This window comes from Pseudomonas sp. 5P_5.1_Bac1 (assembly GCF_025466015.1).
Taxonomy (GTDB): Bacteria; Pseudomonadota; Gammaproteobacteria; order Pseudomonadales; family Pseudomonadaceae; genus Aquipseudomonas.
In genome coordinates this window covers 112,972-165,030 of the sequence record NZ_JANLNX010000081.1, presented here as the reverse complement: position 1 = coordinate 165,030, position 52,059 = coordinate 112,972, and the positions used below count along the sequence as shown (strand labels likewise).

At 61.4% G+C, this 52,059-nt stretch carries 49 protein-coding genes (1 of these 49 only partly in view); 18 read left to right on the top strand and 31 right to left on the bottom strand.

Annotation, left to right across the window (positions count from 1 at the left end):
* Window positions 1-49: 49 nt before the first annotated feature.
* The 3 genes from htpG to NTD82_RS17185 form a co-directional block, all read right to left on the bottom strand.
* Complete coding sequence (gene htpG, locus NTD82_RS17195) at window positions 50-1,954, bottom strand: molecular chaperone HtpG (RefSeq protein WP_095157101.1); 1,905 nt, start codon at window positions 1,952-1,954, stop codon at window positions 50-52.
* Window positions 1,955-2,063: 109 nt separating this feature from the next.
* Entirely contained in the window at window positions 2,064-2,525 is a 462-nt protein-coding gene (locus NTD82_RS17190) for a PaaI family thioesterase (RefSeq protein WP_262129560.1), read from the bottom strand.
* The gene (locus NTD82_RS17185) at window positions 2,522-2,998 is read right to left on the bottom strand and encodes a PaaI family thioesterase (protein WP_175651631.1); all 477 of its coding nucleotides are present in this window, start codon (window positions 2,996-2,998) and stop codon (window positions 2,522-2,524) included. The genes NTD82_RS17190 and NTD82_RS17185 overlap by 4 nt, the downstream gene beginning before the upstream one ends.
* Before the next feature lie 157 nt (window positions 2,999-3,155).
* On the opposite strand from NTD82_RS17185, the gene NTD82_RS17180 reads away from it, so the two are divergent.
* The gene (locus NTD82_RS17180; protein ID WP_095157098.1) at window positions 3,156-3,452 is read left to right on the top strand and encodes a hypothetical protein; all 297 of its coding nucleotides are present in this window, start codon (window positions 3,156-3,158) and stop codon (window positions 3,450-3,452) included.
* A 48-nt stretch (window positions 3,453-3,500) separates the two neighbouring features.
* On the opposite strand, the gene NTD82_RS17175 is transcribed toward NTD82_RS17180, so the two are convergent.
* From NTD82_RS17175 to sdhC, 12 genes are all read right to left on the bottom strand, one after another.
* Complete coding sequence (locus NTD82_RS17175) at window positions 3,501-3,902, bottom strand: MAPEG family protein (protein WP_262129559.1); 402 nt, start codon at window positions 3,900-3,902, stop codon at window positions 3,501-3,503.
* Entirely contained in the window at window positions 3,899-4,639 is a 741-nt protein-coding gene (locus NTD82_RS17170) for a DUF599 domain-containing protein (protein ID WP_095157096.1), read from the bottom strand. The genes NTD82_RS17175 and NTD82_RS17170 overlap by 4 nt, the downstream gene beginning before the upstream one ends.
* A gap of 236 nt (window positions 4,640-4,875) precedes the next feature.
* Window positions 4,876-6,189, bottom strand: a complete 1,314-nt coding sequence (gene brnQ / locus NTD82_RS17165; protein WP_095157095.1) for a branched-chain amino acid transport system II carrier protein — start codon at window positions 6,187-6,189, stop codon at window positions 4,876-4,878.
* 296 nt (window positions 6,190-6,485) lie between these two features.
* The gene (gene sucD / locus NTD82_RS17160; protein WP_003254203.1) at window positions 6,486-7,370 is read right to left on the bottom strand and encodes a succinate--CoA ligase subunit alpha; all 885 of its coding nucleotides are present in this window, start codon (window positions 7,368-7,370) and stop codon (window positions 6,486-6,488) included.
* Window positions 7,370-8,536: an ADP-forming succinate--CoA ligase subunit beta gene (gene sucC / locus NTD82_RS17155; protein WP_038613110.1), complete on the bottom strand. Its 1,167-nt coding sequence runs from the start codon at window positions 8,534-8,536 to the stop codon at window positions 7,370-7,372. Before sucC ends, sucD begins: the two co-directional genes overlap by 1 nt.
* Before the next feature lie 175 nt (window positions 8,537-8,711).
* A complete protein-coding gene (lpdA, locus tag NTD82_RS17150) occupies window positions 8,712-10,148 on the bottom strand; it encodes a dihydrolipoyl dehydrogenase (RefSeq protein ID WP_095157094.1) in 1,437 nt (478 codons plus the stop codon).
* A 96-nt stretch (window positions 10,149-10,244) separates the two neighbouring features.
* Window positions 10,245-11,462: a 2-oxoglutarate dehydrogenase complex dihydrolipoyllysine-residue succinyltransferase gene (odhB, locus tag NTD82_RS17145; protein WP_262129558.1), complete on the bottom strand. Its 1,218-nt coding sequence runs from the start codon at window positions 11,460-11,462 to the stop codon at window positions 10,245-10,247.
* Window positions 11,463-11,504: 42 nt separating this feature from the next.
* On the bottom strand, window positions 11,505-14,336 hold the full coding sequence (locus NTD82_RS17140; protein WP_095157092.1) for a 2-oxoglutarate dehydrogenase E1 component: 2,832 nt from the start codon (window positions 14,334-14,336) through the stop codon (window positions 11,505-11,507).
* Between the two features lie 234 nt (window positions 14,337-14,570).
* Complete coding sequence (locus NTD82_RS17135) at window positions 14,571-15,275, bottom strand: succinate dehydrogenase iron-sulfur subunit (protein ID WP_095157091.1); 705 nt, start codon at window positions 15,273-15,275, stop codon at window positions 14,571-14,573.
* Between the two features lie 11 nt (window positions 15,276-15,286).
* On the bottom strand, window positions 15,287-17,059 hold the full coding sequence (gene sdhA / locus NTD82_RS17130; protein ID WP_095157090.1) for a succinate dehydrogenase flavoprotein subunit: 1,773 nt from the start codon (window positions 17,057-17,059) through the stop codon (window positions 15,287-15,289).
* Between the two features lie 3 nt (window positions 17,060-17,062).
* On the bottom strand, window positions 17,063-17,431 hold the full coding sequence (gene sdhD, locus NTD82_RS17125; protein WP_009396297.1) for a succinate dehydrogenase, hydrophobic membrane anchor protein: 369 nt from the start codon (window positions 17,429-17,431) through the stop codon (window positions 17,063-17,065).
* Window positions 17,425-17,811: a succinate dehydrogenase, cytochrome b556 subunit gene (gene sdhC / locus NTD82_RS17120; RefSeq protein WP_170946391.1), complete on the bottom strand. Its 387-nt coding sequence runs from the start codon at window positions 17,809-17,811 to the stop codon at window positions 17,425-17,427. The genes sdhD and sdhC overlap by 7 nt, the downstream gene beginning before the upstream one ends.
* Before the next feature lie 351 nt (window positions 17,812-18,162).
* Here sdhC and gltA point away from each other — a divergent pair, with 351 nt between their 5' ends.
* Window positions 18,163-19,452: a citrate synthase gene (gltA, locus tag NTD82_RS17115; protein WP_262129557.1), complete on the top strand. Its 1,290-nt coding sequence runs from the start codon at window positions 18,163-18,165 to the stop codon at window positions 19,450-19,452.
* Between the two features lie 108 nt (window positions 19,453-19,560).
* Here the strand turns inward: gltA and NTD82_RS17110 are convergent, their stop codons facing one another.
* The 9 genes from NTD82_RS17110 to NTD82_RS17070 form a co-directional block, all read right to left on the bottom strand.
* On the bottom strand, window positions 19,561-20,163 hold the full coding sequence (locus NTD82_RS17110) for an START domain-containing protein (RefSeq protein WP_262129556.1): 603 nt from the start codon (window positions 20,161-20,163) through the stop codon (window positions 19,561-19,563).
* A gap of 35 nt (window positions 20,164-20,198) precedes the next feature.
* Entirely contained in the window at window positions 20,199-20,453 is a 255-nt protein-coding gene (locus tag NTD82_RS17105) for a YkgJ family cysteine cluster protein (RefSeq protein WP_095157087.1), read from the bottom strand.
* Between the two features lie 121 nt (window positions 20,454-20,574).
* Complete coding sequence (locus NTD82_RS17100; protein ID WP_262129564.1) at window positions 20,575-21,099, bottom strand: translation initiation factor 2; 525 nt, start codon at window positions 21,097-21,099, stop codon at window positions 20,575-20,577.
* 69 nt (window positions 21,100-21,168) lie between these two features.
* Entirely contained in the window at window positions 21,169-22,614 is a 1,446-nt protein-coding gene (locus tag NTD82_RS17095; RefSeq protein WP_095157086.1) for a PLP-dependent aminotransferase family protein, read from the bottom strand.
* A gap of 211 nt (window positions 22,615-22,825) precedes the next feature.
* A complete protein-coding gene (locus NTD82_RS17090) occupies window positions 22,826-23,635 on the bottom strand; it encodes an OmpA family protein (RefSeq protein WP_262129555.1) in 810 nt (269 codons plus the stop codon).
* Window positions 23,632-23,985, bottom strand: a complete 354-nt coding sequence (locus tag NTD82_RS17085) for a DUF4398 domain-containing protein (protein ID WP_095157084.1) — start codon at window positions 23,983-23,985, stop codon at window positions 23,632-23,634. Before NTD82_RS17085 ends, NTD82_RS17090 begins: the two co-directional genes overlap by 4 nt.
* A gap of 9 nt (window positions 23,986-23,994) precedes the next feature.
* Window positions 23,995-24,786, bottom strand: coding sequence for a substrate-binding periplasmic protein (locus NTD82_RS17080; protein ID WP_262129554.1), 792 nt, complete (start codon window positions 24,784-24,786; stop codon window positions 23,995-23,997).
* A 158-nt stretch (window positions 24,787-24,944) separates the two neighbouring features.
* Window positions 24,945-25,874, bottom strand: coding sequence for an electron transfer flavoprotein subunit alpha/FixB family protein (locus NTD82_RS17075; RefSeq protein ID WP_262129553.1), 930 nt, complete (start codon window positions 25,872-25,874; stop codon window positions 24,945-24,947).
* Window positions 25,875-26,624: an electron transfer flavoprotein subunit beta/FixA family protein gene (locus tag NTD82_RS17070; protein ID WP_095157081.1), complete on the bottom strand. Its 750-nt coding sequence runs from the start codon at window positions 26,622-26,624 to the stop codon at window positions 25,875-25,877.
* Window positions 26,625-27,168: 544 nt separating this feature from the next.
* Between NTD82_RS17070 and NTD82_RS17065 the strand changes: the two genes are divergently transcribed.
* Window positions 27,169-28,833, top strand: a complete 1,665-nt coding sequence (locus NTD82_RS17065; protein WP_262129552.1) for an electron transfer flavoprotein-ubiquinone oxidoreductase — start codon at window positions 27,169-27,171, stop codon at window positions 28,831-28,833.
* Window positions 28,834-28,907: 74 nt separating this feature from the next.
* Here the strand turns inward: NTD82_RS17065 and NTD82_RS17060 are convergent, their stop codons facing one another.
* Window positions 28,908-30,218 carry an MFS transporter gene (locus NTD82_RS17060; protein ID WP_262129551.1) on the bottom strand — a complete coding sequence of 437 codons (1,311 nt, stop codon included), beginning with the start codon at window positions 30,216-30,218 and terminating at the stop codon, window positions 28,908-28,910.
* Between the two features lie 93 nt (window positions 30,219-30,311).
* Window positions 30,312-30,797, bottom strand: coding sequence for a histidine kinase (locus NTD82_RS17055; protein ID WP_262129550.1), 486 nt, complete (start codon window positions 30,795-30,797; stop codon window positions 30,312-30,314).
* Window positions 30,798-31,166: 369 nt separating this feature from the next.
* Here NTD82_RS17055 and NTD82_RS17050 point away from each other — a divergent pair, with 369 nt between their 5' ends.
* The 3 genes from NTD82_RS17050 to NTD82_RS17040 are packed head-to-tail and all read left to right on the top strand — an operon-like array spanning window position 31,167 to window position 35,720.
* Window positions 31,167-32,345, top strand: coding sequence for an efflux RND transporter periplasmic adaptor subunit (locus tag NTD82_RS17050; protein WP_262129549.1), 1,179 nt, complete (start codon window positions 31,167-31,169; stop codon window positions 32,343-32,345).
* Window positions 32,346-34,310: a MacB family efflux pump subunit gene (locus NTD82_RS17045; RefSeq protein ID WP_262129547.1), complete on the top strand. Its 1,965-nt coding sequence runs from the start codon at window positions 32,346-32,348 to the stop codon at window positions 34,308-34,310. It begins immediately after the preceding gene.
* 3 nt (window positions 34,311-34,313) lie between these two features.
* Window positions 34,314-35,720, top strand: coding sequence for an efflux transporter outer membrane subunit (locus tag NTD82_RS17040; protein WP_262129546.1), 1,407 nt, complete (start codon window positions 34,314-34,316; stop codon window positions 35,718-35,720).
* A gap of 27 nt (window positions 35,721-35,747) precedes the next feature.
* On the opposite strand, the gene NTD82_RS17035 is transcribed toward NTD82_RS17040, so the two are convergent.
* The 3 genes from NTD82_RS17035 to NTD82_RS17025 form a co-directional block, all read right to left on the bottom strand.
* Entirely contained in the window at window positions 35,748-37,370 is a 1,623-nt protein-coding gene (locus tag NTD82_RS17035; protein ID WP_262129545.1) for a PvdJ/PvdD/PvdP-like protein, read from the bottom strand.
* An 83-nt stretch (window positions 37,371-37,453) separates the two neighbouring features.
* Window positions 37,454-38,779, bottom strand: a complete 1,326-nt coding sequence (locus NTD82_RS17030) for an ATP-binding protein (protein WP_262129544.1) — start codon at window positions 38,777-38,779, stop codon at window positions 37,454-37,456.
* Window positions 38,779-39,456, bottom strand: a complete 678-nt coding sequence (locus NTD82_RS17025) for a response regulator (protein WP_262129543.1) — start codon at window positions 39,454-39,456, stop codon at window positions 38,779-38,781. Before NTD82_RS17025 ends, NTD82_RS17030 begins: the two co-directional genes overlap by 1 nt.
* Window positions 39,457-39,623: 167 nt before the next feature.
* Here NTD82_RS17025 and dsbD point away from each other — a divergent pair, with 167 nt between their 5' ends.
* The 4 genes from dsbD to NTD82_RS17005 all read left to right on the top strand — a co-directional run bounded on the left by dsbD (window position 39,624) and on the right by NTD82_RS17005 (window position 43,870).
* Window positions 39,624-41,351: a protein-disulfide reductase DsbD gene (dsbD, locus tag NTD82_RS17020; protein WP_262129542.1), complete on the top strand. Its 1,728-nt coding sequence runs from the start codon at window positions 39,624-39,626 to the stop codon at window positions 41,349-41,351.
* The gene (locus tag NTD82_RS17015) at window positions 41,351-42,193 is read left to right on the top strand and encodes a prolipoprotein diacylglyceryl transferase family protein (RefSeq protein WP_262129541.1); all 843 of its coding nucleotides are present in this window, start codon (window positions 41,351-41,353) and stop codon (window positions 42,191-42,193) included. Before dsbD ends, NTD82_RS17015 begins: the two co-directional genes overlap by 1 nt.
* Window positions 42,190-42,948: a thiol:disulfide interchange protein DsbG gene (gene dsbG, locus NTD82_RS17010; protein ID WP_175651611.1), complete on the top strand. Its 759-nt coding sequence runs from the start codon at window positions 42,190-42,192 to the stop codon at window positions 42,946-42,948. The genes NTD82_RS17015 and dsbG overlap by 4 nt, the downstream gene beginning before the upstream one ends.
* 376 nt (window positions 42,949-43,324) lie before the next feature.
* Complete coding sequence (locus NTD82_RS17005; RefSeq protein WP_095157070.1) at window positions 43,325-43,870, top strand: RNA polymerase factor sigma-70; 546 nt, start codon at window positions 43,325-43,327, stop codon at window positions 43,868-43,870.
* A gap of 31 nt (window positions 43,871-43,901) precedes the next feature.
* On the opposite strand, the gene NTD82_RS17000 is transcribed toward NTD82_RS17005, so the two are convergent.
* Entirely contained in the window at window positions 43,902-44,666 is a 765-nt protein-coding gene (locus tag NTD82_RS17000) for a substrate-binding periplasmic protein (RefSeq protein WP_256587799.1), read from the bottom strand.
* Between the two features lie 203 nt (window positions 44,667-44,869).
* On the opposite strand from NTD82_RS17000, the gene NTD82_RS16995 reads away from it, so the two are divergent.
* Window positions 44,870-45,421: an exonuclease domain-containing protein gene (locus NTD82_RS16995; protein WP_095157069.1), complete on the top strand. Its 552-nt coding sequence runs from the start codon at window positions 44,870-44,872 to the stop codon at window positions 45,419-45,421.
* A 75-nt stretch (window positions 45,422-45,496) separates the two neighbouring features.
* Window positions 45,497-45,781, top strand: a complete 285-nt coding sequence (locus NTD82_RS16990) for a pyrimidine/purine nucleoside phosphorylase (RefSeq protein WP_095157068.1) — start codon at window positions 45,497-45,499, stop codon at window positions 45,779-45,781.
* 10 nt (window positions 45,782-45,791) lie between these two features.
* Here the strand turns inward: NTD82_RS16990 and NTD82_RS16985 are convergent, their stop codons facing one another.
* Entirely contained in the window at window positions 45,792-46,514 is a 723-nt protein-coding gene (locus NTD82_RS16985; RefSeq protein WP_095157131.1) for an alpha/beta family hydrolase, read from the bottom strand.
* 49 nt (window positions 46,515-46,563) lie between these two features.
* Between NTD82_RS16985 and ccoN (NTD82_RS16980) the strand changes: the two genes are divergently transcribed.
* From ccoN (NTD82_RS16980) to ccoO (NTD82_RS16955), 6 genes are all read left to right on the top strand, one after another.
* On the top strand, window positions 46,564-47,988 hold the full coding sequence (gene ccoN, locus NTD82_RS16980; RefSeq protein WP_095157067.1) for a cytochrome-c oxidase, cbb3-type subunit I: 1,425 nt from the start codon (window positions 46,564-46,566) through the stop codon (window positions 47,986-47,988).
* A gap of 10 nt (window positions 47,989-47,998) precedes the next feature.
* Window positions 47,999-48,607 carry a cytochrome-c oxidase, cbb3-type subunit II gene (ccoO, locus tag NTD82_RS16975; protein WP_262129540.1) on the top strand — a complete coding sequence of 203 codons (609 nt, stop codon included), beginning with the start codon at window positions 47,999-48,001 and terminating at the stop codon, window positions 48,605-48,607.
* Window positions 48,608-48,612: 5 nt separating this feature from the next.
* Complete coding sequence (locus tag NTD82_RS16970; RefSeq protein ID WP_095157065.1) at window positions 48,613-48,810, top strand: cbb3-type cytochrome oxidase subunit 3; 198 nt, start codon at window positions 48,613-48,615, stop codon at window positions 48,808-48,810.
* Window positions 48,807-49,742, top strand: coding sequence for a cytochrome-c oxidase, cbb3-type subunit III (gene ccoP, locus NTD82_RS16965; protein ID WP_095157064.1), 936 nt, complete (start codon window positions 48,807-48,809; stop codon window positions 49,740-49,742). The genes NTD82_RS16970 and ccoP overlap by 4 nt, the downstream gene beginning before the upstream one ends.
* Window positions 49,743-50,236: 494 nt before the next feature.
* Window positions 50,237-51,679 (top strand): cytochrome-c oxidase, cbb3-type subunit I, encoded by a 1,443-nt coding sequence (ccoN, locus tag NTD82_RS16960; protein ID WP_262129539.1) that lies wholly within the window; start codon window positions 50,237-50,239, stop codon window positions 51,677-51,679.
* Window positions 51,679-52,059 carry the 5' portion of a cytochrome-c oxidase, cbb3-type subunit II gene (ccoO, locus tag NTD82_RS16955; protein ID WP_262129538.1) on the top strand. The gene runs 228 nt beyond the window's last position, so the window shows 381 of its 609 coding nt (coding positions 1-381); the start codon lies at window positions 51,679-51,681; its stop codon lies off the right edge, out of view. Before ccoN (NTD82_RS16960) ends, ccoO (NTD82_RS16955) begins: the two co-directional genes overlap by 1 nt.

Sequence of the window (52,059 nt, the reverse complement as noted above, 5' to 3'; positions counted from 1 at the left end):
TGCCCTAACTGACTGGCATCACGCCGAAGCGGGCTTTTCCAACACTAGATCAAACCGAGAGTTCGACCAGCAGTTTGTTCAAGCGGCGAACATAGGCCGCCGGGTCTTTCAGGCTGTCGCCCGCAGCCAGTGCGGCCTGATCGAAGAGGATGTGCGAGAAGTCGGCGAAACGGTCTTCGCTCTGCTCGTGATCCAGTTTCTCGATCAGCGGGTGGCTCGGGTTGAATTCGAAGATCGGCTTGGAATCCGGCACCTTCTGCCCGCTGGCTTCGAGGATCTGGCGCATTTGCAGGCCCAGGTCCTGTTCACCGATGGCCAGGATCGCCGGCGAGTCGGTCAGGCGGTGCGAGACGCGCACTTCACTGACGCTGTCACCCAGCGCGGCCTTGAGGCGTTCCACCAGGCCTTCCTTGTCCTTGGCGACTTCTTCCTGGGCTTTCTTGTCCTCGTCGGAGTCCAGCTTGCCCAGGTCCAGGTCGCCGCGGGCGACATCGACAAAGCCCTTGCCGTCGAAATCGCTCAGGTAGCTCATCAGCCACTCGTCGATACGGTCGGTCAGCAGCAGCACTTCGATGCCTTTCTTGCGGAAGACTTCCAGGTGCGGGCTGTTCTTGACCTGCGCGTAGGATTCGCCGGTGAGGAAGTAGATCTTGTCCTGACCTTCCTTGGCGCGCGCCAGGTAGTCGGCCAGGGACACACTCTGCTCGCCGCTGTCGTCGCCGGTGGAGGCAAAGCGCAGCAGGCCGGCGATCTTCTCCTTGTTGGCGAAGTCTTCCGCCGGGCCTTCCTTCAGCACCTGGCCGAAGTTCTTCCAGAACGACTTGTACTGCTCAGGCTCGTTCTTCGCCAGCTTCTCCAGCATGTCCAGGACACGCTTGGTCAGCGCCGATTTCATCGAGTCGATGATCGGGTCTTTCTGCAGGATTTCACGGGAGACGTTCAGCGACAGGTCGTTGGAATCGACCACGCCCTTGATGAAGCGCAGGTACAGCGGCAGGAAGGATTCCGCCTGGTCCATGATGAACACGCGCTGCACATACAACTTCAGGCCGCGTGGCGCTTCGCGCTGGTACAGGTCGAACGGCGCGCGGGCCGGGACGTACAGCAGCGAGTTGTACTCCAGCTTGCCTTCGACCTTGTTGTGGCTCCAGGCCAGCGGGTTCTCGAAATCGTGGCCGATGTGCTTGTAGAACTCCTGGTATTCCTCGTCCTTGATCTCGGTACGCGGACGGGTCCACAGGGCGCTGGCGCGGTTGACGGTTTCCCATTCTTCGGCCGGCGCTTCTTCACCCTCGGCAACTTCGACCTGCTTCGGCAGTTCGATTGGCAGGGCGATGTGGTCGGAGTATTTCTTGATGACGTTGCGCAGACGCCAGCCATCGGCGAACTCGGTCTCGTCTTTTTTCAGGTGCAGGACGATGCGGGTACCGCGCTCGGCCTTTTCGACGGTGGCAACTTCGAAATCACCCTCGCCCTTCGACGACCAGTGCACGCCTTCGGCGGCCGGCAGGCCGGCACGGCGGCTGAATACATCAACCTTGTCGGCGACGATGAACGCCGAGTAGAAGCCCACACCGAACTGGCCGATCAGGTGCGAATCTTTCTTCTGGTCGCCGGTGAGGTTTTTCATGAAGTCGGCGGTGCCGGACTTGGCGATGGTGCCCAGGTGCGCGATCACGTCCTCGCGGCTCATGCCGATGCCGTTGTCTTCGAGGGTGACGGTACCGGCATCCTTGTCGAAGCTGACGCGGATTTTCAGGTCCGCGCCGCCTTCCAGTAGCTCAGGCTTGGACAGCGCTTCGAAACGCAGTTTGTCCACGGCGTCGGAGGCGTTGGAAATCAGTTCCCGGAGGAAGATTTCCTTGTTCGAGTACAGCGAGTGGATCATGAGGTGCAGCAGTTGCTTCACCTCGGTCTGGAAGCCCAGGGTTTCTTTTTGTGACTCCACGCTCATGGTCTTCAAAACTCCGATCTGATGGCATTGGTCACGCTGGCTGACGGGCCCGAAGGCACTCGCCCGACCTTGCGTGGCGGGATGAACAGCAGATGGGGGACGTACCCGGCTATTTCAAGGGCGCGGTCAGCTCTTTGATCTTGAAGTGCGCGCGAGCGGTGGCGATCGGCTCGCCTGGATCGGTCTGCCAAGCGGTAATCGCCACGTTGGTGACCCGCCGCCCCTGCCGCCACAACTGGCAGCGCGCGTAGGTGTCGCGGAAATGTCCGGCACGCAGGTAGTCGATGGAGAAGTCGATGATCTTCGGTACGCTCGCGCTCTCGCTGAAGACCAGCAGGTAGAGCGCCGCCGACAACTCCATGAAGCCGGCGATCACGCCGCCGTGGATCGCCGGCAGCAAGGGGTTGCCGATATTGTCCGGATTGGCCGGCAGGCGGAACAGCAGGTCATCGCCGTCGCGGCTGCATTGGATGCCGATCAGCCCGGCATAAGGAATGAATTGCAGCAGCTGCGAGTAGTCGCCCCGGGCATGGGCTTCGCGCAGTTGAGCGTGGATATCGGTCGGGATCATTGCGTGCCCTCCTTCAACTTGCGGGAGAAGCCCAGGCCGCCCTTGATGTCCTTGCCCAGGCGCATATAAGTGCCGACGACTTCGGCGATCGGTTGCGCGGGATCGTCCTGGTAGGCAGTGCCGCGAATGAAGATCACGTCGCGGCTGACCCGATAGCAATGGGCATGGCCGTACACATCCTGATCGGCGACACCCGGGCTCATGTAGTCAATGCGCAGGTCAAGGGTCGGGCACACCTCGAATTCAGGCAGGACGCACAGCGTGGCCATCCCGAGCGCGGTGTCCATCAGCGTGGTGATGGCGCCGCCATGGATCGACCCGGTCTGCGGGTTGCCAACAATAGAGGGCGAATAAGGCAGCAGCAGCGTGATGCCTGTGTCGTCCGCGGCTTGAACTTGCATGTTCAGTACCTGGCAGTGGCGCAAGGCGGAAAGGAAGCGCCTGGCACGCCCCATCAACGGCGTTTCATTCATTTCTGGTTATTCCTCGACCCTTGTGCGGACCTGCATAAGACCAGCAAAAAGTCTATATGGATCCGTAACTTATATATGTGTATGGTGCGCGGAACTTAAACCGGTAGAGACAACTCGAATGGTTTAAGTAAAGTTATTCCACAAGGAGAAACACCCCATGCGTAAACCTTTTGCTTATGCCGTTATGCTCGCCGCTGCTCTGGGCCTCGCCGCTTGCGATAAAGCCAGCGAGAACAAGGCTCAAGACGCCCAACAACATGCCGAGCAAGCCCAGCAGAAGATGGACGAAGCTCAGGATAAAGTGAACGAGGCTGCCAAAGAAAACGCCGAAGCCGCCAAAGACAGTGCCGAAGCGCAACAGAAAGCTGCTGAAGAAGCCGCTCCAGCCGCTCCGGCTCCAGCACCAGAAGCCGCGCCTGCTGCACCAGCTGCTCCTGCAGAACCTGCCAAGTAAGCGTTCTTGCTGGAATAAAAAAACCCGACTCAGGTCGGGTTTTTTTATTCATATCAAAAGCTGTCTGAACGTTGGGCTCAACATCAACAAGAGTGAACAAATCAGACCGACACTCCAAACGAGTGTGCGCTGCCAGGCAAAGTCATACCAGTACAGCGGCAGATAAATAATCCGCGCCAGAACAAAAATAATCGCCAGTGCATCGATCAGAAAACCTTGTGTCTGCGTGGTATGCACCATCAGCACACCCACCGAAAACAGCATGAACGCCTCAAAACTGTTCTGGTGCGACGCTACGGCCCGGGCACCGAGACCAGTCAAGCGTGCCTGCTGCTCCCGCGGCAGATGGTTGTCATAACCGCCCTGCTCTTTCATGGCCCGGCTCACCGGGATTCGCGCGACAAAAATCAGCACGGCACTGATCAATACACACCAGAACGGAATACTCACGGAAGTGCCTCCTTGCCCGGTTCGGACGATGATACGTCTGTAGGGGTATAGACCATCACGTCGAGCACGTCGGAATGAAACTCCCGGCGGTAGAGCACCAGCACCACGCCCGCGCTCATCACCATGAACATCCACGGGCTGATGAACCAGCTGAGCATGGTCATTCCGAAGTAGTAGGAACGCAGGCCGAAGTTGAACTGGTTCGCTGCCATCGAAATGACCCGGGCGCCCCGCGAAGCAAAGGCCTTGCGCTCCATCTCGCTGACCTGGCGCTCACCGATCATGGGCGCCGAGCCCACCAGCACTGCCGCGAAGTTGTACTGGCGCATGCACCAACTGAAGGTGAAGAAGGCGTAGACGAAGACCATGGCCAGGCACAGCAGCTTGATCTCGGACATGCTCTGGGACGCCTGCTGCACCAATGGCAGGTCGGCCAGCAACGACAGCGCCCGATCCGAAGAGCCGAGCACGGTGAGAATACCGGCGAGGATGATCAGGGTACTGGAGGCGAAGAACGAGGCGTTGCGCTCAAGGTTGCCGATCACGCTGGCGTCGGCGATCCGGTTGTCGCGCAACAGCATGCGGCGCATCCAGTCTTCACGGTACAGGTGCATCACGCTGGCCAGGCACGCGGTATCGCGGCCCTTCCAGGTGGCGTAACGGGTGTAACCGCCCCAGCAGGCGATGAACCAGACGGCAGCCAGAAGATTGATCAGATTGCTTTGAATGAAGCTCATGGACATTCCCGGAAGAAGTTGGCCTGCACAGTAAAGTGCAGCGACCGGGTTTCGACGCCAACGAACAGAAAAAGACACTAAAAAGGCAGCTTCGAGCTTATAGCTGCAAGCGACAAGAAGAGGCTTGCCCTCCAGAAAGCAAAAGCCCCGCCTCCTGGGTAGGAGACGGGGCTCTTGGAAGCGCCCGGGCCGGGTATCAGTGGCTTGTGGCCTTACCCTGCCCTTTGGCGATCCAGTCAGGCAATCACTTCACGCGGCTTGCCGAGCATACGGTCGCAGACCACGGCGACGAACAGGGTCGCTACGCATGGAACCAGCCAGGCCAGTCCCTTATCACTCAGCGGCAGGTGAGCGAACGACGCCGGCATCCAGGCATCCAGCTTCGCGCCCTTGAGGGCATCGATCACGCCGAACAGCAGCGAGACCGCCATCACAGGCGCCATGATGCGGGTTTGCGAATGCCACATACCTTTGCAGAAGCTCAGGCCTACCAGCACGATGCACGGCGGATAGATCGCGGTGAGTACCGGCACGGAGAACATGATCAGCTTGGTCAGGCCGAGGTTCGAGACCAACAGCGAGAACGCCGCCAGCAGGACCACCAGCGCACGATAGGACAGCGGCAGGATACGGCTGAAGTACTCGGCGCAGGCGCAGGTCAGGCCAACCGCAGTTACCAGGCACGCCAGCGCGATCAGCACGGCGAGGAAGCCACTGCCCAACGAGCCGAAGGTGTGCTGCACATACGCGTGCAGGACCACCGCGCCATTGCCGGCGTTGGCCGCGATGTCATGGCTGCCGGCACCCAGGCGGAACAGGCTGACGTACACCAGGGTCAGGCCAAGGCCGGCGATCAGGCCGGCGATGATCGCGTAACGGGTGATCAGTCGCGGCGACTCAACCCCACGGGAACGGATCGCGTTGACGATAACGATGCCGAACACCAGTGCACCCAAGGTATCCATGGTCAGGTAACCCTGAATGAACCCCTGCGAGAACGGCGCCGCGACGTAGGCCGGCTGAGCTTCACCGATGGTGCCGGCGGGCAGCGCGAACGCCGCGATGCCAAGCACCGCCAGGGCGATGATCTTCAGCGGCGCGAGGAAGCGACCGACGGTATCCAGCAGCTTGCCCGGATACATCGACACCGCCAGCACGACGGTGAAATACACCAGGCTGTAGATGAACAGTGCAATCGGACTCTCACCGGTCAACGGCGCCACGCCCACTTCGAAGGACACAGTAGCGGTACGCGGAGTGGCGAACAGCGGGCCGACAGCCAGGTACGCAGCGGCCGCCAACAGGCCACCGGCCACCTTACCGATCGGACTGCTCAGCGCGTCCATGCCGCCACCGACCTTGGCCAGCGCGACAACGGTCACGACCGGTAGGCCTACCGCAGTGACCAGGAAGCCCAATGCTGCCATCCACACGTTCGGACCGGACTGCAAGCCAACGATTGGCGGGAAAATAATATTGCCGGCCCCGACGAACAACGCGAACGTCATGAAGCCAAGCGCCAGGATGTCCTGGCCTTTCAACACTTTCATTTAAGGAAATACCACACTACTGAAATCGGAATTTAGAGAGGGATTTCCCCTTGGATTAGGGAAATGTTTTATCCACCCGGATGAGGCGGACCTTTAACGCGTGGCGCTCCCTTTTGGGGAGCGGGCACAAAAAGAGTGCGCATGTTAACGAATTTGCCGGGCCGGCGCACGACCGCAAGGCGGCTTGTCCGATAAGCGAATCTCTATGTCGCAAACGGTTGCGCTGAATCAAAATTTACCCCAACGAAAAAGGCCACCCGAAGGTGGCCTTTCTCTACTGCATCAGCGAAGAAGGATTACTTCTTGGCTTCCCAACCGGTCAGCTCGGCCAGGGCCTTGCCGATGTCGGCCAGCGAACGCACGGTTTTGACGCCCGCGTCCTGCAGGGCAGCGAACTTCTCGTCCGCAGTGCCTTTGCCGCCAGAGATGATGGCGCCAGCATGGCCCATGCGCTTGCCCGCTGGGGCAGTCACACCGGCGATGTAGGAAACCACTGGCTTGGTCACGTGTGCCTTGATATAGGCAGCCGCTTCTTCTTCGGCCGAACCACCGATTTCACCGATCATGACGATGGCTTCGGTTTTCGGGTCTTCCTGGAACAGCTTCAGGATGTCGATGAAGTTCGAGCCTGGGATCGGGTCACCACCGATACCAACGCAGGTGGACTGACCGAAACCGGCGTCAGTGGTCTGCTTGACCGCTTCATAGGTCAGGGTGCCGGAACGGGAAACGATACCGACCTTGCCTGGCAAGTGGATGTGACCTGGCATGATGCCGATCTTGCACTCGCCCGGAGTGATGACGCCTGGGCAGTTAGGGCCGATCAGGGTAACACCCAGCTCGTCGCACTTGACCTTGGCATCCAGCATGTCGAGGGTAGGGATACCCTCGGTGATGCAGACGATCAGCTTGATGCCGCCGAAGGCCGCTTCCAGGATCGAGTCTTTGCAGAAAGGAGCCGGAACGTAGATGACCGAAGCGTCAGCGCCGGTAGCTTCCACAGCTTCCTTGACGGTGTTGAACACCGGCAGGCCCAGGTGGGTGGTGCCACCCTTGCCTGGAGTAACGCCACCGACCATCTTGGTGCCGTAGGCGATGGCTTGTTCGGAGTGGAAGGTACCTTGCGAGCCGGTGAAGCCCTGGCAGATAACTTTGGTGTCTTTATTGATCAGGACGCTCATTACTTGCCCTCCGCAGCTTTGACAACTTGTTGAGCAGCGTCGGTCAGGCTGGTGGCCGCAATGATGTTCAAACCGCTTTCTGCCAGTACTTTAGCGCCCAGTTCAGCGTTGTTGCCTTCCAGACGAACAACAACCGGTACCTTGACGCCAACTTCTTTCACTGCACCGATGATGCCTTCGGCAATCATGTCGCAACGAACGATGCCGCCGAAGATGTTGACCAGAACGGCCGCGACATTGCTGTCGGACAGAATGATCTTGAACGCTTCGGTAACGCGTTCTTTGGTAGCACCGCCGCCCACGTCGAGGAAGTTGGCTGGCTTGCCGCCGTGCAGGTTGACGATGTCCATGGTACCCATGGCCAGGCCAGCACCGTTGACCATGCAACCGATGTTGCCTTCCAGCGCCACGTAGTTCAGCTCGAAGCTGGCAGCGTGGGCTTCACGAGGATCGTCCTGGGACGGGTCGTGGAAGGTTTTCAGCTTAGGCTGACGGTACATGGCGTTGGCGTCGATGTTGATCTTGGCGTCCAGGCAATGCAGATCGCCGTCAGCCTTGATCACCAGCGGGTTGACTTCCAGCAGGGCCAGGTCGTGTTCTTTGAACAGCTTGGCCAGGCCTACGAAAATCTTGGCGAACTGAGCAACTTGCTTGCCTTCCAGACCCAGCTGGAAAGCCAGTTCACGACCCTGGAACGGCTGAGCGCCGACCAGTGGATCGATAGTAGCCTTGATGATCTTCTCGGGAGTGTCGTGAGCGACTTTCTCGATGTCCACGCCACCTTCGGTGGAAGCCATGAACACGATGCGGCGGCTCGAACGATCGACTACAGCGCCCAGATACAGCTCTTTGGCGATGTCAGTGCAGGACTCGACCAGGATCTTGGTCACTGGCTGACCGTTGGCATCGGTCTGGTAAGTCACCAGACGCTTGCCCAACCATTGCGCAGCGAACGCCTTGGCGTCTTCCTTGCTGCGAACCAGCTTGACGCCACCCGCTTTACCGCGACCACCGGCGTGAACCTGGGCTTTGACAACCCACTCGGTGCCACCGATTTTTTCGCAGGCTTCTGCTGCTGCTTCAGGGGTGTCGACTGCGAAACCCTTGGAAACTGGCAGGCCGTATTCAGCGAACAGCTGCTTACCCTGATACTCGTGAAGATTCATGCTTTTTACCGTCTTCGTTAGGTACTGCGCTTCGGCGCTGCGCTCCACTGGAGTGCCGCGCCACCTGTGACCGCTTGCTCCCGGTATGCTCCGGGAGTTCGAGTCCGGCGGACTTTCCGCGGTGAGTCATGCACGCAAGACTCACGACGGGCCGCCCGCCGTGGTTTTCTTATAGTTAACGCTTCTTACGGTTGGCTACGTGGATGGCACCGCCATTCACAGCCAGCGCGGCTTCATGCAGCGCTTCGGACAGGGTCGGATGGGAGAAGACCATCATGCCCAGGTCTTCGGCACTGGTGCCGAATTCCATTGCGATTGCACCCTGCTGAACCAGTTCGGCAGCGCTTGGGCCAATCACGTGTACACCCAGGACGCGATCGGTCTTGGCATCGGCGATGACCTTGACGAAACCACCGGTGTCGTTTGCGGCCATTGCACGGCCACTGGCCGCGAACGGGAAGGTGCCCACGTTAACCTCAACGCCTTCAGCCTTCAAGGTTTGCTCGGTTTTGCCGACCCATGCAATTTCCGGGTGGGTGTAGATAACCGACGGGATCAGGTCGTAGTTCATCTGGGCTTTGTGGCCCTTGATGCGCTCGACGACCATGATGCCCTCTTCCGAGGCCTTGTGTGCCAGCATCATGCCGCGAACCACGTCACCGATGGCGAAAACGCCAGGAACGCTGGTAGCGCAGTGGTCGTCGACGAAGACGAAGCCGCGCTCGTCGATGGTCACGCCGCTGTCGGCAGCCAGCAGATCGGTGGTCACCGGACGACGGCCGACCGCAACGATCAGTTTGTCGAAGGTGATTTTCTGTTCGCCGTTGGCGTCGGTGTAGGTCACTTCGACTTCTTCGCCGTTGACCTTGGAACCGGTTACGCGAGCGCCCAGCTTGATGTCCAGACCTTGTTTGGTCAGGGTTTTCAGCGCTTCCTTGGAGACGGCAGCGTCAGCAGCCATCAGGAAGGTGTCCAGGGCTTCCAGGACGGTAACTTCCGCGCCCAGGCGAGCCCAGACCGAACCCAGTTCCAGACCGATCACACCGGCACCGATAACGCCCAGGCGCTTCGGCACGGCCTGGAATTCCAGGGCGCCAGTGGAGTCGACGATAACGTTCTGGTCAACCGGAGCTGGCGGAATGTCGATCGGACGCGAGCCGGACGCCAGGATCACGTTTTCGGCTTCGATGACTTCGGTAGTACCGTCAGCCTTGGTGACTTCGACTTTCTTGCCAGCCAGCAGCTTGCCGTGGCCCTGGATCGAAGTAACGCCGTTGGCTTTGAACAGGGTGGCAACACCACCGGTCAGGTTCTTGACGATACCGGCCTTGCGGCCAACCATCGCGGCGACGTCCATTTTGACTTCACCGGTGGAGATACCGTGGACGTTGAAGCTCTCTTTCGCTTCCTTGTACTTCCAGGAGCTGTCCAGCAGCGCCTTGGATGGAATGCAGCCAACGTTCAGGCAGGTGCCGCCCAGGGCCAGTTTGCCCTCGCCATCGGTGTACTTCTCGATGCAAGCGGTCTTCAGGCCCAGTTGCGCGGCCTTGATAGCGGCCACGTAGCCGCCAGGACCTGCACCAATTACTACTACGTCGAACTTCTGGCTCATAAAAGATTCCTTTATAGCTACAAGCAGCAAGCCACACGCTACAAGGCAAGCGGCTTCTGTTTCGAAGCTCGCCGCCTGTAGCTTGCAACTGCGTGTTTAGATATCCAGCAGCAGACGCGCCGGGTCTTCCAGCAGGTTCTTGATGGTCACCAGGAAAGTCACAGCTTCTTTACCGTCGATCAGGCGGTGATCGTAGGACAGCGCCAGGTACATCATCGGACGGATCACGACCTGGCCATTGATGGCCATAGGACGCTGGATGATGTTGTGCATGCCCAGAATGGCGGCTTGCGGCGGGTTGACGATCGGGGTCGACATCATCGAACCGAAAGTACCGCCGTTGGTGATGGTGAAGGTGCCGCCGGTCATCTCGTCGATGGACAGCTTGCCGTCACGGGCCTTCTTGCCGAAGGTGGCGATGCCGTTCTCGATCTCGGCCAGGCTCATCAGCTCGGCGTTGCGCAGAACCGGTACCACCAGGCCACGGTCGCTGGAGACAGCAACACCGACGTCAGCGTAACCGTGGTAGACGATGTCGCTGCCGTCGATCGACGCGTTGACTGCCGGGAAACGCTTCAGCGCTTCGGTAGCGGCCTTGACGAAGAACGACATGAAGCCCAGGCGTACGCCGTTGTGGGACTTCTCGAACAGGTCCTTGTACTTCGAACGCAGTGCCATGACTTCAGTCATGTCGACTTCGTTGAAGGTAGTCAGCATGGCCATGTTCGACTGCGCTTCAACCAGACGCTTGGCAACGGTGGCACGCACGCGGGTCATCGGAACGCGCTTCTCGGTGCGGTCGCCAGTGGCAACGACAGGAGCAGCAGCGGCAGCAGCCGGCTTGGCAGCAGGTGCAGCGGCAGGTGCGGACTTCTTGGCGGCAACGGCAGCCACGACGTCTTCCTTGGTCACGCGACCGCCCTTACCGGTACCAGCAACGCTGGCCAGGTCGATGCCGTTTTCTTCAGCCAGCTTGCGCGCGGCTGGAGCGGCGATCGGGTCGTCTTCGCCAGCGTCGGCGGCAGCCGCCTGGGCAGGCGCGGCAGCTTGAGCAGCAGCAGGAGCGGCGGCAGCGCCACCGGCTTCGATCGAACCCAGCACTTCGTCGGACAGAACGGTGTCGCCTTCGTTCTTGACGATCGCGCCCAGTACGCCATCAGCGGTGGCCAGTACTTCCAGAACGACTTTGTCGGTCTCGATGTCGACGATCAGGTCGTCACGCTTGACGGCTTCGCCCGGTTTCTTGTGCCAGGTGGCAACGGTGCCATCGGCAACCGATTCCGGGAAGGTAGGGGCTTTGATCTCGATAGCCATTATCAGTGGTTCCTTAAATTCGGTTTCAGGTGCGCGGTGGCATTAAACGGTGAAGGCATCTTGCAGCAGTTTTTCCTGCTGCTCGGCGTGCATCGAAGCGTAACCACAGGCCGGGGCCGCAGACGCATCACGACCGGCGTACTCAAGGACCAGTGCCTTGTTGTGACGACCGAGGATACGGCGCATGTGGTGTTGGCTGCTGTACCAGGCGCCCTGGTTCATCGGTTCTTCCTGACACCACACCACGTTCTTCAGTTCGGTGTATGGCGCGAGGATTTCAACCAGATCGTCTTCAGGGAACGGATACAGTTGCTCGATACGCACGATGGCGATGTCTTCACGACCTTCGGCACGGCGTTTTTCCAGCAGATCGTAGTAAACCTTGCCGCTGCACAGGACCAGGCGAGTGACCTTTTTCGGATCGAGAGTATCGATTTCCGGGATCACGGTCTGGAACGAGCCTTCGGCCAGATCTTCCAGAGTCGAGATGGCCAGCTTGTGGCGCAGCAGCGACTTCGGCGTCAGTACGATCAACGGTTTGCGCAGCGGACGGATCACCTGGCGGCGCAGCAGATGGTAGATCTGTGCCGGGGTGGTCGGTACGCAAACCTGGACGTTGTGCTCGGCGCACAGTTGCAGGTAACGCTCAAGACGTGCCGAGGAGTGCTCAGGGCCCTGACCTTCATAACCGTGTGGCAGCAACATGGTCAGACCGCACAGACGACCCCACTTGTGCTCGCCGCTGGTGATGAACTGATCGACAACCACTTGCGCACCGTTGGCGAAGTCACCGAACTGGGCTTCCCAGATCACCAGCGCGTTTGGCGTGGTGGTTGAGTAGCCGTATTCGAAGGCCAGCACGGCTTCTTCTGAGAGGAAGGAGTCGTACAGGTCAAACCGCGGCTGACCCGGGAACAGGTTCTGCAGCGGAATGTAGGTGCTGGCGTCCTTCTGGTTGTGCAACACCGCATGGCGGTGCGAAAAGGTGCCACGGCCGATGTCCTGGCCGGTCATGCGGATCGGGTGACCTTCGAACTGCAGAGTGGCGTAAGCCATGGTCTCGGCATAACCCCAGTTGATCGGCAAGCCACCGGCCTGCATCTTCTGGCGATCTTCGTAGATCTTCGACACCTGACGCTGAACCACGAAACCTTCGGGCAGTTCCAGCAGCTTGGCCGACAGTTCCTGCAGGGTCTTGAGGTCGAAACGGGTGTCGTGACGCGCGGTCCAGGCATGGCCCAGGTAAGGACGCCAGTCAACGAACAGCTCTTTGTTCGGCTCCTTGACCAGGCTCTTCACCACGTGCAGGCCATTGTCCAGCGCGTTGCGGTACTCATCGACCTTGGCCTGGACGCGATCGGCGTCGAGACGACCAGCCTGGGTCAGGCTTTCGGCATAGAGTTCGCGGGTGGTGCGCTGCTTGGCGATCTGCTGATACATCAGAGGCTGGGTGCCGTTCGGCTCGTCGGCCTCGTTGTGGCCGCGACGACGGTAGCAGACCAGGTCGATGACGATGTCACGCTTGAACTGCATGCGGTAATCGACCGCCAACTGGGTCACGAACAGCACCGCTTCCGGATCATCACCATTCACGTGCAGGATCGGCGCCTGGATCATCTTGGCGACGTCGGTGGCGTACTCGGTGGAGCGCGAGTCCAGCGGGTTGCTGATGGTGAAACCAACCTGGTTGTTGATCACGATGTGCACGGTACCGCCGGTCTTGAAACCGCGGGTTTGCGACATCTGGAAGGTTTCCATGACCACGCCCTGACCCGCGAAGGCGGCGTCACCGTGGATGGAGATCGGCAGAACCTTGTCGCCAACGGTGTCGTTGCGACGGTCCTGGCGAGCGCGTACCGAACCTTCCACTACTGGCGAGACGATTTCCAGGTGGGACGGGTTGAACGCCATCGCCAGGTGAACTTCGCCACCGGCAGTCATCACGTTGGACGAGAAGCCTTGGTGGTACTTCACGTCACCGGAGCCCAGCTCGACCTTCTTCTTGCCTTCGAACTCGTCGAACAGCTCGCGCGGGTTTTTACCGAAGGTGTTGACCAGCACGTTCAGGCGGCCACGGTGGGCCATGCCGATCACGACTTCCTTGGTGCCGTAGGAACCGGAACGCTGGATCAGTTCGTCCAGCATCGGAATCAGGCTTTCGCCACCTTCCAGACCGAAACGCTTGGTGCCCGGGTACTTGGTGCCCAGGTACTTTTCCAGACCTTCGGCGGCAGTGACGCGCTCGAGCAGGTGGCTCTGGATGTCGGCGGAGAACGCCGGACGGCCACGCACGCTCTCGAGACGCTGCTGGAACCAGCTACGCTGCTCGGAGTCGACGATGTGGGTGAACTCGGCGCCAATGGTGCGGCAATATGTCTGCTGCAAAGCGTCGAAGATTTCGCGTAGGCTCGCTTCCTCTTTGCCGATGAACAGGTCGCCGGCACGGAAGGTCGTATCAAGATCGGCATTGGTCAAGCCGTAATGATTGATCGACAGGTCTACTGGCGCAGGGCGCTGCCACAACCCCAACGGGTCGAGCTTGGCCGCTTGGTGGCCGCGCATACGGTAGGCCTGGATCAGACGCAGCACTTCAACCTGCTTCTTCTCGTGCTCGCTGCTCACGCTACCGGCAGACACCGGTTGGGCGCGGCGCTGGTTCTTCGCCAGCAGTACGAAATGGTCGCGGATTGTAGAGTGCGATACATCGGTAGCAGTGCTGCCTTCAGCGGGCAACTTCTGGAAGTAGGTGCGCCACTCTTCTGGCACAGCGTTAGGGTCGTGCAGGTAGAGCTCATAGAGCTCTTCCACATATGCAGCATTACCACCTGAAAGGTGGGCGCTGTTCCACATGCGCTGCATCACGCTTTCTTGCATGCTTGGTCACCCTCGGTTAGGGGCCTCGATCGGCAAGAACCACGAAAGCCTGGAATCACGTCAGCAAACCAAGCCACCAAGGATCCCGCAGATTTACCGGGTACCAGCCCGGATGCCCCTGCTGGTCTCATATCTTCATAGGTCAAGCTCGGGCTTTTGACCCTTGCTCGGGTTTCACCTCGGTGCGGGCTGATGCCCGCACCTTGGCGTTCTACGGCTACAACACTTTTTGAATCAGGTGCCGCTTTGCAGCAGCATGTTACGAACGTGGCCGATTGCCTTGGTCGGGTTCAGACCTTTAGGGCAAACGTTTACGCAGTTCATGATCCCGCGGCAGCGGAATACGCTGAACGGGTCATCCAGGGACGCCAGGCGCTCCTGGGTTTTGGTGTCACGGCTGTCGGCCAGGAAGCGATAGGCTTGCAGCAGAGCGGCTGGACCCAGGAACTTGTCCGGGTTCCACCAGAACGACGGGCAGGAAGTCGAGCAGCAAGCGCACAGGATGCACTCGTACAGACCGTCCAGCTTTTCGCGCTCTTCCGGCGACTGCAGACGCTCGATGGCCGGAGCCGGCGTGTCGTTCTGCAGGAATGGCTTCACCTTCTCGTACTGCTTGTAGAAGATGCTCATGTCGACGACCAGGTCACGGATAACCGGCAAACCAGGCAGCGGACGCACGACCAACTTGTTACCTTTTACGACAGCGGACAGCGGCGTGATGCACGCCAGGCCGTTCTTGCCGTTGATGTTCATGCCGTCGGAACCGCAAACGCCTTCACGGCAGGAGCGACGATAGGAGAAGCCCTCGTCCTGCTCCTTGATCAGCGCCAGTACGTCCAGCACCATCAGGTCCTTGCCACCGGTATCGACCTGGAACACCTGGGTTTTAGGTGCCGAGTCGGTGTCCGGGTTGTAACGATAAACTTCGACTTGCAACATAGCGGCCACCCTTAGTAAGTCCGGACTTTTGGTTCGAACGCCGGTACGGTCTTCGGCGCGAAGTTGACTGCACGTTTGGCAACCCGCTTCTCACCTGGGAAGTACAGGGTGTGGCACAGCCAGTTTTCGTCGTCACGGTCTTCGTAGTCTTCACGGGCGTGAGCGCCGCGGGACTCTTTACGAACTTCGGCCGCGATGGCGGTTGCTTCGGCAACTTCCAGCAGGTTCTGCAGCTCCAGCGCTTCGATACGCGCGGTGTTGAAGGCCTGGGACTTGTCGCTGATCTTGACGTTGGCGATACGCTCGCGCAGGCCAGCCAGTTGCTCGATGCCCTTCTGCATGTATTCGCCAGTACGGAACACACCGAAGTAGTTCTGCATGCAGCTCTGCAGCTCGCGACGCAGGGTTGCAACGTCTTCGCCGGAAGTGCGCTCGTTGAGCTTGTTCAGACGGTTCAGGGCAACTTCGATGTCGGTGTCGCTGGCGTCGCGGTATTCGATACCGTCGGTCAGCGCTTTTTCCAGGTGCAGGCCGGCAGCGCGGCCGAAGACCACCAGGTCGAGCAGCGAGTTGCCGCCCAGGCGGTTGGCACCGTGAACCGATACGCACGCCACTTCGCCTACGGCGAACAGACCAGGAATGATGTGATCCACGCCGTCGGCATCCTGGGTCATCGCCTGGCCATGAATGTTGGTGGCAACGCCGCCCATCATGTAGTGGCAGGTTGGAACGACTGGAACCGGAGCAACGACCGGGTCAACGTGAGCGAAGGTCTTGGACAGCTCACAGATACCTGGCAGGCGGCTGTGCAGAACTTCTTCACCGAGGTGGTCGAGTTTCAGCATCACGTGGTCGCCGTTAGGACCACAGCCGTTACCGGCGATGATTTCCTTGACCATGGAACGGGCCACAACGTCACGACCAGCAAGGTCCTTGGCGTTTGGCGCGTAGCGTTCCATGAAACGCTCGCCGTGCTTGTTGATCAGGTAACCGCCTTCACCGCGGCAACCTTCGGTGACCAGTACACCTGCGCCGGCGATGCCGGTTGGGTGGAACTGCCACATTTCGATGTCTTGCACCGGAACGCCAGCACGCAGTGCCATGCCAACGCCGTCACCGGTGTTGATCAGGGCGTTGGTGGTCGACGAGTAGATACGACCTGCACCGCCGGTAGCCAGTACCGTTGCCTTGGCACGGATGTACTGGGTTTCGCCGGTTTCGATGCAGATTGCGATCACACCGACGAACGCGCCGTCCTGGTTCTTCACCAGGTCAACAGCGTAGTACTCGTTCAGGAAGGTGGTGCCTGCTTTCAGGTTGCCCTGATACAGGGTGTGCAGCAGTGCGTGACCGGTACGGTCGGAAGCGGCGCAGGTACGGGCGGCCTGGCCACCTTTACCGAAGTCCTTGGACTGACCGCCGAACGGACGCTGGTAGATACGGCCGGTTTCGGTACGGGAGAACGGCAGACCCATGTGGTCCAGCTCGAATACCGCGGCAGGACCTTCCTGGCACATATATTCGATAGCGTCCTGGTCACCGATGTAGTCGGAGCCTTTGACGGTATCGTACATATGCCAGCGCCAGTCATCGTTCGGGTCAGCCGAAGCGATTGCGCAGGTGATGCCACCCTGGGCCGATACGGTGTGCGAACGGGTCGGGAACACCTTGGTGATCACGGCCGTCTTGTGACCGCCCTGGGCCAGTTGCAGCGCAGCGCGCATGCCGGCACCGCCGCCACCAACAATGATGGCGTCGAAAGAAATCGTTGGAATGATAGCCATGAATCAGATACCCCAGAGAATCTGCACACCCCAGACGAAGTACGCGAACATCGCGACACCACATACCGCCTGGAACAGGAAACGTATCGCTGTAGCCGACTTGCCGAACGCCATTGGCGTCAGGTAGTCGGTTGCAATGGTCCACATGCCGACCCAGGCGTGAGCGCCCAGGGCAACCAGTGCCAGCAAGCTGAAGATACGCATCGCGTTATTGGAGAACAGGGCGTGCCACTGGGCATATTCGATGCCAGGGTGCGCCACCAGGTAGCCGATCAGGAAAATGAAGTAAGCCGCGAGAACGACCGCAGAAACGCGCTGCGCCATCCAGTCATAGAGGCCCGAACGCGAAAGGTTCGTGACGTTGGTTACCATATCCAAACTCCCGCCAGAACGATCACCACCACGGAGATGACGATGACAATTTTCGAGCCCAGTTTGCCGCCTTCCAGCGTCTCACCGATGCCCATGTCCATGATCAGATGGCGCACACCGGCCACCAGGTGATACAGCAAGGCGGACAGCAGGCCCCAGAACACGAACTTGGCCAGCGGACTGGTCAGACACGCCTTCACCTCACCAAAGCCTTCTTCGGAACCCAGGGATTTGCCCAATGCATAAAGCATGATGGCCAGGCCCAGGAACAGAATAACGCCGGAGATGCGGTGGAGAATGGACGTGTAAGCGGTGATCGGGAGTTTGATGGTCCTTAGGTCTAGGTTTACAGGTCGTTGGCTTTTCACGGCTTTTTTCACACTGAAGAGCCCCTAGCAATCAGGGCAAAGTTGTTGGTAAGTGTACTGGTCAGGTACCCACCACCCAGGGAGCGGCGACCCCCAGTGAGACGGGCAAGAAAGCCCCTGGCGGTCGGGTGCCGAGTATAGACAGTTAGGCTACTAATGACAACGTGAAGGGCTAGCCCAAATAGCGCATTGCCTTTACCGAACAAAAGGCGTAAATGGGCGCCAATTTCGAGGAAAAACAGGGCCTAAGGCCCATTACAACCGTGCTTTAGGCAAATTGACATTCGAATTTATCTCACTATAGTGGTGCGGGCCCTGCGTGGGGGGTCTGTCAGATGATTTCAAGCATTAATAGGAGGCCACATGGCTGACAAAAAAGCGCAGTTGATCATCGAGGGCGCAGCCCCCGTCGAGCTGCCCATTTTAACCGGCACCGTTGGTCCAGATGTTATCGACGTCAGAGGGTTGGGGGCCACGGGTCACTTCACTTTCGACCCTGGTTTCATGGCGACCGCATCTTGCGAGTCGAAGATCACCTACATTGATGGCGACAAGGGCATCCTGCTGCATCGCGGCTACCCGATCGAACAGCTCGCCCAGCAATCCGACTACCTCGAAACCTGCTACCTGCTGCTCAACGGCGAACTGCCGAATGCCGAGCAGAAGGCTCAGTTCGTCAGCACCGTGAAGAACCACACCATGGTGCATGAGCAGTTGAAGTCCTTCTTCAACGGCTTCCGCCGCGACGCCCACCCGATGGCCGTCATGTGCGGCGTGGTTGGCGCCCTGTCGGCGTTCTACCATGACTCGCTGGACATCAATAACCCGCAGCACCGGGAAATCTCCGCCGTTCGCCTGGTCGCCAAGATGCCGACCCTGGCCGCGATGGTCTACAAGTACTCCATGGGCCAGCCCATGATGTACCCGCGCAACGACCTGTCGTATGCCGAGAACTTCCTGCACATGATGTTCAACACCCCGTGCGAGATCAAACCGATCAGCCCGGTACTGGCCAAGGCAATGGACCGGATCTTCATCCTCCACGCCGACCACGAACAGAATGCGTCCACCTCCACCGTGCGTCTGGCCGGCTCGTCGGGTGCCAACCCGTTCGCCTGTATCGCCGCCGGTATCGCCGCACTGTGGGGCCCTGCCCACGGCGGTGCGAACGAAGCCGTACTGACCATGCTGGATGAAATCGGCGATGTTTCGAACATCGACAAATTCATCGCCAAGGCAAAGGACAAGAACGACCCGTTCAAACTCATGGGCTTCGGTCACCGCGTTTACAAGAACCGCGACCCGCGTGCCACCGTGATGAAGCAGACCTGCGACGAAGTCCTGCGCGAGCTGGGCATCACCAACGATCCGCAGCTCGAACTGGCCATGCGCCTGGAAGAGATCGCCCTTACCGATCCTTACTTCATCGAGCGTTCGCTATACCCGAACGTCGACTTCTACTCGGGCATCATCCTGAAGGCAATCGGCATTCCAACCAGCATGTTCACCGTGATCTTCGCCCTGGCGCGTACCGTCGGCTGGATCTCGCACTGGAAAGAAATGCTCTCCAGCCCTTACAAGATCGGCCGTCCTCGCCAGCTGTACACCGGCTACGAGTCCCGCGACCTGATCAAGCTGGAAGACCGCGAGTAAGCTTCGGCCGAACGCAAAAAAAGGCTGCCTGATGGCAGCCTTTTTTATTGCCCTTGAAACGTACAGTTATCGATAACGCTACACGTCTCGATAACTGTAATGCTCACATCAAGGTTTTTCAGCTTTGTCTTTCAATGCCTTGAGCGTATTGAAAGGCGCATCCACGACGAACTTGTTCGCAACCATGGAAGGCACGCTACCGCCCGGGTTGGTGTGCAACTGATACGTCACTTCGGTGGCATCGCCTTTCGGAACCAGTTTCCAGTAGCCATTGGCAGTCGCCACCCGTACGAAGCCCTTCTCTTCCGGCAGATAGGTGCTCACGCCTTCGATTTTTCGCGTCACACTGCCATCAGCGTCCTGGGTGGTCGTCACATGCAACACGGAATCACGCGGCGTCACCGGCCATGGCGTGTTGAACTGTGCGTAGGTCCAGCTCTGGTCGCCTTCGTGCTTGAGCAGCTTCTGCAATTTGCACTCGTGAATCCACGCGCAAGAACCGGCAACGTCCTCCTGCAGCGCCCGAATTTTCGCAACGGGCGCCTTGATCAGGACTACGCCGCGGTATGCCTTGTAATCGGAGCCCTCCACTTTACTGAGGGAAACCTTGATACCGTCCGCGCTCTTGGCCTCTTCCCATTGCTCAGCGAAAGCCAAAGTCGACAACGCACTCAAACCCACGATTACCGCTACACGCTTGAACGATCTCATCCGGTTGTTTTCCTTATTGGTCGGTGATCCAGCATTCAGGCCGCCGTCATTTGCTCCCACCAGCCGATGAGCTTGATAGCCTCGTCACGGTCACTGCCGCATACCTCTGTGTCCGCCTTGAAGCCCGAACAGACTGCCGGCCGTTCCGGCTTGCCGAACAAATCACACAGATTGATGGCGGACAGATGAATACAGCGTTCGCCAGCCGGCTTGCCATCAGGCATTCCAGGAATGAACGAACTGATCGACGGAGCTATGCAGCAGGCGCCACAGCCTTCGCGGCACTTCATGACGTGGTAGACCTCGGAAAGAGCAAATGATGCAGATAGGAAGGATAGTAACGACTAAAACAACCGTTTGAAATTACCGGCCAAATGAAATATTGCTGACTGGGCGGTTCTCGTTTTGACGCTATTGCTTGAATTCGAAATCGATCGCAGCGCCTTCGATGTCCTGGCGACTATCGTTGCGCAACTGCAATTGCATTTCGTTGCTCAGCAAACGCCCGTTGAGCTGGAATGGACTTTCGGCCGCAGGTTTTTCCCCGAACATCGAAGGCAGCAGCGGCTTGCGCACTTCCGCCTCGATCTGCTCGACAGACTTCATTTCCTTGACCATGTCAGGTGGCAAGGTCAGATCGAGTTTGGCCTTGGGCAGCGGCGCAGCGATCGCATCCGCTTTTTTTCGGCTAGCGCTCTTGCTGGCTCTGACCGGCGCCTTTTTCGCAGGTACGGCCTTCTGCCGGGCTGCGGGCTGGGCTTTTGCCGCCGGCTGCGCGGGCTGTTTCTTCTGGCTGGCAGTGCTGGCTTTCTGCTCTTGAGGCTTTGCTTCGGCCAGCAAAACGGACTGAGGAGCGGACGCGGCCATCGCGGAGTCCATCAGCGATACCGCGAACAGCCCAATTAATACCAATCCGCCACGCCGTAATACAGTCATAGACAACAACAAGCACTCCATGAAAGCCGCTATGCTCCGCGTTCCAAGCGCGCCTGACAAGTCCGTCAGCTACAGATAGCCATTATTTGCAGTTTCCTGACATAGCTGATTGGCCAGCATCCCCAACGTCATCAATACCCGCTCCGCCTCCCGATTCCACGGAATGCCGCAGTTGAGGCGAATGCAGTGATTGAATTGCTCGGTGTTACTGAAGATCAGCCCCGGCGCGATACTGATGCCCTGCTGCAGCGCACGCACATGCAACTCCTGGGTATTGACCCGCCCAGGCAGACTGACCCACAGAATGAAACCACCGGTGGGCCGGGTCATCTGGGTGCCTTCCGGGAAATACTGCTGAACCGCCAACTGATAGGCACTGAGGTTCTTGCGGTATTCCTGGCGAATGAAGCGCAGGTGTCGATCGTAACCACCGTTTTCCAGATAAGCCGCCACGCCCATTTGCGTCACGCTGCACGCGGAGTGGGTGCTGAACGTCTGTAGCCGCTGGATCTCCTGCTGGTAGTTGCCAGCGATCATCCAGCCGATCCGCACGCCTGGCGACAGGGTCTTGGAAAAACTCGAACAGTAGATGACACGATCAAGCCGGTCGAACGCCTTGAGCGATTTGCTCTTGCCCTGCTCGAACATCAACTCACCGTAGATATCGTCTTCGATGATCTGGATATTGAAATCCGAGGCCAGGCGCAGCAGTTGTTTCTGGCGATCTTCCGGAATGGTACCGCCCAGCGGGTTGCTCAGCCGCGCCGTGAGCACCAGCGCCTTGATGGACCATTGATTGGCCGCAAGTTGCAGGGCTTCCAGACTGATGCCGGTGGACGGATCACTGGGGATCTCGATCACTTTCAAGCCCAGCAGGTCGGCCAGTTGCAACAGACCGTAGTAGGTCGGCGATTCGGCGGCGATCAGGTCTCCCGGCCGGGTCAGCACGCGCAAAGACATTTGCAGCGCATCAACGCAACCGTGAGTCACCACGATCTCGGAAGGATCGACAATCACCCCGGCATCACGCATGCGAATTGCAATCTGCCGGCGCAGCGGCTCGAAGCCAGGGCTGAACATATAGCTGAAGGCCCGCGGACTCTGGAAGCGCGTGACCTTGGCCAATTGCTGGTGCAGCGCCCGCACCGGCAGGTAATCGACATGGGGCACCGCCGCGCCCAGCGGAAAAACTCCGTCCCGGCGCGCTTCGTCCAAGACCTGCTGGATGATGCTGGCGCGAGTGACCAGCCCCGGTCGCTCAACCCGCGCGATATCCGGGGTCGACGCCGTCAACGCCGGGGTCTGGTGAACGTAATAACCCGATTGCGGCCGAGCCCGGATCAGCCCCTGGTCTTCTAGGTTGGCGTACGCCTGGAGCACGGTTGCATGGCTGACATTCAACTGTGAGCTCATCTTGCGCACGGACGGCACACGCTCACCCGGCTGATAGACACCACGCCGAATATCTTCGGCGAGCTGCTGAGCGATACGCTGATAAAGCAACAGGTTGGTCATGATCCACTCTCGGCACGCAGGCAATCTGATTATTCTTGTACAAGCCGGCACAGAATACCGGAACAGTTCCCAAGTGTACTGGGACAGATTGCAGACTCGTCGACAATACCGTGATGTGAAGACGCATCAAAGTGCTGAAAACGCATAAAAAATCACGGCTAATAAAAAACCCGGTGTCTTTCGATCACCGGGTTTTCGTGTCGGGGACGTATCAGCGCTCGGCGCCGAGCCTGCCCTTCTCATCGGAGAAAACGATTTCCACGCGACGGTTCTGCGCCCGGCCACGCTCCGAGGCATTCACCTCGACCGGGTACTGGTCACCATACCCGCGAACCTGGATGCGCTTCTCATCGACACCCAGGTCAACCAGCATGTCAGCCACCGCCTGCGCACGGTCACGCGACAGCTTGAGGTTGTCCTCAGGGTTGCCAGTGCTGTCGGTGTAACCCTCGATGCGAACAACGCGCTTGGGGTTCAACTGAAGGAACTGCACCAGCTTGAGCACCGTGCGGCTCGCGGAGTTTTTCAGATCCGCCTGCCCGGTATCGAACAGCACATCGCCCAAGGTCATGACCAGGCCACGATCACTGTCCGTGGTGGCCAGGCTGACGATCTGCTCCTCGAGCCATTTGCCCTGCTGCTGCACGCTGGACAGCTTGGCTTCGCGCAGCGCCAGTTGCAGACGTTGGCGTTCCAGCTCCAGCTTGGCCTGACGCTCCTGATTGAGCACCAGATTGCTGTGCTCGCGAGCAATCTCGCTGTAGCGCTGACTCAGATAGGCGTAATGCCGTACATCCGAGCCGGTGCCGATATAGCTGGCCAGACGCTCAGCCCGCGCCAGCGACTCGCCTGCGCGGATGACATCCCGCGGCGCACTGCGCAGCACGTTTGAATCGTCCTTCACCGACTGAAAGCTGGCCGTCGCTTGTTCCAGCGCGACTTCACTGCGCTCACTGGCACAGCCCTGCAACCCAAGAACACCGGCAATCGCCAGCAATGCCAGAGGCTTGATCGAACTCACTTCTGTTCCCCCAACTGCTTGCGAAGACGATCCACCCGCGACTGCAGAAGGGTCAGTTGCTCCTGACTTTTCAGGGTCAGTACCCGGGCCTCGGCCAGGCGCGCATCCAGTTCGGCCTGTTCGGCACGCATGCGCGCATCGCGGAACGACTCGCTGAGCATATTGCTGCGGGCCCGCGTCAACTTCTCTTCAGCCAGCTTCAGCTCGGCCACATCATCGGTGGCACCAACGGCCTTGGCCTGCTCAAGCGCCTGCTCGGACAAACGCAACTGTTCATGAGGCGCCGGATCGGACGCACAGCCGGCCAGGGCCAGCAATGCCAGGACGGCGAATAGGGGTCGAGTTCTCACACAAGTTTCCTACTGTTTAGGGGCGTCAAGCGGCGCCTGCAACTGCGCTTGCCAACGCTCGATGTTGCGTTGCAGGACCTCCTGGGCTACGCCAGAGGCCGGCAATTCTGTCAGTTTTTTCGCCAACTGTCCGCGTAACCAGGCGTCATTGCAGACGGAATTGTGAGACAGCGCCAGATACAACCCCGGCCGATCCAACGGCAAGCCGCGCGCAATCAGGTCGTTGGCCATCCCCAGGCTCTGAGCCATGGCCATGCCGGCGTAGCGGCCGGCGAGCACATAATCCACCTGCCCCAGCAAGAGTTTCTGAAATGCCTGGGTGAGGTTCGGGACATGGGTCAGCTTCAGTTCGGTCTTGCTGAACGCCTCGAACTCAGGGGTCAAACGCGCCTTTTCGGAGATGGCGCCCTGATGCTGGTGCAGATCGGCCAGGTTTTCATAAGCCAATGCTGCGTCGTGGCGAGTCCAGACCAAATATTCGTTCTGCAGCACCGGCGGGTGAATATAGTCTAGGGCTGTCAGCTCAGCGACCGCCATAGGCGCGTCCACCAGCAGGTCCATGCGCCCACTGCGCACCTCGGCCTGAGCGTCGCTGCGCTTGCCGGCGTAGAGCACTTCGACCTTGAGCCCCAGCTCGCTGCCGATCTGCTGCAACAACTCGACATTGGCACCGATCAGGTGCCGGGGATCCTGCGGGTCACGCCAGGAATAAGGCGGCGCATCCGGACTGCCGGTCACCACCAGCCGCTCGCACTTGCCGACCGCCATGGCCATCGACGGCAAACACGCGAGCCCGAGCATCGCCACTGTTCCTTTTCGACCAAACCACCCCATGCCAGCGCCCTTTCTCAATCGCGGAAAATCAAAAAGCCCGGTTGTCGCGAGCTGCGGCGAGCGACCGAAGGATCGCCTGCGCACAGCCCGGAACAACCGGGCTCTTTATAAGTGAAGCGACTGGATTAAACCAGCTTCTCCAGCTCAGGGATAGCTTCGAACAGGTCAGCCACCAGGCCGTAGTCGGCCACCTGGAAGATCGGCGCTTCTTCGTCCTTGTTGATCGCAACGATCACTTTGGAGTCTTTCATACCGGCCAGGTGCTGGATCGCGCCGGAGATACCAACGGCGATGTACAGTTGCGGGGCAACGATCTTGCCGGTCTGACCGACCTGCATGTCGTTCGGCACGAAGCCTGCGTCGACTGCGGCGCGGGAAGCGCCGACTGCCGCGCCCAGCTTGTCGGCCAGGGCGTACAGGTGCTTGAAGTTGTCGCCATTCTGCATGCCGCGGCCGCCGGAAACGACGATCTTGGCAGCGGTCAGTTCTGGGCGGTCGGACTTGGCCAGCTCTTCGCCGACGAAGGACGATTTGCCAGCGTCGTGGACAGCGGCAACGGCTTCAACGGCAGCCGAGCCACCTTCGGCGGCAACGGCGTCGAAACCGGTGGCGCGAACGGTGATGACCTTGATTGCAGCGGTCGATTGCACGGTAGCAATGGCGTTGCCAGCGTAGATCGGGCGCTTGAAGGTGTCAGCCGATTCGACCGCGATGATCTCGGAAATCTGGTCGACGTCCAGCAGCGCGGCAACGCGCGGCAGAACGTTCTTGCCGTTGGAGGTGGCAGGTGCCAGCACGTGGCTGTAGCCCTTGCCCAACTCGGCAACCAGCGGCGCGATGTTTTCCGGCAGGAAGTTGGCGTAGGCGGCGTTGTCGGCTACCAGCACCTTGGCGACACCGGCGATTTTCGCGGCGGCTTCAGCAACACCACCGACGTTCTGGCCAGCGACCAGGACGTGGACATCACCACCGATCTTCGCGGCAGCGGCAACGGTGTTCAGGGTAGCGGGCGCAACGGCACCGTTTTCGTGTTCAGCGATAACCAGGATAGTCATTTAGATTACCTTCGCCTCGTTCTTCAGTTTCTCGACCAGTTCAGCAACCGACTTGACCTTGATACCCGCGCTGCGTGCAGCCGGCGCTTCGACTTTCAGGGTCTTGTTGGTGGAGGCGGTGGAAACGCCCAGCGCGTCAGGAGTAACGGTCTCCAGCGGCTTCTTCTTGGCCTTCATGATGTTCGGCAGCGACGCGTAGCGCGGCTCGTTCAGGCGCAGGTCGGTAGTGACGATCGCCGGCAGGTTCAGAGCAACGGTCTGCAGGCCGCCGTCGACTTCACGGGTAACGTTGATCTTGTCGCCCGCCACTTCGACTTTGGAAGCGAAGGTGCCTTGAGCGAAACCGGTCAGCGCGGCCAGCATCTGGCCAGTCTGGTTGTTGTCGCTGTCGATGGCTTGTTTGCCGAGGATCACCAGTTGTGGCTGCTCCTTGTCGACGACAGCCTTGAGCAGCTTGGCCACGGCCAGGGAGGTCAGCTCTTCGGCGGACTCCACCAGCACGGCGCGGTCAGCACCCAGTGCCAGGGCGGTGCGCAGTTGTTCCTGGGCGGTAGCCGGGCCGACGGTAACGACGACGATTTCGCTGGCCACGCCTTTCTCTTTCAGGCGGACGGCTTCTTCGACGGCGATCTCGCAGAAGGGGTTCATGGACATTTTGACGTTGGCGAGGTCGACGCCGGAGTTGTCCGCCTTGACGCGAACCTTGACGTTGTAGTCGACCACTCGTTTGACAGCTACAAGAACCTTCATGGATTCCTCGTTACTCTCCGGTGAAAAGAATGTCGCCTGGGCCGAACCCGGCGATTGCGCGTGGGTACAAGGGCACCTCTAAAAACGATTGCAGCCGGACGAATTTAAACTGACTCGATAGTCGCGTTCCGACCCTTCATCGCAAAACCCGTGAGTCATTCTTTGTGGTGGCGTGTAAACTCCACTACAAAACCCCGGTTTGGCGTAACTGCCCTGCTCTTTGCCAGGTCTTTAGGGGTGCTCCTGCATCCGACGGTCAGCCTACGGCGAGCGTAAAACCGCCCGTATCTTGACCGTAACGCCCAATCCGGTCAATACGGCAAAACCGCCAGCTTCCAGCCGTGCCTCTTTGATTTTACTGGCCTGCGGCAAATTCAAACAAACGTTTGTATTGGACCTCGCAAGTGGTGTAGATATAATGCGCGGCCAAGAGAAAGCGGTGTAGTGCGTCATCTTCCGGAGCTACATACCCGGCCCTTCGAAATGACCGCGCTGACACCCGCCAATAAAGAAAAACCGATGAGCCTTGAGTAGGAGAGAACCTGTGGAACGCGAATACATGGAATTCGACGTGGTCATCGTCGGCGCCGGCCCGGCGGGCCTGTCCGCCGCCTGCCGACTAAAGCAGAAGGCCGCCGAAGCCGGTAGCGAAATCAGCGTCTGCGTGGTCGAGAAAGGCTCCGAGGTCGGTGCCCACATCCTCTCCGGCGCCGTATTCGAGCCGCGCGCCCTGAACGAACTGTTCCCGGACTGGAAGGAACTGGGCGCGCCGCTGAACACCGAGGTCAAGCGCGACGACATCTATGTGCTCAAGGATGGCAACAGCTCGGTCAAAGTCCCTGATCTGTTCGTGCCCAAGACCATGCACAACCAGGGCAACTACATCATCTCCCTTGGCAACCTGTGCCGCTGGCTGGCCCAGCAGGCGGAGAATCTGGGCGTGGAAATCTACCCGGGCTTCGCCGCCCAGGAAGTGCTGTTCGACGACAACGGCGTGGTTCGCGGCATCATCACCGGCGACATGGGCGTGGATCGCGAAGGCCATCCGAAAGACGGCATGTACACCCCAGGCATGGAACTGCGCGGCAAGTACACCCTGTTCGCCGAAGGCTGCCGTGGTCACCTCGGCAAGCAACTGATCAAGCGCTTCAACCTCGACAGCGAGTCCGACGTCCAGCACTACGGTATCGGACTCAAGGAAATCTGGGAAATCGATCCAGCCAAGCACCAGCAAGGCCTGGTGGTCCACACCGCGGGCTGGCCGCTGGACGTGGTCAGTTCCGAAAACACCGGCGGCTCCTTCCTCTATCACTTGGAAAACAACCAGGTGGTAGTCGGCCTGATCGTCGACCTGTCCTACGGCAACGCCTACCTCTCGCCATTCGATGAGTTCCAGCGCCTGAAGCACCACCCGGTGCTCAAGCAGTACCTGGAAGGCGGCAAGCGCATCAGCTACGGCGCCCGCGCCATCAGCAAGGGCGGCCTGAACTCGCTGCCGAAGATGGTCTTCAACGGCGGCGCCCTGATCGGCTGCGACCTCGGCACCCTGAACTTCGCCAAGATCAAGGGCAGCCACACCGCGATGAAGTCCGGCATGCTCGCCGCCGACGCAGTAGCCGATGCCCTGCTGGCCGGCAGCGAAGGCGGCGACCAGCTCAACAGCTACGTCGCGGCCTTCAAGTCGAGCTGGCTGCACGACGAACTGTTCGCCAGCCGCAACTTCGGCCCGGCCATGCACAAGTTCGGTCCGCTGTTCGGCGCGGCGTTCAACTATATCGACCAGAACTGGTTCGGCGGCAAGCTGCCGTTCACCCTGCACGACACCAAGCCGGACTACGCCTGCCTCAAGCTCGCGGCCGACTCGAAGAAGATCGACTACCCCAAACCCGACGGCAAGCTGAGCTTCGACAAGCTGAGCTCGGTGTTCCTCTCCAGCACCAACCATGAAGAAGAGCAACCGTGCCACCTGAAGCTGGCCGACGCCGGCATCCCGATCGGCACCAACCTGCCGCTCTACGATGAGCCGGCGCAGCGCTATTGCCCGGCAGGCGTGTACGAAGTGATCACCCAGGAAGACGGCAACAAGCGCTTCCAGATCAACGCACAGAACTGCGTGCACTGCAAAACCTGTGACATCAAGGACCCTTCGCAGAACATCACCTGGGTCACCCCGGAAGGCGCCGGCGGCCCGACTTACCCGAACATGTAAGACGGCGGCCACGAAAAAGCCCCTCCACCGCAAGGTGTGAGGGGCTTTTTACATCCGGGCGGAAAAAGGCCGAGTCAGCCCTTGGCCAGCAGCAGCTCTTCCTCGCTGCACAGGCGCTCGCGACCACTGAAGTACAGCGACGTCAGCACGCCGACAAAGCCCATTACCGCGCAAAACGCCACGCACACCCACGGACTCCAGGGCATCAGCGCGATCAGCATCAGCGGCGTGGTACTGGCCCACAGCGCGTAGGCAACGTTGTAGGTGAACGAGATGCCGGACACCCGGATCCGCGCCGGGAACAGCCCGACCATCACCGAAGGCACCACCCCCACTACCCCGCAGCCAAGTCCGGCCAGAGCGTAGGCAATGCCGACCGTGTCCCACCCGGCAACCAGACTGCCGTACAGCGCGCCAATGCCCAGCGGCAGCAGCAGCGAATACAGCAGCAGCGCCCGCCAGGCGCCGATGCGATCCACCAACAGGCCAGCCAGCACGCAGCCAATATTGAGGAAGACAATCCCCAGGCTGCTCAAGGCGAAGGTATGCCCGGCAGTCATGCCGAAGCGCTGCTGCATCACGGTCGGGGTGATCACCACCAGCACCACCACCGCCGAGGTCAATACGCAGGTCAGCAGCACCGCCGGCAGCAGCGCCTGACGGTGCTCACGCAATACCGCCCGCAGCGAGAACTCCTTCGGCCGGTCGCTGCTCTGGCGCGCCAGGGCGAGGAACACCGGCGTCTCGCTGAGCCAGCGGCGCAGCCACACACCGATCACCCCGAACACACCACCCAGCAGGAACGGGTAACGCCAGGCGTAATCGAGGATTTCCTGAGGGGTGAACATCTGCGCCAGCGCCGTGGCGGTCAATGCGCCGAGCAGATAGCCGAACGTCAAACCGGCCTGCAGGAAGCCCAAGGCATAACCGCGCCGGCCAGGCGGCGCGTGCTCGGCGACGAAAGTCCAGGCGCTGGGCACCTCACCACCGACCGCCGCGCCCTGCAGGATCCGCAGCGCCAGCAGGATCAACGGCGCGGCATAGCCGATATCGGCGTAGGTCGGCATCAGGCCGATCAGCAGGCAAGGCAGCGCCATCATCAGAATGCTCAGGCTGAAGACCTTCTTGCGCCCGAGATGATCGGCGAAATGCGCCATGAGGATGCCGCCCAGCGGACGCGCCAGGTAGCCGGTGACGAAAATCCCGAAGCTCTGCAACAGCCGCAGCCACTCGGGCATTTCCGGCGGAAAGAACAGCTGGCTGAGGGTCAGGGCGAAGAACACGAAGATGATGAAATCGTAGATTTCTAGCGCGCCGCCCAGGGCCGCCAGGCCGAGGGTCTTGTGGTCACCGCGCGACAGGCGCGCGGAGTCGTTGGCAGTCATAGGGGTTTCCGCAGGGATGAACGGGACCGCGCGCAGCCAGGCGCGCCTGAACGAGCGCCAGAGCATAACAAAATGAACCCGGGCGCAGGCGATTCAGGAGGGGCGGGAGAACACCGTCTGGCCCTGACCCAGCCAGTGCCGGGAGGGCCCACGCGGAGAGTTCTTGCCCCTCGGGCTGGGTAACTGAGCGAGCACCCGCGGGGTATCGATGAGGGCCATGAACGCATGCAGCGCTTCATCGTCCGGCACCTTCGCCAGGCTGATGGTCACCGCTTGGCGCTGCCCCGTGGGCACCGCAGGCATCTTCAGGTGCTGCGACTCGTACAGCAGCGCATGCTGAATCTGCACATTGACCCGGCAGAAACGCTCCAGGTCGACCCCGGCATGGCTGGCCAGGTCGATGTTGCCGATCAGCAGGTTGAACGGCAGCAGTGCGTTCTGCACAAGGTGGCGCAGGTCTTCGAAGGACTGTACCGGCGCAATGCGGTAGTAGCCCATGCCGTTGAGCATCTTCTCCAGTTGCAGCAACTGCATGGGATGCGCGTCGGCCAACAGGATTCGCAGGGTTTTGTCAGCCATGGTGAATGACCAAGGTGATAGTTGTTGGGGAACACTCCTTGACCCTTCACCGCGCCGACGAATCAGGCAGCAATTCCGTAGGAACTTTTACTGATAGTTGTCGGGAAACCGTCGGAAATCAAGCGAGCGTCAATATATTGTTGGGATGCCCGTTTTCGGGTCGCTCGGAGCGGCGGCACATAATACTCGCAAATGAAAATGGTTCTCACAAAGATTTAGCTATTTCAGCATAGTATTGCCCTCCCCCGGACGGGCCCTCGACGGCCAGTGCCGCAGGTAAATTACAGCGTGCCCCTCTCGTTTATCTGGGAGCCTCCCGTGTCGGCGCCAAATGCCGCGCGGGCCGAATCCCACTGGCTGGAACCCCGCATGAGACGTCCTACTTTCAAACGCCGCCTGCTGATCTGTGCCCTGGGGCTGGTCAGCCTGGGTGCCCTGGTTGCCTGGAAAACACTGCCGGGCAACGACCCGCTGAGTACCGTTGCGGTCACCCGTGGCGATATCGAAAGTAGCGTCACCGCGCTGGGCAATCTGCAACCACGGCGCTATGTGGACGTCGGCGCCCAGGCGTCCGGGCAGATCCGCAAGCTGCATGTCGAGCCCGGCGATGAAGTACAGGAAGGCCAGTTGCTGGTGGAGATCGATCCGTCGACGCAACAGGCCAGGCTCGATGCGGGCCGCTATTCCATCGACAACCTCAAGGCCCAGTTGGCCGAGCAGCAAGCCCAGTACAAGCTTGCCGAGCAGCAGTACAAACGCCAGCAAAGCCTCGCCGCCGGAGGCGCCACCCGCGAGGAAGACGTGCAGACCGCCCAGGCGCAACTCAAGGTGACCCAGGCCCGCATCGACATGTACCGCGCGCAAATTCTTCAGGCCCAGGCGAGCCTTCGCAGTGACGAAGCGGAACTCGGCTACACCCGCATCTACGCGCCGATGTCCGGCACCGTGGTCGCGGTGGACGCTCGGGAAGGCCAGACCCTCAATGCCCAGCAGCAGACCCCGTTGATCCTGCGTATCGCCAGGCTGTCGCCGATGACGGTGTGGGCCGAGGTCTCGGAAGCGGATATCGGCCACGTCAAACCCGGCATGACGGCCTACTTCACCACCCTCGCCGGCGGCAAGCGGCGCTGGAACAGCACCGTCCGGCAGATTCTGCCGATTCCGCCCAAGCCGCTGGATACCTCGTCCCAGAGCAGTGGCGGCGGCAGCGGTTCGCGCAGCGCCAGCGGCAGCAGTGGCAAAGTGGTGCTCTACACCGTGCTGCTGGACGTCGACAACCCGGACCACAGCCTGATGGCGGAAATGACCGCCCAGGTGTTCTTCGTTGCCGGCCAGGCACAGAACGTACTGACCGCGCCCGTCGCGGCGCTGGAAGACGACGGTGACAAGGCCGACCAGCGCCTGGTCCAGGTGGTGAACCGCGACGGCAAGATCGAGCAGCGTCATGTGCGCACAGGCCTGAGCGACCGCCTGCGGGTGCAGATCCTCGACGGCCTGTCCGAAGGCGACCACCTGCTGATCGGCGCCCCCATCGCCAGCGGGGGTTGAATGAGCACGCCCCTGATTGAACTGCGGGATATCCGCAAGTCCTACGGCGGTATCGACACGCCCAAGGTGGAAGTGGTCCGCGGCGTGAGCCTGGCCATCCATCCCGGTGAATTCGTCGCCATCGTCGGCGCCTCCGGCTCCGGCAAGTCGACGCTGATGAACATCCTCGGCTGCCTCGACCGCCCCACCAGCGGCGAATACTTCTTCGCCGGCAAGGACGTCGCCGACCTGGACAGCGACGAACTGGCCTGGCTGCGCCGCGAGGCGTTCGGCTTCGTCTTCCAGGGCTATCACCTGATCACCTCGGGCTCGGCCCAGGAAAACGTCGAGATGCCGGCCATCTATGCCGGCACGCCCGCCACCGAGCGTCACGCCCGCGCCGCCGCCCTGCTCGACCGCCTCGGCCTCGGCGACCGCACCGGCAACCGCCCGCACCAGCTCTCCGGCGGCCAACAGCAGCGAGTGTCGATCGCCCGCGCATTGATGAACGGCGGCCACATCATTCTCGCTGACGAACCTACCGGCGCCCTCGACAGCAAAAGCGGCGCCGAGGTCATGGCGCTGCTTGACGAGCTGGCCAGCCAGGGCCACGTGATCATCCTGATTACCCATGACCGCGAGGTCGCCGCCCGGGCCCAGCGGGTCATCGAGATTCGCGACGGCCTGGTCATCAGTGACTCGGCCAACGAGCAGCCCGAACGGCAGCGGGCCAAAGCCGGCCCGAAAGCCGAGGAACTGCGCCAGTACCTCGACCACGGCTCGACCCAGACCGGCGCCTGGAAAGGCGAACTGGTGGAAGCCCTTCAGGCCGCCTGGCGAGTCATGTGGATCAACCGCTTCCGCACCGCGCTGACACTGCTGGGCATCGTCATCGGCGTGGCGTCGGTGGTGGTCATGCTGGCCGTCGGCGAAGGCAGTAAACGCCAGGTGGTGGCGCAGATGGCCGCCTTCGGCTCGAACATCCTCTACCTCAGCGGCAAGTCGGCGAGCATGCACGAGCCCGCCGGGATCATCACCCTTGACGACGTCGAAGCGGTCGGCAGTTTGCCGCAAGTGAAGAAGATCATGCCGGTGATCGGCAACCAGTTGATGGTGCGCTACGCCAACAACAGCCAGACGTTCTACGTCGGCGGCAACAACACCTGGTTCTCGGAGATCTTCAACTGGCCGGTGGTCGAGGGCAGCTTCTTCACCGAATCCGACGAACTGAGCGCGGCCTCGGTGGCGGTGATCGGGCAGAAGGTCAAGGAGAAACTGTTTGCCGAACGCAGCCCCATCGGCCAGTACATCCTGATCGGCAACGTGCCGTTCCAGGTGCTCGGCGTGCTCGCTGGCAAGGGTTCCAGCTCCGGCGACCAGGACAGCGACGGGCGCATCGTGGTGCCCTACTCTGCCGCGGCCATCCGCCTGTTCGGCAGCCGCGACCCGGAGTACGTGACCATCGCCGCCGCCGATTCGGGCCGGGTCAAGGAAACCGAAGTGGCCATCGACCAACTGATGCGCAAACTGCACCGCGGCAAGCACGACTATGAACTGACCAACTACGCGGCGCTGATCCAGGCCGAGGCCCGCACGCAGAACACCCTGTCACTGATGCTCGGCGCGATCGCGGCGATCTCCCTGCTGGTGGGTGGCATCGGGGTGATGAACATCATGCTGATGACCGTGCGCGAGCGGACCCGCGAGATCGGCATCCGCATGGCCACCGGCGCCCGCCAGCGCGACATCCTGCGCCAGTTCCTGACCGAGGCGGTGATGCTGTCGATGGTCGGCGGCGTGACCGGCATCGCCGTGGCGATGTTGATCGGCGGCGGCCTGATGCTGGCCGACATTGCCGTGGCGTTTTCCCTCGGTGCCGTGCTCGGCGCCTTCACCTGCGCCGTCATCACCGGCGTGGTGTTCGGCTTCATGCCGGCACGCAAAGCGGCCCGGCTCGATCCGGTCAAAGCCCTGACAAGCGAATAATCGATGACATTGCCCAGCCGTCTCAGCCTTCTGTCCCTGTGTGTATTGCTCGGTGCCTGCGCCAACAGCACCCCCGACGCCGCGCCGCCAGCGGCCCCCGAACACTGGCAAGGCCAGCATGACCCAGCCGCGTCGATCGCCGACGGGCCATGGTGGCAGGCCTTCGCCAGTGCGCAACTGAACGACTTGATCGAGCAGGCGCGCAGCAACAGTTTCGACCTCGCCGCGGCCGTGGCGCGGATCCGCCAGGCCCAGGCCAGCGCGGTCATCGCCGGCGCGCCATTGCTGCCGGAGGTGAAGTTCGGCCTCAATGCCAGCCGCGAACGGTTGCTGCGCGGCAACGGCTACAACGGCATCGATGCGACCCGCAGCGACCGCACCTACACCACCTTCAGCACCGGGCTGAACGCCAGTTACGAAATCGACTTCTGGGGCGGCAACGCTGCGGCCCGCGACAGCGCGCTGCGCAGCCTGGATGCCAGTCGCTTTGACCGCCAGACGGTGGAACTGACGCTGTTCAGCGGCGTCGCCAGCAGCTACCTGCAAAGCCTCGCGTTGGTCGAACAAGTGCGCATCGCCCGGCTGAACCTGAGCAACGCCCGCGACGTGCTGCAAGTAGTGCAGACCCGCCACGACGCCGGGTCGGCGACCGCCCTGGAACTGGCGCAACAGCGCAGTTTGGTCGCGGCGCAGGAACGCCAGGTGCCGCTGCTCGAACAACAATTGCAGGACACCCGCATCACCCTGGCGACCCTGCTCGGCGAACCGGTGCAGGCGCTGCCGCAGACCCGCGAGGATTTCACCGCGATCAACTGGCCGCGCATCAGCACGGGCGTGCCCAGCGACCTGCTCAGCCGCCGGCCGGATATCGCCGCCGCCGAAGCACGGCTGGCGGCGGCCCAGGCCAATGTTCAAGTGGCCCGCGCCGCGATGCTGCCGAGCCTGACCCTGGGCGCCAACCTCGCGTCCGGTTCGCAGGTCTTCGACCGCTTGTTGCGCAGCCCCTACTACAACCTGACGGCGGGGCTGGCGGCGCCGATCTTCGACAGCGGCCGGCTCAAGGCCGAACGCGACCGGGCCCGCGCCGAGCAGGAAGAGCTGCTCCAGCGCTATCACGCCAGCATCGTTTCCGGTTTCGGCGATGTGGAGAAGGCGCTGAACAGCATTGGCGGCGTCGATCGCCAACGGCAGTGGCAGGACGAAGAAGTGCGTCAGGCACGCACCGCCTTCGAACTGGCGGAGCGGCGCTATCGAGCGGGCGCGGAGACGCTGCTGACGGTGCTGGAAACCCAGCGCACCCTCTACCAGGCCCAGGACCAGCAGGTGCAACTGCGTCTGGCGCGGGTGCAGGGCAGCGTGGCGCTGTACAAGGCGTTGGGGGGCGGCTGGCAGGTGACGGAGGTTCGCTGAGCGAGAGAGGGGACCGCTCGCGGTCCCTTACGAGGCAATCCCTTTCATCGACAAATGCCGCGCATACCACGGCCGTTGCGGCACGCGCTTGAACAGCGGCTTGAGCTTGTCTTCCTCGGCAAAGATGAGGCGCAACGCCAGCTTCATCGTCTCGATATCCATCTCCACCGACTTGCCCGGGAACATGCCCGGCGTGGTGCTGCAGCCATGGGTGGTCGGCCCCAGCCACGGATCCTCGACTTCATTCCAGCGCCCCGGCGCGAACCATTCCACGCCATTGACCTGAAGGCGCCGCACCTGGCCCGGGTTGTGCCGCTCGTGAGCGCGGAACCAGTCTTCGATGCGGTCGTCGATCCAGCCATGAAAGCCCCAGAACACCGGGTTTACATGGGAGGAAAACGGATCACCGAGGAAGTCGTTATCGGCGCCGTACCAGCGGGCGGCGAAGTCCGACGGATTGCGGGCGAACGGCACCGGCGCGCCGTTGGACGGGTCACGCGGGACCGACGCCCAGCACATGTGCAGCCAGTCGTGGAGGTTCATTTCCAGCTCCGAACCCAGCTCGCCGAGGGTCATGCGCGACAGGTACAGCGGGTCCTGGTATTGCGATTCCCAGACCTGGAAGTTGCTGCAGAACGTCTCCTGCGCCTTGATCGCAGCCACCCACTGGGTGTACTCGCTGTCTCCCGACGCCAGCCAGGTCGGCGGTACGCTGTAGCCATCGTGGTTATCGAAGTAGCGGGCGAAACCGTGGCGATCGAACTCGACGTTTGGCTGTGGCAAGGGGAAATGGGTCCAGGACGGTAATGCCTGGAAGGTCCGCGCGGTGTTGAGCATATGCCGGTGCATGAACAGAAAATCCACACCGGAGCCGTTGCGGTGCTTGCGTGGCCCGCGGGCATCACGCTCCTTATCCCGCGGCCCGGGTTGCCAGCCGAGGCCGCGCAGTGCGCCATGCTGGTCTTCGGAGAGCCTGTGCCATTTGTCCCGGGTCGAATGCCAGAGCTGGTGGAACAACCGGTGCTCGGCGCCGATCAGCCAGTCGCGTAATTCGGGGGTGTAGGCAATGCGCTCACGCGCCTCGGGAAACATCCGCTTCACGGCGACGAAATGACTGTCTTGCAGGGGCAATGCCATGGACCGGTCGAGGCGCTGCAGGTTACCGCTGAGGGTTCCGCTGCCGGCGTTGCCGAAACTGCCCCAGACCTCATCCAGCGTGGCAATGCACTCGAAACCTGGGCCGCCCTGGTTGCTCAGCAGACGCCAACGCACTTGTTTGCTGGAAGCGCCGACCAGATCGCCCAGCACCCGATAGGCCACCGGGCCGGGTTGTTCCAGCCGCTCACCGGTGTCCAGCACGCCGCGCAGGCCACGGCCTTTGGCGGCGATATCCAGGTACAACTGCGCGCCTTCGCGCGGTAGCCCCGGCAGGCCACCATCGGCGCCGGTGAAGCGGATATCCCAGACACCCCGCAGTTGATTGGCCAGTTGCTGGCCGGCGATATCCGCCAGTTCAACGCTGGCTTCGCCTGGGGTGACGATGTCGTCCTCGGGGTCGTGGGTCAGCTTGCGATGGCCGTAGTAGACCGCCGGCACCGCCGCGCTGGTCAACGCCAGACCTGCTATGAATCCCCGTCGAGATATCGTCATTGCCCACCCGTGCCAGCCATGGAAACCACTTATGTCCAAGCTAGAACGTTGAATTGGGTGGGAAATTTAGGGGTTATTGCTCATCAAACGGCCTCGACGCGCAACGGCATCTGCAGCAGCACCCGCAGACCGTCGGGACGGCTGTCGAAATGCAATGAACAGGCACAGCGCTGAACGATTGCCTGGACGATCGCCAACCCCAGGCCGCTGCCCTCGCTTTGACCATTGCGCCAGAAGCGCTGGGTCAAGTGTTGCAGGTGCTGCTCGGGAATGCCGGGGCCATGGTCGCGGACGAGGAATCCGACCCGGCCCTCCTCCACGTGCACCTCCAGTTCCACCGGGGTTTCGCCGGTGCTGTGGCGCAGAGCGTTATCCAGCAGGTTGCGCAGTGCCGCCACCGCCAAACCCGCCGGCATGTCCAACTGCACCTCTGCGGCCCGTTGCGGCGCCTGCAAGAAGATGCGACGGTTGTCGCCGGTATCCTGAATGGCCTGGCGGGCGGCCTGTTCGGCACTGCACTGCACGCCATCGTCGAACGACAGGCTGCCCTCGACCCGGGCCAGCAACAGCAATTGTTCGAGGGTCCGGTGCAAGCGGTCGGCGCCCTGCTCGGCATGCTCCAGGGCCTGCTCGCGCACGCTGCCATCGGTCATCCGCGCCACTTGCAGGTGGGTCTTGATTGCGGTCAGCGGGCTACGCAGTTCATGGGCGGCATCGCCGGTCAGGCGGCGCTCGCGCTCGATGGTCTGGCCAATGCGCAGGAACAACTGGTTCTGGGTGTCCAGCAACGGCTGCAACTCGCTGGGCACCGCCTTGATCTGCAGCGGTTCGACGGAATCCGGGCTACGCCTGCGCAGGGCGTCGCGCATCCAGTTCAGCGGCGCCAGGCCCTTGCCGATACCGACCCAGAGCAGGCCGAGACTGCCGAGCAGGGCCACCAGCACCGGCGCCGATGCCGCCAGCAGGATCGAGCGGTTCAGCGCCTCGCGTTCGAGGTGACGGTCGGCGGTGGTGATGCGGATATCGCCGTGGGCGAAGGTGAAGCTGCGCCAGCGCGCGCCATCGATCATCTGGTCATGGAAGCCGCCGCGCCCGTCATCCAGGTGCTGATCAGCATTCTGATGGCTGCGGGCGAGGATCTCGCCACGCAGCGAAGTGACCTGGCAGGCCATGCCATCGGGGACGCTCAACTGATCGGCACTGAGGTGGGTGCCCTCGCCCTTGCTGGTCAACGGCTGCGGCAACTGGTCGATCAGCCCGGCGACCATCCGCGCCGACGCCACCAGGCGCTGGTCGAGGGAAAACATCATTTGCTGGCGCAGGTCGCGCAGCATCCAGGCGGCGGCGAGGGCCCAGATCAGGACGAAGGCGGTGCCGAGAATCAGGCTCAGGCGCAGGCGCAAGCTCATCACGGTGATCCTGGCAATTGCGCCGGGCCGAGACGGTAGCCCAGGCCGCGGACGGTCTCGACGATGCCGTTGCCCAGCTTGCGGCGCAGGTGATGGATGTGCACGTTCAGGGCATTGCTCTCCACTTCGTCGCCAAAGCCGTAGACGCTGTCCTTGAGTTGCTCGCTGGAAAGTACCCGGCCGGGATTGTTCAGCAGCGCCTGGAGCAGCGCCTGCTCGCGGCGCGACAGGTCCACCGGCTGGCCGCCCAGGCTGGTTTCGCAGTTGCTCGGGTCGAAACTCAGCGGCCCGTGCTCGATGACGTTCACGCAGCGCCCGGCCATGCGCCGCACCAGGCTGTGCAGGCGGGCGGCCAATTCGCGCAGGTCGAAGGGTTTGAGCAGGTAATCGTCGGCACCGGCCTGCAGGCCGTCGACGCGGTCGGTCACCGCGTCGCGCGCGGTGAGGATCAGCACCGGCAGGCGCTCGCCTTGCTGACGCAAGCGCTGCAACAGCTTGAGGCCATCTTCGTCGGGCAGCCCGAGGTCGAGCACCATCACATCGAAGTGCGCGGCCTGGAGCATGGCGCGCGCGGCACCGGCATTGGCCACGCGGTCCACGGTGAGGCCCTGGGCGCTCAGGCCGGCAATGATGCCGCTGGCGATCAGGTCGTCGTCTTCACAGAGCAGTACATGCATGGGCGGATTCGGTCATCGACGGGGGAAGGCCTGCAGTGGGCCAGAGCAGGATTAACCGGGGATTATGCCCTGCGTCGCACGCCCCGTCGCCTGCCGGCCAGCGGCTTAACCCTGGGTTAATCCAGGGTCGGCAGCCTTGCTCGCTCATGACCTTCCAAGGCTTCGACATGCGTGCATTGCTCCTGGCGATCCTCTGCCTGTTCACTTCCCTGAGCCAGGCGCAGAGCTTTGCCAATCCTTTCGCCCAGAGCGACTTCCTCCCGGTGGAAAAGGCCTTCGTCTTTACCAGCGAACGCCTGCCGTCCGGTCAGACCCGCCTGCACTGGGCCATCACCGACGGCTATTACCTGTACCAGAAGCGCCTGAAGTTCGACGGCCTCGCACCGGAGCAGATTCCCCCGCTGCCCCAGGCACTGCCGCACCACGATGAGTTCTTCGGCGAAACACCGGTCTACCGCGGCGAACTTGAACTGCTGCTGCCGGCCTCGGCCCAAGGCACCTTGCGCATGGGCTGGCAGGGCTGCGCCGATGCCGGGCTGTGCTATCCGCCACAGACGTCGCTTGTGAACCTCGGCGGTGCCAGCGCCGACACTCCCCAGACCCAGGCCAGCGATCAGGCCCTCGCCGGCACCCTGCAACAGCGGAACCTGAGCTGGGGGCTGCTGGTGTTCTTCGGCCTTGGCCTGTTGCTCGCCTTTACGCCCTGCTCATTGCCGATGCTGCCGATCCTCGCCGGGCTGGTGATGGGCAACAACGCCAGCAGCCGCCGCGGCTGGGCGCTGGCGGGTACTTATGTGTTGAGCATGGCGCTGGTGTACGCCGCGCTCGGCGTGGTCGCCGCCCTGCTCGGCGCGAACCTGCAGGCCTGGCTGCAACAACCCTGGTTGCTGGGCAGCCTGGCCGGGTTGTTCGTGCTGTTGGCCCTGCCGATGTTCGGCGCCTTTGAACTGCAATTGCCGATGTTTCTGCGCGATCGCCTGGAGCGCGCCGGGCGCCACACCCGCGGCGGAAACCTGTTTGGCGCCGCGGCGCTGGGCGCGTTGTCCGGTTTGTTGATGGGCCCGTGCATGACCGCGCCGCTGGCCGGCGCCCTGCTCTATATCGCCCAGAGCGGCAATGCCCTGCACGGCGCGCTGGTGCTGTTCAGCCTCGGACTGGGCATGGGCCTGCCGCTGTTGTTGCTGGTCACCGTGGGCAATCGCTACCTGCCGCGTCCCGGTGCGTGGATGAATCTGGTCAAGGGCTTCTTCGGCTTCGTCTTCCTAGCCATGGCCCTGTACACGCTGCGCGTGGTGCTGACGCCCGCGCTATGGCTCGGGCTGGCGGGAAGCTGGCTGCTGGCCCTGGCCTGGAGCGCCTGGCCGGTCCTGCGCCACTGGCGTGCGGCGCAACCACCGGTGCTGATCGCCGGGCTGTGGGGCCTGCTGTCGATCATCGGCGCTGCCGGGGGTGGCAGCGATCCGTGGCAACCGTTGCAGCCTTACAGCGCATCTCGCGCCACTGCCAGCGCGGTGACCGCGCCGGTCGACGCCTTCACCACCGTCAGTACCCCGCAGGCCTTGCAGGCTGAGCTGGATGCGGCGCGCAGCCAGGGCCAGTGGGTGTTTCTCGACTACTATGCCGACTGGTGCGTGTCCTGCAAGGTCATGGAAAAGCAGGTGTTCGCCCGCGCTGATGTGCTCGCGGCGCTGAGTGGCGTGCGTCTGGTGCGCCTGGATGTCACCGCCGACGCGCCGCCCGCTCGCGAGTTGCTGTCGCGTTACCAGGTGCCCGGCCCGCCCAGCATGCTGTGGATCGGTCCCGATGGCGAAGAACGGCGCAGCCGCCGGCTGGTGGGTGAAGTGGACGCCGCGACTTTCCTGCAACACTGGAATGCAACCAGGAGCCAAGGCTGATGCTGACGGTGAATATCGGCCCGGTGGCCATGGCCCTCGATCACCTGTTGCTGCTTGCGGCACTGGGCTTGGCGACCCTGGTCGGCTGGCGAGTGGCCAAGCGTGGCGGCGACAATCCGGAGTCCTCGCTGTTCGGCCTGTTTCTCCTCGGCCTGCTCGGCGCCCGGGTCGGTTTCGTCATCGCCTACTGGTCGATGTACCGGGATGATCCGCTGCAAATCATCGATATCCGTGACGGTGGTTTCTCGCCCTGGACCGGCCTGCTGGCAGTGCTGATCGGCGCCGTCTGGACCGGCTGGCGCAAACCGGCGCGGCGCCGCCCGCTGGGCTGGGGATTGTTCAGCGGCGCGCTGTTCTGGCTGCTGGCCAGTTGGGGCAGCCATCTTTACGAACAAGGCACCCAGTTGCCGCAACTGAGCCTGCTCGATGCCCGCGGGCATTCCGTCGCCCTCGACAGCCATCGCGGCCGCCCGCTGGTGATCAACCTGTGGGCGACCTGGTGCCCGCCCTGCCGCCGCGAAATGCCGGTGTTGCAGCAGGCACAACACGAATACCCGGACGTCACCTTCCTGTTCGTCAACCAGGGCGAGACGCCGCAGATCGTCACCAATTTTCTCGCCACCACCGGCCTGAACCTGTCCCACGTGCTGTTCGATGCCGGCGGACAACTGGCCGCGCAGGTCGGCTCCATGGCCCTGCCCACCACACTGTTCTACGACGCCGACGGGCGCCTGGTCGGCAGCCATCTCGGCGAGCTGTCCCGCGCCAGCCTGCGTCACGCGCTGCAGTCGTTCGAGAACGTGCCGAGCACTCCCCTTTCAGAAACAAGGAATACACCATGAGGATCCCGATCTACCTGGGCCTGGCCCTCGGCATTTTCGCCAGCCCGCTGGTCTTGGCCGAGGAACTGCCCGCAGCGGTCAAGCAGATCGAAGCCAAGGGCGCGAAGATCGTCGGCAGCTTCGATGCCCCCAACGGCCTGAAAGGCTATGCCGCGCAGTTCCAGAACCGCGGCGTGGCGCTGTACCTGACGCCGGACGGCAAACATGTGCTGGTGGGCAGCCTGTTCGACCAGGAAGGTCGCGACCTGAGCGAGAAACCGCTGGAACAACTGGTGTACGCGCCCATGGCCAAGGAAGTCTGGGCAAAGATGGAAAAGACCGCCTGGATCGCCGACGGCAAAGCGGATGCGCCGCGCATCGTCTACCTGTTCAGCGACCCCAACTGCCCTTACTGCAACATGTTCTGGGAACAGGCGCGGCCGTGGGTCGAATCGGGCAAAGTGCAGTTGCGCCACATCATGGTCGGCATCATTCGCGAAGACAGCCCGGCCAAGTCAGCGTCGCTACTGGCCAGCAAGGATCCGCAAAAAGCCCTGCATGACCACGAAAGCGCCGGCAAGGCCAGCACACTCAAGGCGCTGGAAAAAATCCCGGCGGATGTGCAGGCCAAACTCGATGCCAACCTGGCCCTGATGAACGAACTGGGCCTGTCCGCCACCCCGGCGATTTTCTATCTGGACGATCAGCAGCGCCTGCAGCAACAGCAAGGCGCCCCGCGTCCGGAACTGCTCGGCAAGATCCTCGGCAAGCGCTGAGCCCTCCTCCCGCCCGGCGTGCATTCAGCCGCACGCCGGCATCCTTGGCCGCCGCTCAGGCGGCTTTTTTTCGTCATCGAAGAGACGTGAGCACGCGCACAAATCCGTCATTTGGCTGTGGGATAAAAGTGCCGGACGCACACCAGCCCGTCGCCGCCCAAAACGCCGAAATCGCTCTGAAGCGAGGCAGCACAAGGCGTCCACGAATGACACTTGCCGGGTCATGAAACAGGCTGATGATCTTAGAACCAAAACGTATATAGAGTTATTAACTTTCGCAATTGACAATAATTATCATTAATACTAGTTTGTCGCACGTCGCAGCGAACAGGTCCCTCGGGAGGTTCGCTATCCACTTAGAGAAAAGGTGATTTCCATGGCGGAACAACTATCCACAGGTAAGTGCGATTCACCGTTACTCCAAGCCTTCGTCGACAACCGCAGCATCCTGGTCAAAATCGCAGCGCGCATTACCGGCTGCCGCTCACGGGCCGAGGATGTGGTACAGGACGCTTTTTTCCGGCTCAACTCCGCTCCGCAGATCACCTCGTCGTTCAAGGCGCAACTGAGCTACCTGTTCCAGATCGTGCGCAACCTGGCAATCGACCATTACCGCAAGCAGGCAATGGAGATGAAATATTCAGGCACTGAAGAAGAAGGCATGAATGTCGTCATCCACGGCGCATCGCCCGAGGCTGCGCACATCAACTTCGCCACCCTCGAACATATCGCCGAAGCCCTGACCGAGCTGCCCCCACGCACCCGCTACGCCTTCGAGATGTACCGTTTGCACGGCGTTCCGCAGAAAGACATCGCCAAGGAACTCGGCGTTTCGCCCACCCTGGTCAACTTCATGATTCGCGATGCCCTGGTGCATTGCCGCAAGGTTTCCAACGCTCGCGGGGCTGGCCCGCTGAACTGAAATCACAGCCGTTCGGATGATCAGGGCCCGCTCAGTGACGGTGCGGCTCGATCACCTGGATCTGGTAGGGATTGAAGATTCTCAGCAACTCGCCGTTGGCCCGCAGTCGATCCAGCAACGCCGCGAACTCCTCGCCACTGATTTTCGCCTGCGGACGCAGCAGGGCGTAGTGGTGATAGACCTGATCGATCCGCTCCGACGCCAGCAACTGCCCGACGCTTTCCGGATTTCGCACCATGTAGTCGCTCAGGTACGAACGCGTCACCAGCGCGATATCGGCGCGGCCACGCTGCACCATCAGCAGGTTGCTGTCGTGGGAATAGGTCAGCGTGGCGTTGAAGGTCTTGGCCAGGTAGCGGCCATCAGAATTGAAGCCGGCAAAGGCATAGTGATAGCCGTTGAACAGCGCCAAACGTTTGCCGTCCAGACGGGTGAAATACTGCTGGTCGTGATCGCGGGTGCGCTGGGCAACGAAGACCTCGGCATCCTCCAGCCCCATGTCGACGGCGACATGCGGGATATCCTGCCAACCCCAGTCGGGGTTCTCGAAGATCGCCATATCGACCCGCCCTTCCTGGAAATCACGAAAACGTCGCGGGATCGAGGTGGGCACCAGCACGAAGTGATACAGGCTTTGCACGTTGTTCAGCGCTTGCGCCAGTTGCGGCAACAGCCCCGTGTCATCGCCCTGCTCCGGGCGCACCGTATACGGGGGAAAATGTGCCGCGCCGATTCTGATTTCGACGGTGTCGAGGGCGAGAGCCGCGTCGGCCTGCCAGGCCAGGGCAAAACACAATAGCAAGGACAATACCCGCGGTATTGGCGCTGGAATCAAGATGACGACTCTCACAGGGTGGATCTGTCTAAGCTAGGCGTTTTCAAGGGGTAGTACAACCCGCCGCATGCGCCATTTTCGAGCATCAGGGCAAAACGCCATGGGATATCGCAGACGCCCGTGTTTGGCTACGCTTGGACGACATCTTGGGTAGGGAATCTGTTATGGGCCATTGGTTGGTGATCGACCTGGAAGCCACCACCGACGACGGTGGCTGGCCGATCACGGATATGGAAGTTATCGAAATAGGCGCCAGCCTGGTCAATCGCGAAGGCCGGGAGGTGGATCATTTCCAGCGTTTCGTGAAACCGCGGCGACGTCCGCAACTCACGGTGTTCTGCCGTGAGCTGACGCACATCAGCCAGGCCAACGTCGACGGGGCACAGCCGTTCAACGAGGTCTGGGCGCAATTCGAGCGCTGGCTGGGCCATTACCAGCCACGCCTGGAGGGCTGGACCAGTTGGGGCGACTACGACCGCAAGCAGTTGCTGCAGGAATGGCAGGCCAACGGCCTCGAAAGCCTGCTCAGCAGCGTCCCCCACCTCAACCTCAAGCAGCACTTTGCCAAGGCCCGCCAGTTGAAGCGGCCTATGGGCCTGAACAGCGCGCTGCAATTGGCCGGCCTGCAGTTCAGCGGGCAACAGCACCGAGCCCTTGAAGACGCCCGCAATACCGCCCGGCTGCTACCGCTGACACTCCCGGTCCAGGGCACCTGAAAGCGGATGACGGGACCAGAAGGCTTGGGCATACTGGCCGGCCTTTTTGGTCCCTTTTTCTTGCAGGAGTCGCCCATGTTTAAGGTCAACGAGTACTTTGATGGCACGGTCAAGTCCATCGCGTTCGGCACTGCCGAAGGTCCGGCTACGATCGGCGTCATGGCCCCGGGCGAATACGAGTTCGGCACTGCCCAGCGCGAAATCATGCACGTGGTGTCCGGCGCCCTGACCGTGAAGCTGCCTGACAGCGACAACTGGGAAACCTTCTCCAGCGGCAGCCAGTTCAACGTACCGGCCAACGCCAAGTTCCAGCTGAAGGTCGCGGTCGACACCGCTTACCTGTGCGAATACCGCGACTGATTCAGCTCGCTCATTTGCTCGAAGCCAGCTCCCCCTGTGGGAGCTCGCCCACATAGTTCACTATCCTCTGCGCCGCCGTCCGCAGATGATCCGCATGACTGAACCCTGAAGCCTTCAACGGCTTGAGGTCATGGTCAGCCGCGTCCAGCCAGCACACCTCGATCGCCGGCGACAGTTCATACCCCTCCACCGTTTGCCGATTGCCCAACGCATCCCGCTCGCCCTGGATAATCAGCGTCGGCGTGCGCAGTTGCGCCAAGTGCGCCACCCGCGGCTTCTCCGGTTTGCCTGCGGCATAGAACGGATAACCCAGGCAAATCAGCGCATCCGCGCCCAATTCGTCCGCCAGCAAGCTGGCCATCCGCCCGCCCATGGACTTGCCACCCATGACCAGCGGCCCAGCGACCAATGGTCGCACCTCCCGATAGACCTCCCGCCAGCAGTCGAGCAATACCGCCTGGGGATTCGGCGGCCTTTTGCCACCACCCGAGCGGCGCTGAGCCATGTAGGGAAACTCGAAGCGCAGTACACCCAGCCCTTGCCCGGCAAGCCTTTGCGCCATGTCCTGCATGAAATCGCTGTCCATCGGCGCGCCCGCCCCGTGGGCCAGGATCAGACAGCCCCTGGCACCGCCATCTGCCTGATTTTCCGGGGCATTCCATAACCACCCCCGCATTTTCAGCCGCTGCGCCCATTGATCCCCGTCAATACCGGAGATTCGCCCATTACTCATGCTTGCCTCGCTGTTTAGCCTGCCTATAACCGTGGATGGGAACCCATACATGAACACAACCTGCAGTACCGCCTACAACTACAAGGTGGTCCGCCAATTCGCCATTATGACGGTGGTGTGGGGAATCGTCGGGATGGGGCTCGGCGTTTTCATCGCCGCGCAACTCGTCTGGCCTGCCCTCAACTTCGACCTTCCCTGGACCAGCTTCGGGCGCCTGCGCCCTCTGCATACCAACGCGGTGATTTTCGCCTTCGGTGGTTGCGCGCTGTTTGCCAGTTCTTTCTACTCGGTGCAGCGTACCTGCCAAACCCAACTGTTCGCGCCCGCCCTCGCGGCGTTCGTGTTCTGGGGCTGGCAACTGGTGATCCTGCTGGCCGCCATTACCCTGCCGCTGGGTTACACCAGCTCCAAGGAATACGCCGAGCTGGAGTGGCCGATCGATATCCTGATCACCATCGTCTGGGTGGCGTACGCCGTGGTGTTCTTCGGTACGCTGATCAAGCGCAATACCAAGCACATCTACGTGGGTAACTGGTTCTTCGGTGCGTTCATCATCACCGTGGCGATCCTGCACCTCGTCAACAACATGGAACTGCCGGTCAGCCTGACCAAGTCCTACTCGCTGTACAGCGGCGCCACCGACGCCATGGTGCAGTGGTGGTACGGCCACAACGCCGTAGGCTTCTTCCTCACCGCCGGCTTCCTCGGGATGATGTACTACTTCGTACCGAAGCAGGCTGAACGCCCGGTCTACTCCTATCGCCTGTCCATCGTGCACTTCTGGGCGCTGATCACCCTGTACATCTGGGCCGGTCCGCACCACCTGCACTACACCGCGCTGCCGGACTGGGCACAATCGCTGGGCATGATCATGTCCCTGGTGCTGCTGGCACCAAGCTGGGGCGGCATGATCAACGGCATGATGACCCTCTCGGGCGCCTGGCATAAGCTGCGCAGCGACCCGATCCTGCGTTTCCTCGTGGTTTCGCTGGCGTTCTACGGCATGTCGACCTTCGAAGGTCCGATGATGGCGATCAAGACCGTCAACGCCCTGTCCCACTACACCGACTGGACCATCGGCCACGTACACGCCGGCGCTCTTGGCTGGGTTGCGATGATCTCCATCGGCGCGCTGTACCACATGATTCCGAAAGTCTTCGGCCGTACCCAGATGCACAGCATCGGCCTGATCAACGCGCACTTCTGGCTCGCCACCATCGGCACCGTGCTCTACATCGCCTCGATGTGGGTCAACGGTATCGCCCAGGGCCTGATGTGGCGTGCAGTCAACGCCGACGGCACCCTCACCTACTCCTTCGTTGAAACCCTGGTGGCCAGCCACCCTGGCTTCATCGTGCGGTTCGTCGGTGGTGCAATCTTCCTGACCGGCATGCTGCTGATGGCCTGGAACACCTGGCGCACCGTGCGTGCCCCGGCTCCGGCAACCGCAGACGCTTCCGCGCAGCTGGCCTGAGGACTAGGACATGAAACACGAAGCTATTGAAAAGAACGTCTTCCTGCTGGTGCTGCTGATGGTCCTGGCCGTCAGCATCGGCGGCCTGACCCAGATCGTTCCGCTGTTCTTCCAGGACGTCACCAACAAGCCGGTCGAAGGCATGAAACCCTACACCGCGCTGCAACTGGAAGGCCGCGACATCTACATCCGCGAAGGCTGCGTGGGCTGCCACTCGCAGATGATCCGTCCGTTCCGCGCCGAGACCGAGCGCTACGGCCACTACTCGGTGGCTGGCGAGAGCGTCTGGGACCACCCGTTCCTGTGGGGTTCCAAGCGTACCGGTCCTGACCTGGCCCGCGTTGGCGGCCGCTACTCCGATGACTGGCACCGCGCGCACTTGTACAACCCGCGCAACGTCGTGCCTGAGTCGAAGATGCCTTCGTACCCGTGGCTCGTCGCCCAACAGGTCGATACCAGCCACACCGAAGCCAAGCTCAAAGCAATGCGCACCCTCGGCGTGCCGTACACCGACGACGACATCAGCGGTGCCGTCGCCTCGGTCAAGGGCAAAACCGAAATGGACGCGCTGGTCGCCTACCTGCAGGTGCTCGGCACCGCGATCAAGAACAAGAGGTAAGCGCCATGGACTTCACCCTGGATATCGGCCAGTTGCGAGGCCTGGGCACCCTGGTGGTGGCCATCGCCTTCATCGGCCTGTCGCTCTGGGTTTTCAACCGTCGCCGTGACCGTGAATTCGCCGAAGCGAGCCTGCTGCCCTTTGCCGACGAGCGCCTGCCTGGCGCCGAAAAAGAAAACGCCTTGAGGAGTACCCGGCAATGACCACCTTCTGGAGTACGTACATCAGCGTACTGACCATCGGTAGCCTGATCGGCCTGACCTGGTTGCTGCTGTCCACCCGCAAGGGTGAGCAGCCAGGCACCACGGACCAGACCATGGGCCACAGCTTCGATGGCATCGAGGAATACGACAATCCGCTGCCACGCTGGTGGTTCTGGCTGTTCGTCGGCACTTTGGTGTTCGCCGTCGGTTACCTGGTCCTCTACCCGGGCCTGGGCAACTGGAAAGGCATCCTGCCCGGCTATGAAAATGGCTGGACCGGCGCAAACGAATGGCAGAAAGAAATGGACCGCGCCGACGCCAAGTACGGCCCGATCTTCGCCAAGTTCGCTGCCATGCCGGTGGAAGAAGTGGCCAAGGATCCGCAAGCACTGAAAATGGGGGGCCGCCTGTTCGCCTCCAACTGCTCGGTGTGCCACGGTTCCGACGCCAAGGGTTCCTACGGCTTCCCCAATCTGACCGACAAGGACTGGCGCTGGGGCGGCGAAGCGGAAACCATCAAGGCTTCCATCATGCTCGGTCGTCACGGTGTGATGCCGGCCTGGTCCGAAGTGATCGGTGAGCAAGGTGTGGCAGACGTTGCTGCATTCGTGCTGACCAACCTCGATGGCCGCAGCCTGCCGGAAGGCACCAAGGCTGACGCCGCCAACGGCCAGAAAATCTTCGCCGCCAACTGCGTGGCGTGCCACGGTCCGGAAGGCAAGGGCACTCCAGCAATGGGCGCACCGAACCTGACTCACCCGCAAGCGTTCATCTACGGCTCGAGCTTTGCCCAACTGCAGCAGACCATCCGTTACGGCCGTCAGGGCCAGATGCCTGCACAGCAGGACATTCAAGGCAACGACAAGGTCCACTTGCTGGCCGCCTACGTCTATAGCCTTTCGCAGGACGGCGACAAGACTTCTGCACGGTGACACTTCAGTCCATCTGAGCATTGACTGAAAACGCCGCATCCGAACCGGGTGCGGCGTTCCTGTTTGTATGTGCGACCAAGTGTCGCACCCCTCCGCACCCCCTCCTTGCACCCCCTCTGAACGGGACTAAGCTTGTTGCCACATGTGGCTGGAAGCGATGTCGCGCATGCACCTCTGTTTGGTTCATCACATGTCATCGTGCCAGCGCAAAGGCTGGCGATTGCCGGCTTTGCTCCGTTTTCACGGGGTGAAAAAGCGGCGTCTCACAGGGTTTTCCAGGCCTTGGGAAGCGTGCAATCCACTCTAAAAATGGTGCACATAAACAAGATAATATTGTGTACAATTTGCGCGGTAGACGGGTCGGAAGGGCCGTAAAACAGGCCCTGGCGGGGTGTGGAACAGATTCCCTTGCGTTGCAATACCCACACTGCTTGTAGATACTTGCGCCGATTTTTCTACCTACAAAAACACCTATAAAACCGTGGAACCTTAGAATGAGCACAGCTATCAGTCCGACTGCTTATAACTATAAGGTCGTCCGCCAGTTCGCCATCATGACGGTGGTCTGGGGGATCCTTGGCATGGCCCTCGGTGTCTTCATCGCCTCGCAACTGGTCTGGCCGCAACTCAACCTTGACCTGCCGTGGACGAGCTTTGGACGCCTGCGCCCCCTGCACACCAACCTGGTGATCTTCGCCTTCGGCGGTTGTGCACTGTTCGCCACCTCCTATTACGTCGTGCAGCGTACCTGCCAGACGCGACTGATCTCCGACAGCCTCGCAGCCTTCACCTTCTGGGGTTGGCAAGCGGTCATCGTCGGCGCTCTGATCACCCTGCCCATGGGTTACACCACCACCAAGGAATACGCCGAACTGGAATGGCCGCTCGCCATCCTGCTGGCCATTGTCTGGGTGACCTACGCCGTGGTGTTCTTCGGAACCGTGGTCAAGCGCAAGACCAAACACATCTATGTCGGCAACTGGTTCTACGGTGCCTTCATCCTGGTTACCGCGATGCTGCACATCGTCAACCACATCTCGTTGCCGGTGAGCTTCTTCAAGTCGTACTCGGCCTATGCCGGCGCGACCGACGCGATGATCCAGTGGTGGTACGGCCACAACGCCGTGGGCTTCTTCCTGACCACCGGCTTCCTCGGGATGATGTACTACTTCGTACCGAAGCAGGCCGAGCGCCCGATCTACTCGTATCGCCTGTCCATCGTGCACTTCTGGGCGCTGATCACCCTGTACATCTGGGCCGGTCCGCACCACCTGCACTACACCGCCCTGCCCGACTGGGCACAATCGCTGGGCATGGTGATGTCGATCATCCTGCTGGCGCCAAGCTGGGGCGGCATGATCAACGGCATGATGACCCTCTCGGGCGCCTGGCATAAGCTGCGCACCGACCCGATCCTGCGTTTCCTCGTGGTTTCGCTGGCGTTCTACGGCATGTCGACCTTCGAAGGCCCGATGATGGCCATCAAGACCGTCAACTCGCTCTCGCACTACACCGACTGGACCATCGGCCACGTACACGCCGGCGCTCTGGGCTGGGTTGCGATGATCTCCATCGGCGCCATTTACCACATGATTCCGAAGCTCTACGGCCGCGTGCAGATGCACAGCGTCGGCCTGATCAACGCGCACTTCTGGCTCGCCACCATCGGTACCGTGCTCTACATCGCCTCGATGTGGGTCAACGGCATCACCCAGGGTCTGATGTGGCGTGCGATCAACGATGACGGCACCCTCACCTACTCCTTCGTCGAAGCGCTGCAAGCCAGCCATCCGGGCTACATCGTTCGCGCCCTGGGCGGTGCGTTCTTCGCCTCCGGCATGCTGCTGATGGCCTACAACGTCCTGCGCACTGTTCGCGCCTCGAAACCGGCCGAAGCTGAAGCCGCCGCTCAGATCGTCGTAGTGGGAGCCCACTGATGAAGCACGAAGTAGTCGAGAAGAATATTGGCCTGCTGGCCTTCTTCATGGTCATCGCCGTGAGCATCGGCGGCCTGACCCAGATCGTTCCGCTGTTCTTCCAGGACGTCACCAACAAGCCGGTCGAAGGCATGAAGCCGCGCACCGCGCTGGAGCTGGAAGGCCGTGACGTGTACATCCGCGAAGGCTGCGTAGGCTGCCACTCGCAGATGATCCGTCCGTTCCGCGCCGAGACCGAGCGCTACGGCCACTACTCGGTGGCCGGTGAAAGCGTCTGGGACCACCCGTTCCTGTGGGGTTCCAAGCGTACCGGTCCGGACCTGGCACGGGTGGGTGGTCGTTACTCCGATGACTGGCACCGCGCGCACCTGTACAACCCG

Coding starts and splice junctions, on each gene's coding strand:
- NTD82_RS17185 (WP_175651631.1), bottom strand. CDS start 2,998: ATGAATGAAACGCCGTTGATGGGGCGTGCCAGGCGCTTCCTTTCCGCC.
- sucD (WP_003254203.1), bottom strand. CDS start 7,370: ATGAGCGTCCTGATCAATAAAGACACCAAAGTTATCTGCCAGGGCTTC.
- odhB (WP_262129558.1), bottom strand. CDS start 11,462: ATGGCTATCGAGATCAAAGCCCCTACCTTCCCGGAATCGGTTGCCGAT.
- ccoN (WP_262129539.1), top strand. CDS start 50,237: ATGAGCACAGCTATCAGTCCGACTGCTTATAACTATAAGGTCGTCCGC.
- NTD82_RS17180 (WP_095157098.1), top strand. CDS start 3,156: ATGCGTAAACCTTTTGCTTATGCCGTTATGCTCGCCGCTGCTCTGGGC.
- NTD82_RS16995 (WP_095157069.1), top strand. CDS start 44,870: ATGGGCCATTGGTTGGTGATCGACCTGGAAGCCACCACCGACGACGGT.
- NTD82_RS17095 (WP_095157086.1), bottom strand. CDS start 22,614: ATGACCAACCTGTTGCTTTATCAGCGTATCGCTCAGCAGCTCGCCGAA.
- sdhD (WP_009396297.1), bottom strand. CDS start 17,431: ATGGTAACCAACGTCACGAACCTTTCGCGTTCGGGCCTCTATGACTGG.
- NTD82_RS17105 (WP_095157087.1), bottom strand. CDS start 20,453: ATGAAGTGCCGCGAAGGCTGTGGCGCCTGCTGCATAGCTCCGTCGATC.
- NTD82_RS17045 (WP_262129547.1), top strand. CDS start 32,346: ATGAGCACGCCCCTGATTGAACTGCGGGATATCCGCAAGTCCTACGGC.
- brnQ (WP_095157095.1), bottom strand. CDS start 6,189: ATGAAAGTGTTGAAAGGCCAGGACATCCTGGCGCTTGGCTTCATGACG.
- NTD82_RS17110 (WP_262129556.1), bottom strand. CDS start 20,163: ATGAGATCGTTCAAGCGTGTAGCGGTAATCGTGGGTTTGAGTGCGTTG.
- dsbG (WP_175651611.1), top strand. CDS start 42,190: ATGAGGATCCCGATCTACCTGGGCCTGGCCCTCGGCATTTTCGCCAGC.
- ccoN (WP_095157067.1), top strand. CDS start 46,564: ATGAACACAACCTGCAGTACCGCCTACAACTACAAGGTGGTCCGCCAA.
- lpdA (WP_095157094.1), bottom strand. CDS start 10,148: ATGAGCCAGAAGTTCGACGTAGTAGTAATTGGTGCAGGTCCTGGCGGC.
- NTD82_RS17025 (WP_262129543.1), bottom strand. CDS start 39,456: ATGCATGTACTGCTCTGTGAAGACGACGACCTGATCGCCAGCGGCATC.
- ccoP (WP_095157064.1), top strand. CDS start 48,807: ATGACCACCTTCTGGAGTACGTACATCAGCGTACTGACCATCGGTAGC.
- NTD82_RS17075 (WP_262129553.1), bottom strand. CDS start 25,874: ATGACTATCCTGGTTATCGCTGAACACGAAAACGGTGCCGTTGCGCCC.
- NTD82_RS17135 (WP_095157091.1), bottom strand. CDS start 15,275: ATGTTGCAAGTCGAAGTTTATCGTTACAACCCGGACACCGACTCGGCA.
- dsbD (WP_262129542.1), top strand. CDS start 39,624: ATGCGTGCATTGCTCCTGGCGATCCTCTGCCTGTTCACTTCCCTGAGC.
- ccoO (WP_262129540.1), top strand. CDS start 47,999: ATGAAACACGAAGCTATTGAAAAGAACGTCTTCCTGCTGGTGCTGCTG.
- NTD82_RS17035 (WP_262129545.1), bottom strand. CDS start 37,370: ATGACGATATCTCGACGGGGATTCATAGCAGGTCTGGCGTTGACCAGC.
- NTD82_RS17100 (WP_262129564.1), bottom strand. CDS start 21,099: ATGACTGTATTACGGCGTGGCGGATTGGTATTAATTGGGCTGTTCGCG.
- NTD82_RS16970 (WP_095157065.1), top strand. CDS start 48,613: ATGGACTTCACCCTGGATATCGGCCAGTTGCGAGGCCTGGGCACCCTG.
- NTD82_RS17030 (WP_262129544.1), bottom strand. CDS start 38,779: ATGAGCTTGCGCCTGCGCCTGAGCCTGATTCTCGGCACCGCCTTCGTC.
- NTD82_RS16990 (WP_095157068.1), top strand. CDS start 45,497: ATGTTTAAGGTCAACGAGTACTTTGATGGCACGGTCAAGTCCATCGCG.
- sdhA (WP_095157090.1), bottom strand. CDS start 17,059: ATGGCTATCATTCCAACGATTTCTTTCGACGCCATCATTGTTGGTGGC.
- gltA (WP_262129557.1), top strand. CDS start 18,163: ATGGCTGACAAAAAAGCGCAGTTGATCATCGAGGGCGCAGCCCCCGTC.
- NTD82_RS17040 (WP_262129546.1), top strand. CDS start 34,314: ATGACATTGCCCAGCCGTCTCAGCCTTCTGTCCCTGTGTGTATTGCTC.
- NTD82_RS17060 (WP_262129551.1), bottom strand. CDS start 30,218: ATGACTGCCAACGACTCCGCGCGCCTGTCGCGCGGTGACCACAAGACC.
- NTD82_RS17070 (WP_095157081.1), bottom strand. CDS start 26,624: ATGAAGGTTCTTGTAGCTGTCAAACGAGTGGTCGACTACAACGTCAAG.
- NTD82_RS17055 (WP_262129550.1), bottom strand. CDS start 30,797: ATGGCTGACAAAACCCTGCGAATCCTGTTGGCCGACGCGCATCCCATG.
- NTD82_RS17005 (WP_095157070.1), top strand. CDS start 43,325: ATGGCGGAACAACTATCCACAGGTAAGTGCGATTCACCGTTACTCCAA.
- NTD82_RS17170 (WP_095157096.1), bottom strand. CDS start 4,639: ATGAGCTTCATTCAAAGCAATCTGATCAATCTTCTGGCTGCCGTCTGG.
- NTD82_RS17140 (WP_095157092.1), bottom strand. CDS start 14,336: ATGCAAGAAAGCGTGATGCAGCGCATGTGGAACAGCGCCCACCTTTCA.
- NTD82_RS17050 (WP_262129549.1), top strand. CDS start 31,167: ATGAGACGTCCTACTTTCAAACGCCGCCTGCTGATCTGTGCCCTGGGG.
- NTD82_RS16985 (WP_095157131.1), bottom strand. CDS start 46,514: ATGAGTAATGGGCGAATCTCCGGTATTGACGGGGATCAATGGGCGCAG.
- sucC (WP_038613110.1), bottom strand. CDS start 8,536: ATGAATCTTCACGAGTATCAGGGTAAGCAGCTGTTCGCTGAATACGGC.
- NTD82_RS17015 (WP_262129541.1), top strand. CDS start 41,351: ATGCTGACGGTGAATATCGGCCCGGTGGCCATGGCCCTCGATCACCTG.
- htpG (WP_095157101.1), bottom strand. CDS start 1,954: ATGAGCGTGGAGTCACAAAAAGAAACCCTGGGCTTCCAGACCGAGGTG.
- NTD82_RS17190 (WP_262129560.1), bottom strand. CDS start 2,525: ATGATCCCGACCGATATCCACGCTCAACTGCGCGAAGCCCATGCCCGG.
- NTD82_RS17080 (WP_262129554.1), bottom strand. CDS start 24,786: ATGCTCGGGCTCGCGTGTTTGCCGTCGATGGCCATGGCGGTCGGCAAG.